A 55,832-nucleotide genomic window follows, 5' to 3' on the forward strand; every position below is an offset into this window, starting at 1 on the left:
AAGGTCGGCGCGACCTACCTCGAGAACGTCTACCTCGGCTTCACCGACGTGCACTCGAGCCTCGAGCAAGCGGCCGACGGCGCCGCTCAGCTGGCGGACGGCGCCGGGACCGCCGCGTCCGGCTCCTCCGAGCTGGTCGTCGGGCTCGCGCAGCTGCAGGACGGCACCGCGCAGCTGGCGACCGGCGCCGACTCCCTCCGCTCGGGCGCGGGGAGCGCGGCCTCCGGAGCGTCCGACCTCTCGTCGGGACTCCAGCGGATCGCGAGCGGGACCGGGCAGCTGCCCGACCAGGCGGCGGCGCTCGACACGGGAGCCCGCACGGTCGCCGACGGCGCCCAGCAGCTCGACGGCGGAGCGGCGTCGCTCGCCTCGGGCGCCGCCGACCTCGCCGCGGGGACGTCGACCCTGAAGGACGGCGCGGCCTCGGCGGCGTCCGGCGCCGAGGCGCTGGCCACCGGGTCCGCCTCCCTCTCCGACGGAGCGGGGAACGCCCTCGCGGGAGCCCAGCAGCTCGCGACCGGTGCGGGAGCGCTCGCGACCGCCACTCCGCAACTCGCCACCGGAGCGACCGGAGTCGACTCCGGCCTCGCCTCCCTGCTCTCTCGGTACGACTCGCTGTCCGACGCCCAGCGCGTGGCCGAGCTGACCGCCCTCGAGGAGGGTGCGGCCGCCCTCGCGGGCGGAGCCGCCTCGGCGGACGCGGGCGCGCAGACGCTCGCCTCCGGTGCGACCGCGCTCGTCGGCGACGACGGCAGCGGACTGACGGCGCTCGCCGCCGGTGCCGCCACGGTCTCGAGCGGAGCCGCCGACCTCGCGACCGGCACCGCCGCTCTGTCCACCGGGGCGACCTCCGCCGCCGACGGCGCCCAGAAGCTGCAGACCGGTGCGCAGGCCCTCGCCCAGGGAGCTGCGACCCTCGACGGCGGAGCCGCCCAGGTCGCCGACGGAGTGGACACCCTCTCCGGCGCGGTCGGCCCGCTCACCAGCGGCATCGCCTCCGCGGCCGCCGGCGCCTCCGACCTCGCCTCCGGGACGGCCGCCCTCGCGACGGGCGCCTCGGACCTCGCGGACGGCGCCGAGACCGCCGCGACCGGCTCGGCCGACGCGGCCACCGGTTCGCAGGACCTCGCCGACGGGATCGACTCGCTCGCCTCCGGATCGCGCACCCTCGACACGAAGCTCTCGGACGGCGCGGACGACGTGCCCACCTACACCGGCGAGCAGGCTCAGGAGCTCAGCACCGTCGCGGCCGCCCCGGTCGGGATCGACGCCGAGCGGATGAACCGCGTGCCGTCCTACGGCTACGGCCTCGCCCCCTACTTCATGGCGCTCGCGCTCTGGGTCGGCGCGCTCGCCTTCTACCTGATGAGCGCCCCGCTCAGCTCCCGCCTCCTCGCCGCGCGCCGTCCCGCCTGGGTCATCGCGCTGCGCAGCTACCTGCCCGGCGCGCTGATGGCGGTCGCCCAGGGCGTCCTGGCCGCGCTCGTCATCCGCTTCGGAGTGGGCGTCGAGGCGTCGAACCTGCCCGGGCTGATCGGGATCGCCGTGCTCACGAGCCTCACCTTCGTGGCGATCAACCAGGCGCTGATCGCGCTGCTGGACGCCCCGGGCCGGTTCCTGGCGCTGCTGATGATCGTGCTGCAGCTGTCCTCGGCCGGAGGCACCTACCCGGTCGAGACCGCTCCCGCCTTCTTCCAGGCGATCCACGGAGTGCTGCCGCTGACCTGGACGGTGGAGGCGTTCCGCTCGCTGATCGCCGGCGGCAGCATCGGAGTCGCGCACGCGGTCCTGGTGCTCGTGCTCTGGCTGGTCGGGGCGCTCGCCGTGACCGTGCTGGCCGCCGCCCGCCGCCGCCGTGGCCTCGTGCCCGTCCTCCGCGACCCGGAGCCCCTCCTCGAGTCGGCCTGACGCGGGCCGGGCGGGCCCGTCCGTCCGTCCGCGCCTGCTGCCCCTCGTCGCGGCACGCCCCGCCCGGACACCTTCGCCCCCTCCGAGACCGCCGTAGTCGTCGCTGTCGAGCTCGAGTGCGACAACTCCTGCGTTCTCGCGGCGCGTCCTGCTCGGACACCTTCGCCTCCTTCCCGAGACCGCAGTAGTTGTCGCTGTCGAGCTCGAGTGCGACAACTCCTGCGTTCTCGCGGCGCGTCCTGCTCGGACACCTTCGCCTCCTTCCCGAGACCGCAGTAGTCGTCGCTGTCGAGCTCGAGTGCGACAACTCCTGCGCTCTCGCGGCGCGTCCCTACCGCCGAAGCGCCGATCCCCGCGACCTCCACCCGCAAGGCAGAGGACGCGGACCGGGAAACGCGTGCCAGCGTTTCCCGGCAGTCCGACGCACCCCGCTCTGCGGAACGCACCATCTCGCGAAGCCGACCGCGCGCGGGGATGCGGCCCGCCGCATCCCCGCCGGACCACACAGCCCGCGGCCGTTCGGCCCACGGCGAACGCGTGGGCGGCGCTCAGAGTGCGGGAGGTAGCCTGGCAGGCACAATCTCCTCGTCAGAAAGGCGCCGGGTGTCGCACCCGCAACAAGCATGAACGTGAAGCGCATCTTCCGGGGTCCCATCCTCTACGTCGTCCTGGCGATCGTCGCGGTGTGGATCGGCTCCTCGCTGATCACCATGTCCGGCTTCCGGCCGGTCACGACGCAGGAGGGTCTCGACCTCCTGAAGGACGGCAAGGTCGATTCGGCGAAGATCGTGGACGGCGAGCAGCGCGTCGATCTCACGCTCAAGCAGGCCGACGGCGACAACGGCACGCAGGTGCAGTTCTACTACGTGGCCCCTCGCGGCGCGGAGGTCGTCGACGCGGTGTCCGCGGCCGATCTCGGCAGCACCGGCTACAACGACGAGGTCCCGCAGACCAACTGGTTCCTCTCGGCTCTCGGCTTCCTGCTCCCCATCCTGCTGATCGGCGCGTTCTTCTGGCTGATGCTCTCGGGCATGCAGGGCGGCGGCAACCGCGTCATGCAGTTCGGCAAGTCGAAGGCGAAGCTCGTCTCGAAGGAGTCGCCCAAGGTCACGTTCGGCGATGTCGCCGGCGCCGACGAGGCGATCGAGGAGCTGCACGAGATCAAGGAGTTCCTCAAGGAGCCCGCGAAGTTCCAGGCCGTCGGCGCCCGCATCCCGAAGGGCGTCCTGCTCTACGGCCCTCCCGGCACCGGCAAGACCCTGCTGGCGCGCGCGGTCGCGGGCGAGGCGGGCGTCCCCTTCTACTCCATCTCCGGATCGGACTTCGTCGAGATGTTCGTCGGCGTCGGCGCGAGCCGTGTCCGCGACCTGTTCCAGCAGGCGAAGGAGAACTCGCCGGCCATCATCTTCGTCGACGAGATCGATGCCGTCGGCCGCCACCGCGGCGCCGGGATGGGCGGCGGTCACGACGAGCGCGAGCAGACCCTCAACCAGCTGCTGGTCGAGATGGACGGCTTCGACGTCAAGACGAACGTCATCCTGATCGCGGCGACGAACCGCCCCGACATCCTCGATCCCGCGCTGCTGCGTCCGGGCCGCTTCGACCGCCAGATCGGCGTCGACGCCCCCGACCTGCTCGGCCGCAAGCGGATCCTCGAGGTCCACGGCCGCGGCAAGCCGCTCGCCGGCGGAGTCGACCTCGAGGTCGTCGCCCGGAAGACCCCGGGCTTCACCGGCGCCGACCTGGCCAACGTCCTCAACGAGGCCGCGCTGCTCACCGCCCGCTCCAACGCGCAGCTGATCGACAACCGCGCGCTCGACGAGGCCATCGACCGCGTCATCGCGGGGCCGCAGCGCCGCACGCGGGTCATGCGCGACAAGGAGAAGCTGATCACCGCCTACCACGAGGGCGGACACGCTCTGGCGGCGGCGGCGATGCGCCACACCGACCCCGTGACCAAGGTCACGATCCTTCCGCGCGGTCGTGCCCTCGGCTACACGATGGTGCTCCCGCTGGAGGACAAGTACTCCACGACCCGCAACGAGCTCCTCGACCAGCTCACGTACGCGATGGGCGGCCGCGTCGCGGAGGAGATCGTCTTCCACGACCCCACCACCGGAGCGTCGAACGACATCGAGAAGGCGACCTCCATCGCCCGCAAGATGGTCACCGACTACGGCATGTCCGCGAACGTCGGAGCGGTCAAGCTCGGCCAGTCGTCGGGCGAGATGTTCCTCGGCCGCGACATGGGCCACCAGCGCGACTACTCCGAGCAGATCGCCGAGACGGTCGACGCCGAGACGCGCCAGCTCATCGAGCAGGCGCACGACGAGGCGTGGCAGGTCATCAACGACAACCGCGACATCCTCGACCGCCTCGCGATGGAGCTGCTCGAGAAGGAGACGCTCGACCACGACCAGCTGGCCGAGATCTTCAAGGACGTCCGCCGCATCGACGAGCGCCCGCAGTGGCTCTCGAGCGACAAGCGCCCCCTGTCCGACCTGCCGCCCATCGCGGTCCCGGTCGCCAAGGCGCCGATCGACTCGGGTGCGACCGACGGGGGAGTCTCCTCCGCCGGTGCCGACGAGGTCGCGCCGAAGCGCCCGCCGCTGATCAACCCGCGCCCCGCGACGGCGTAGCGCGCGCGTGCCCGTCGACAAGGCGCGCATCGAGGCGGCCGTCGCCGAGATCCTCGCGGCCATCGGGGACGACCCGGGCCGCGAGGGACTTCTCGACACGCCGCGGCGGTTCGCCGAGGCGTACGAGGAGTTCTTCGGCGGGTTCGACGACGACGCCGCAGCCCAGCTGACCGAGACGTTCGCGGTGGTCGAGGGCGGCCAGGAGTCGCCGCTCGACCAGACGGTGATCGTGCGCGACCTCGCCTTCCGCTCCGTCTGCGAGCACCACCTCCTGCCGTTCCTCGGCGTCGCGCACATCGCCTACCGGCCGCGCGAGCGGGTCGTCGGCCTCGGCCGGCTGCCGCGCGTGGTCGAGACGGTCGCGTCGCGACCGCAGATCCAGGAGCGGATGACCGAGCAGATCGCCGACGCGCTCGAGCAGGGCCTCGCTCCCGAGGGAGTGCTCGTCGTGGTCGACGCCGAGCACGGCTGCGTGCGGATGCGCGGGCCGCGCCAGACCGCGAGCTCGACCGTGACGGTCGCCGCCCGCGGCTCCCTCGCCGACCCGGCCGCCCGCGCCGAGATCATCGCGCTGATCGGCGCCGCGCGGGGGGAGTGACGTGGCCACCACCGTCGCCGACCTCACGCCGACCGGCCGCGCCGCGCTCCTCGGGATCCTCAACGTCACTCCGGACTCGTTCAGCGACGGCGGACGCTGGCTGTCCGTCGACGACGCCGTCCGCCACGGCCTCGACCTGACCCGGCCCGCCGGGGACGGACCCGCCACGTTCGGCGCGGACCTGGTCGACGTCGGCGGCGAGAGCACCCGTCCCGGTGCGGCGCGCGTCGACTCCGCCGCCGAGCAGGGCCGCGTGCTGCCCGTCGTCCGCGCCCTCGCCGCGGAGGGGGTGCGCGTCAGCATCGACACGATGAGCGCCGCCACAGCGGAGGCCGCTCTGGACGCGGGCGCCGTCGTCGTCAACGACGTCTCCGGCGGCCTCGCCGATCCGCGGATGCTCCCGCTCGTCGCCGAGCGCGGCGCCGTCTACATCGCGATGCACTGGCGCGGGCACAGCGCGGGCATGACCGCTCTCGCGTCCTACGGCGACGTGGTGGCGGACGTCCGCGGCGAGCTCGAGCGCCGCGTCGACGCCGCCCGTAAGGCCGGGATCCGGGACGACCGCCTCCTGCTCGACCCGGGCCTCGGCTTCGCGAAGGTCGGCGCGCACGACTGGGCGCTGCTGGCCGGGCTCGACGCGATCGTCTCGCTGGGCTTCCCGGTCCTGGTCGGCCACTCGCGCAAGCGGTTCCTCGCTCCGTTCGCCCCCGCCGGCGCCCCGGCCGCCGAGCGCGACGAGGTCTCCGCCATGCTGAGCCTCATCGTCGCCGAGCACGGCGCCTGGGGCGTCCGGGTCCACGACGTCCGCTCGTCCGCCCGTGCCCTGGCCCTCGCCGCCCGACTCCAGGAGGAGACCCCGTGACCGCGATCGACCCCGCCGCCCTCGCCGTGCGCGACTCCATCACCCTCACCGGGCTGCGCGTGCGCGCGCACCACGGCGTCTTCGACTTCGAGCGCGAGAACGGACAGGACTTCGTGATCGACGCGACGGTCTGGCTCGACACCGCGCCGGCGGCCGAGGGCGACGCGCTGGCCGAGACGGTGCACTACGGCGAGCTCGCGATCGCCCTGGCCGACGCGGTGACCCGCGACCCGGTCGACCTCATCGAGACCCTGGCCGAGCGCCTCGCCCGGGTCGCCCTGGGCTTCGCCGCCGCCGACGTCGTCCGCATCACCGTCCACAAGCCGGACGCGCCGATCCCGCTGCCGTTCGAGGACGTCGCCGTGCAGATCACGAGGACCCGCTCGTGAGGCCGCGGCAGGAGCGCGTCCGCCCGGTGCGCCACATCGTGCTCGCGCTCGGCAGCAACCTCGGCGACCGCCTGGCGCACCTCGAGGAGGCGCTGCGGGCCCTCGCCACCACGCCGGGCCTGCGCATCGAGGCGGTGTCCAAGGTCGTCGAGTCGCCCGCGTGGAAGCCCGAGGGCGTCGACGAGGACGCGCCCGGATACCTCAACGCGGTCGTGACCGGCTCGACCGTCCTCGAGCCCGACGACCTTCTCGCGGCGACGGCGGCGATCGAATCGGCAGGCGGCCGGATCCGCGGCGAGGGCGAGGAGCGCTGGGGCGACCGGACCCTCGACATCGACGTGATCGCGGTCGGCGGCGTGCTCCGCGACGACGCGCACCTGACCCTCCCGCACCCGCGGGCGGCCGAGCGGGCGTTCGTGCTCGAGCCGTGGCTCGACGTCGAGCCGGCGGCGGTCCTTCCCGGAGCCGGACCCGTGGCAGAGCTGCGCGCACGGGCGACCGACCGCGTGACCGACCACCCGGCCGGGTTGACCTGGCCGGGGCGCGACTGCGCCCGCGGCAGCACCGCCGACCCCGAGAGCAGGACCCCGTGAGGCGCACCCGCATCAGCACCCTGCTCGGACTCGGCCTCGCCGGGGCCGTCGCGGGGTTCCTCCTCGACCTCGCGATCGCCGCCGCCGGCCGCCCCGTGCTCATCCCGCCGCTGACGGTTCCGCTGACCCTGATCGTGGTCGCGGCCCTCGTGCTCGGCTTCGCCGTCCCGATCCACCGTGCCACGAAGGGCACGCTGCACCGGCCCATCGATCCGTTCCGGGCGATGCGCGTCGTGGTGCTGGCGAAGGCGTCCAGCCACGTCGGTGCTCTGCTGCTCGGAGCCTCCGGCGGCATCCTGGTGTACCTGCTGAGCCGTGCGATCCCTTCGCTAGGCTCCGTGTGGCAGGACGTCGCGACCATCGTGGGTGCGCTCGTCCTGCTGGTGGCCGGCCTGGTCGCCGAGCACCTGTGCACCATCCCGCCGAGCGACGACGACGACACCGCCGTCGGCGAGGTGAACCACGCCTGACGCCGACGCCCGGACCGCCGCGGGCAGTGAGGACGACGCCATGCCCGCCGAGCCCGAGGACGCGTCGCCGACGACCCGCCGCGACGCGAGGGGACGCCGGCGGGACCGCCTCGACATCACGGGGGAGTGGCGCCGCGTCTCGCCCCGGTACGTCGCGGTCGAGATCGTGTCGGCCGTCGTGTCGAGCGTGCTGCTGCTCGCCGTGCCCGTGGTGCTGATGCTGATCGGCCTGCCGTGGGGCTGGATCCCGCTGGCCGCCGCGGCCGCCCTCGCGGTGACCCTCCTGATCGTGGCCCCGCGCCGTGCGCGCGCCTACGGCTACCTCCTGCGCCAGGACGACCTCCTCTTCCGCCGCGGCATCATGTTCCAGCGCTTCGTGTCGGTGCCGTACGGGCGGATGCAGCTCATCGACGTCAACCGCGGGCCGCTCGCCCGGGCGCTCGGCCTCGCCGACCTCCGCTTCGTCACCGCCGCCGCGGCGACCGGCGTCAGCATCCCGGGCCTGGCCGAGCAGGACGCGGAGGAGCTCCGCGACCGCCTGGTCGAGCTCGCCGAGTCGCGCCGGGCCGGCCTGTGACCGAGCTCCGCGCCGTCGAGACGGACCTCGCCGACGGGGAGTGGCACCGCCTCCATCCCGCGACCCCGGTCCTCAAGGGCGGGATCGGCCTGCTGGTCGTCCTCGGCATCGTGATCACGAACCTCCGCGAGCGCCTGGTCGAGCTGTTCCTGCCCGGGCCGGAGGGCTTCGAGAGCGGCGATCCGGTCGATGAGCTGCTGCGCCGCGGCCTCGTCGGCTGGGCGCTGCTGGCGGTCGCGGTGGGCCTGGCGGTCGCCGTCTTCGCGTTCTGGCTGTCCTGGCGGATGCACACCTTCCGCATCACCGACGAGGTCGTCGAGGTGCGCTCCGGCGTGCTCTTCCGGACCAACCGGCGGGCGCGGCTGGACCGCATCCAGGGCATCGCGGTGCAGCGTCCGCTGTTCGCCCGGTTGTTCGGAGCCGCGAAGCTCGAGGTGAGCGTGGCCGGGCAGGACGCGAACGTCCAGCTGTCGTACCTCGGGTCGCGCTTGGTTGACGCCCTGCGCCGCGACATCCTGCGGCTCGCGTCCGGGGTGCGCGAGCGGGAGGCGACGGTCGACGGTGCGGCTCCGGCGGGCGGGTTCCTGGCGCGCCGGCTGGAGGAGTTCGGTGAGCCTCAGGACGAGACGCCGCCCGAGTCGGTCGTCTCGATCCCGCCGGGCCGACTCCTCGGCTCGCTCGTCTTCAGCGGCTTCACGCTGTTCCTGGCCGCCTCGGTCGTCGCCGTGGTGTTCGTCGCCGTCTACGGCTCGCCCTACGTGCTCTTCGCGATCCTGCCGGGCCTGATCGGCTCGGGCAGCTACTACGTCCGCCAGTTCGTGCGCTCGCTCCGGTACTCGATCGCCGCGACGCCCGACGGCGTGCGGGTCGGCTACGGCGTGCTCTCGACCAGCAGCGACACGATCCCGCCCGGCCGGATCCACGCCGTCGAGATCACGCAGCCGCTGCTCTGGCGCCCCTTCGGCTGGTGGCAGGTGCGGATCGACCGCGCCGGCCACGCGGCCTCCCGCGGGGCGAACGGCGAGCCGAACACCACGATCCTGCCCGTGGGCGACCTCGCCGCGGTCGAGCGCGTCCTCGCCCTCCTGCTGCCCGGACCGGCCGAGGGAGCGGAGTCGACGCCCGTCGGCGACGCGCTCCGGCACCGCGACGCGGCCGGCTTCACCCGGGCGCCGCGCTCGGCGGTGTGGCTCCGCCCCTTCTCGTTCCGGAGGTCCGGGTACCGGCTGACGGACGAGGTCGCGATCCTGCGCAGCGGAGCGGTCTGGCGGCGGGTCGCCGTGGTGCCCCTGGCGCGGATGCAGAGCGTCGGGGTCCAGCAGGGACCGCTCCAGCGCCTGCTCGGGCTGGCCTCGGCGCGCGTGCACACGGTGGCCGGCCCCGTCACTCCGCTCGTGCCGGTGATGAGCGCGGCCGACGGACTCGCCTTCTTCGAGAGCCTCGCGACGGCCGGAGTGCGGGCCGCCGACCGCGACGCGAGCCACCAGTGGGGGCGGCGCGCGGCCGCACCCGCCCTGCCCGACTGGCCCGCTCCGGAGGGGGAACCGCATGCCTGAGAACCGCCGCGACGGACGCCTGGGCGTCGGCGTGATCGGTGCCGGACGCGTGGGCCCGGTGCTCGGTGCCGCGCTCGCCGGGGCCGGCCACGCCGTGATCGGTATCGCCACCACCAGCGAGAGCGGCCGCGAGCGCGCCGACGCGCTGCTCCCCGGAGTCCCCGTGCTCGCGATCCCCGAGCTCGTCGAGCGCAGCGAGCTGGTGATCGTCGCCGTCCCCGGGAGCGAGATCGCCGCCCTGGTCGCGGGGCTCGCCGCGACCGGAGCGTGGCAGCCCGGCCAGCTGGTGCTGCACACGGCGCCTGAGCACGGCTACGGGGTGCTCGCTCCGGCGCTCGCCTCCGGGGTCATCCCCCTGGCAGTCCACCCGGCGATGGCCTTCAGCGGCACCAGCCTCGACCTGGCGCGCCTCGCCGAGACCTACTTCGCCGTGTCGGCACCGGGCCCGGTGCTGCCGATCGCGCAGGCGCTGGTGGTCGAGATGGGCGGGGAGCCGGTCACCGTGGCGGAGTCGGACCGCGCCGCCTACGCGGAGGCGGTCTCGACCGCCACGACCTTCTCGACCGCGATCGTCGACCAGGCGGCGGGACTGCTGTCAGGCATCGGCGTCGAGAAGCCGGGCTTCTTCCTCTCCAGCCTCGTCCGCTCCTCCGTCGACGACGCCCTGCGCCGCGCGGCGGGCTGACGGGCGCGCCGCTCGAGACGCCGCTCCCGGGTGGGACGCCGCTCGGGAGGCGGTGCCTCGCGGAGGAGCACGGCGTCTCGGTGCCGAGGGCCCGGGCGGCCGCGGGACCGCCGGTAGCATCGTCGGGTGATCAGCACCGTCCACCGCATCGGCGACCTCCGCGAGCGGCTGCAGGAGGCGCGGCGGGCCGGTCGGCGCATCGCGCTCGTGCCGACGATGGGCGCCCTGCACGCCGGGCACCTCGCCCTCGTCGAGCGGGCTCGCGAGCTGGCCGACGTCGTCGTCGTGTCGGTGTTCGTGAATCCGCTGCAGTTCGGCCCGTCCGAGGACCTGGACCGCTACCCGCGCGACCTCGAGGGCGACACCGCCCTGCTCGACGCGGCCGGGGCCGACCTCCTCTTCGCTCCGGGAGTCGCCGAGATGTACCCCGACGGGCCGTCCTCGACGCGGGTCGTCGCGGGGGAGGTCGGCGGCCTCTACGAGGGGCGGGCGCGGCCGGGGCACTTCGACGGGATGCTCACCGTCGTCGCCAAGCTCCTGAGCATCGCCCAACCGGGCATCGCGGTCTTCGGGCAGAAGGACGCGCAGCAGCTGTTCCTCGTGCGCCGCATGGTCCGCGACCTCGACCTGCCCGTGGAGATCGAGGGCGTCGGCATCGTGCGGGAGGAGGACGGGCTCGCCCGCTCCAGCCGCAACCGCTACCTCGACGAGGAGCAGCGCCGCGCGGGCCTCGTGCTGCCGCGCCTCCTCGCGGCCGCCGCGGAAGCCGCGGACCGCGGTGCCGCCGCGGCGATCGAGGCCGCCGAGGCCGTCGCGCACGCCGAGCCGCTCGTTAAGCTGGACTACCTCGTCGTCGTGGATCCCGCGACGCTCCTCCCGGTCGACGCCGACCACCGCGGCCCGGCACTCGTGCTCGTCGCCGCGATCGTCGGCACCACCCGCCTCCTCGACAACGCCCCGATCCTGCTCGCCTGATCGCGGCCGTCCGCCCCGAACCGAAAGCACCGCGACCCCTCATGGCCGACACCCCCGACGTCCCCGAGTCCACGACCCCCGCCGCCGAGCAGTCCGCCGCCGAGCAGGCCGCCGCCGAGCGGGCCGCGCAGCAGGAGGCCTCCGAGCAGAAGGCCGTCCGCCTCGCCAAGCGCGAGCGCCTGCTCGAGCTCGCGGGCGACGACCTCGGCGCCGGCGCCTACCCCGTCGCGGTCGGAGTCACCGACACCATCGCGGCCGTCCGGGCGCGCCACGAGGGCATCGAGCCGGACGTGAAGACCGGCGAGCGCGTCGGCCTCGCGGGCCGCGTGGTGTTCCAGCGCAACACGGGCAAGCTCTGCTTCGCGACCCTGCAGGCCGGCGACGGTGAGCGGATCCAGGCCATGGTCTCGCTCGGCGACGTGGGCGAGGAGTCGCTCGCGGCGTGGAAGGAGCTCGTCGACCTGGGCGACCACCTCTTCGTCGAGGGCGAGGTCGTCTCGAGCAAGCGCGGCGAGCTGAGCGTGTGGGTGTCGGAGTGGACGATCGCCGCGAAGGCGATCCTGCCGCTGCCGAACCTGCACAACGAGCTCGGCGACGAGACCCGGATGCGCCAGCGCTACCTCGACCTGATCGTGCGCCCCCAGGCCCGCGAGACGGTCGTCACCCGCGCCCGCGTGAACGCCTCCCTCCGCGACACCTTCGCCTCGCACGAGTTCCTCGAGGTCGAGACCCCGATGCTGCAGGTGATGCACGGCGGCGCCTCCGCCCGCCCCTTCGCCACGCACTCGAACGCCTTCGACACCGAGCTGTACCTGCGCATCGCGCCCGAGCTCTACCTCAAGCGGGCGGTCGTCGGCGGCATCGACCGGGTCTTCGAGATCAACCGCAACTTCCGCAACGAGGGCGCGGACTCCACGCACTCGCCCGAGTTCGCGATGCTCGAGGCCTATCAGGCGTACGGCGACTACAACTCGATCGCCGACCTCACCCAGGAGCTGATCCAGAACGCGGCGCAGGCCGTCGCGGGCTCGCACGTGGTCACCTGGGCCGACGGCACCGAGTTCGACCTCGGCGGCCGGTGGGACCGCATCTCGATGTACGAGAGCCTGTCGCTCGCGGCCGGCATCGCGATCACCCCGGAGACGGAGCTCGCCGAGCTCGAGACCCTCGCCGCGCGCGAGGGCGTCGAGGTGCATGTCCCCACGCACGGCAAGTACGTCGAGGAGCTGTGGGAGCACTTCGTGAAGGGCGGCCTGACGCGTCCGACCTTCGTGATGGACTTCCCCGTCGACACCTCGCCGCTCGTGCGCGCGCACCGCAGCATCCCGGGCGTCGTCGAGAAGTGGGACCTCTACGTCCGCGGCTTCGAGCTGGCCACCGGCTACTCCGAGCTGATCGACCCGGTCGTGCAGCGCGAGCGCTTCGTCGAGCAGGCGCGCCAGGCCGCCGCCGGCGACGACGAGGCGATGCGCCTGGACGAGGACTTCCTCCGCGCCCTCGAGCACGGCATGCCCCCCACCGGCGGCATGGGCATGGGCATCGACCGCCTCCTGATGGCGATCACCGGCCTCGGGATCCGCGAGACGATCCTCTTCCCGCTCGTCAAGTAGGGTCGCAGGAGCCGAGGGGGAGACATGGTCAGGGCATCGAGCATCGTCGCGGCCGTCGCGGCGGGCGTCCTCACGATCGCGCAGTTCGGAGTGGGGACCGCGGTCGCCGCGAGTGTCCTCACCTCCTCCGGCGACGTCGGCACCGCGCTGGCCGACCGGCGGGCGGCCGAGGCGTTCACGCCCGACCCCACGATCGCCGGCTTCGCGGAGCGGACCGCCATGTCCGACCGCGGCCGCGCCCTCTACTACGCGTCGAGCCCGTCGGTCGAGCCGACCGCCGGCTTCAACGACCTCTGCGGCTACGGCGCCTCCGACGACATCGTCCTCGGCTGCTACACCGGCACCAGCATCTACATCTCGGACGTCGCCAACCCCGACCTCGACGGGATCCGCGACGTCACGGCGGCCCACGAGATGCTGCACGCCGCGTGGGTGCGGCTCGACGCGGAGGAGCAGGCCGAGCTGGGCGACGAGCTCGAGGCCGCGTACGAGACCCTCCCGCAGGACGGCACGATCGCCGAGCGCCTCGAGCTGTACCGCACCGGCGGCCTCGGCGAGCGCGTCAACGAGCTGCACTCGATCCTGGGGACCGAGGTGGCCGACCTGCCGCCGGCGCTCGAGGCGCACTACGCCGAGTTCTTCGACGACCGCTCGGTCGTCGTGGGCCTGAACGCCCGCTACGAGGCGGTCTTCACCGATCTCGAGAACCGCATCGAGGACCTGGTCTCCCGGATCGAGACGATGTACGCCGACCTCACGGCGCGGGTCGACGCGAACAACGCCGAGTACGACGCGCTCAACGTCGAGATCGACGACTTCAACTCGCGCGCCGACAGCGGCGACTTCGGATCGACGGCCGAGTTCGAGACGGAGCGCGCCGATCTGCTCGCCCGCAGCCAGGCCGTAGACGCCACCCGCGCCGCCATCGACGCGGACATCGCCGTGTACGACGGCCTGCGCTCGGAGCTGGAAGGCCTCAACTCCGATGCCGCGGCGCTGAACAAGTCGGTCGAGAGCCAGTAGCGCCCAGCGCCCGCGAAGGCCGCTGGGCGCACGGGCCTCCGGGCTCACGGCTCCCGCGCCGGTGCCGCGGGTAGGATCGCCGCATGGACTGGGAGCTGTGGAACCAGGGGCTGTGGGCCCTCGTGCCGACGATCACGGTCGGAGCCATCTTCTGGTTCCTGATGCGCGCCCTCATCCGCTCGGACCGCAACGAGCGCCGAGCGTACGACCGCATCGAGGCCCGCGAGCGCGAGCGCCGCGGCCTGCCTCCCCGCGACGCCTCCTGACCACCGCCGCCGCGCGGGTGCCTCCCGCGCCCGCTGAGCGGCTCCGCACGACGAACGAGGAGGCGCGGTGCCCGCACCCGACTGGGCCGTGATCCTCCCGATCGCGGCCGTCGTCGTCGAGCTCGCGGTCCGCGTGATCGCCGTCATCGTCGTGCCGCGGAACCGCCGTCCGACCACCGGCCTCGCCTGGCTGATGGCGATCTTCCTCATCCCGTACGTCGGCATCCTGCTGTTCCTCTTCATCGGGAGCTACCGGCTGCCGCGCAAGCGCCGCCGGAAGCAGCAGGAGATCAACCGGTTCATCCTGGAGTCGACCGACGGCATCGACCGCGTCGCCCGGGAGCACCCGTGGCCGCAGTGGCTGGAGTCGGTGGTCACCCTCAACCGCAACCTCGGCGCGATGCCGCTGGTCGGCGGGAACGACGCGCGCCTCCAGGGCGACTACGAGCAGACCATCCGCGCGATGGCCGCCGAGATCGACCGCGCCCGCCGGTACGTGCACTGCGAGTTCTACATCCTCGCCGCCGACTCGACCACCGCGCCCTTCTTCGACGCGCTCGACCGCGCGGTGGCGCGCGGGGTGCGGGTGCGGATCCTCCTCGACCACATCGCGTCGATCCGCGTGCCCGGCTACTACAGCGGCACCCATCGCCGGCTGCGTGCCCTCGAGCGGGCGGGCGCCTCGTGGTCGTACATGCTCCCTGTGCGGCCGTGGCGCGGCCAGTACCAGCGGCCGGACCTGCGCAACCACCGCAAGCTGCTGATCGTCGACGGCAACGCGGCCTTCATGGGCTCGCAGAACGTCGTCGACTCCAGCTACAACAAGCGCGGCAACATCCGTCGCGGCCTGCACTGGCACGACCTGATGGTGCGCCTCGAGGGGCCGGTGGTGCAGGGCATCAACGCCATCTTCATCACCGACTGGTACAGCGAGACCGACGAGCTGCTCCTGCGGGAGTCGGAGCCGATGGAGGCGCTGCAGCAGCGCGACACGATCGACTGCCAGGTGGTGCCGAGCGGCCCGGGGTTCGAGGGCGAGAACAACTTGCGGCTGTTCCTGACGCTGCTCTACTCGGCGCAGAAGTCGATCATCATCACCAGCCCGTACTTCGTGCCCGACGAGGCGATGCTCTACGCGATCACGACGGCGACCCGGCGGGGCGTGCACGTGGAGCTCTTCGTCTCCGAGATCGGCGACCAGGCCGTGGTCTACCACGCCCAGCGCTCGTACTACGAGACGCTGCTGACCGCGGGCGTGCGCATCTGGATGTACCGCAAGCCGACCATCCTGCACGCGAAGCACTTCACGATCGACGACGACGTCGCCGTGATCGGCTCGAGCAACATGGACATGCGCTCCTTCACGCTCAACCTCGAGGTCTCGCTCATGGTGCGCGGCTCGGAGTTCGTCGAGGACCTGCGCCAGGTGCAGCAGGACTACCGCGAGCACTCCCGCGAGCTGACCCTCCGCGAGTGGCGGCAGCAGCCGCTCCGCTCGACCCTGCTCGACAACCTGGCGCGGCTCACCTCGGCGCTGCAGTAGCGCGGCTCCCGTCCGCCCGCCGGCGGAGGATGCGTGGGACCGATTCGTCGCGCAAGTCCCTGTGCGGGCCGCCGCGCCCCGCGTAGCGTCGGAGCGTCCTCAGCACCATCCGGTTCCGCCTGCCCGGCGCCGGGTTCGAGAAGGGAACGGACATGACGGCATCCCGTACGACGCGCATCCTCATCCTCGGCGGCGGCTACGTCGGCCTGTACACGGCCTGGGGCCTCGAGAAGAGACGGGGGGAGGCGCCGATCGACGTCACCGTCGTCGAGCCGAACCCCTACATGACCTACCAGCCGCTGCTGCCCGAGGTCGCCGGCGGCCACGTCCAGCCGCGCCACGTCACGGTGCCGCTGGTCTCCGCGCTCAAGCGCACCCGCGTGATCCGCGGCGCGATCACCGGCGTGAGCCTCGCCGAGCGCAGCGCCACCGTCGCCGCGATGGACGGCTCCACCCGCACGATCGAGTTCGACCAGGTCGTCTTCGCACTCGGAGCCGTCACCCGCACCTTCCCCACGCCGGGTCTCGCCGAGCACGGCATCGGCTTCAAGACGGTGGAGGAGGCGGCGCACCTGCGCGACCGCGTCATCGAGAACATCGCGAAGGCGGCGCTCACCACCGATCCCGCCGAGCGTCGGCGCCTGCTCACCTTCGTCTTCGTCGGCGGCGGCTACACCGGCGTCGAGGCGCTGAGCGAGCTGCTCGACCTCAGCCGCAAGACGCTCGCCGCGCAGCCCTCGCTCTCGATGGGCGACGTCACCTGGCACCTCGTCGAGGCACTGGACCGGGTCGCCCCCGAGGTCGGTCCCGAGCTCTCGAAGTGGACGCTCGACCACCTCCGCTCGCGCGGCGTGCACGTGCACCTGAAGACGACGATGCCCTCCTGCGAGGACGGCGTCGTGGAGCTCTCCTCCGGCGAGCGCATCCCGACGGCCACGATCGTGTGGACCGCCGGCGTGAAGCCGAACCCGATCCTCGACGCGACCGACGCGCCCCGCGGGCCGAAGGGCCACGTCATGGCGGATGCACGCCTGCGGGTCATCCGCGAGGACGGCGAGCCGGTGGGCGGCGCCTGGGCGGCCGGCGACGGCGCGCAGGTGCCGGACCTCACCAGCGAGAAGCAGCCCGCGTACTACCCGCCGAACGCGCAGAACGCCGTTCGGCAGGCCAAGCTCCTGGCGCGCAACATCATCGCCGACCTCACCGGAGGCACCGTGGAGGAGTACCGCCACGCCTCCGTCGGGACCGTCGCCGAGTACGGCATCGGCAAGGGCGCGGGCCTGATCAAGGGCGTGAAGCTGCGCGGCCTCCCCGCCTGGCTCGCGCACCGCGCCTACCACGGAGCGGCGATGCCGACCCTGGACCGCAAGTGGCGGATCATCACGGGCTGGCTCGTCGACGCCGTCACTCCGCGCGACCTCTCGCCGATGAGCGCGCTGCAGGATCCGCGCCGAGCCTTCCGCGAGACGGCCGAGGCCACCGATCGCGAGGCCGCGGCGAAGGCCGCCGCGAAGAAGGAGTTGGACGCGTCCTGACGCACCGGTGAGAGCGCGGGAGTCGGGGTGGTCGAGCAGGATCATCGCGACTCCCGCGCTCCCGAGTCGTGGGCCCCGCCTCGGAGCGCCTCGGCCTGACGTCCTCGGCTCAGGCCCGGCGGCGCGGCTTGAGGCGCACGGTCGGCAGCACGGGCGCGGAGAGCGCGCGTCCGCCGTACCCGTCGACGGTGCCGAACGGTCCAGCGGGATCCGCCCCGGCGATCACGTCGGACTGCCAGCGCTCGCGGGCGGCCGCCACGTCGTCGTGGCTGCGGCCGACGAAGTTCCACCACATCACCAGCTCCTCGGCGAACGGCTCGCCGCCGAGCAGCACCACGCGGGCGCCCGCGTCCCCGGCCGTCAGCACCAGGTGCGAGCGGCCGGGCGCCAGGTAGGCGAGGTCCGAGCGCGGGACGTCCGCGCCCTCGACCGCCACGGGGCCGGCGTCGACGAGCACGCCGTACTCCCACGACTCCTCGACCGGCACCTCGACCCGGGCACCCGGCTCGAGGTCGATCTGGGCGGCGACCAGCGGAGTGAAGGTGCTCGCGGGCACCGACGCGCCCAGCATCCCTCCGACGAAGACGCGCACCAGCGCGCCGGGCAGCTCCACGGGCACGCCGCGGTGGTGCTCGAAGAACGGATCGACGAGCCGCGCCTCCTCGGGCAGCGCGACCCAGAGCTGCACCCCGTGCAGGACGGGCGCGCCCCCGGTCGAGACCTCCGAGTGCGAGATGCCGCGTCCGGCCGTCATCAGGTTGAGCTCGCCCGGGCGCACCACGGCGAGGCTGCCGACGCTGTCGCGGTGCTCGATCTCGCCCTCGAAGAGCCAGCTCACGGTCTGCAGGCCGGTGTGCGGGTGCGGCGGGACGTCCATCCCGGCCTCCTCGCCGAGCCGCACCGGGCCGTAGTGGTCGGCGAAGCACCATGCGCCGATCGTCGAGCGCGAGCGCTGGGGGAGGGTGCGGCGCACCTCGATCGCACGCGGACCGCCGAGCGGGACGAGCCGTGCCTCCAGGATCTCGACCGCGCCGGGCTCGCGAGGGACCGGCTCCGCGGCGACGGGGAGCTCGTCGGGATGCTCCTCCAGGTTGCTCATGCGGAAAGTGTATGCCTTCGCATGGACCGGCGGACGGGACCGCCGCCCGCACCCCTCCGGATCGCGTGCACGCCCAGGGCGAACAGGCCTGCTCACCGGGGGGAGCGCTGGTTACAGTCGACGTATCGGAGCCCACCCCTGCGGGTTCTGTAGGGAGTGACAGCATGTTCGAGAGATTCACCGATCGCGCGCGGCGCGTCGTCGTCCTGGCCCAGGAAGAGGCCAAGATGCTCAATCACAACTACATCGGCACGGAGCACATCCTGCTCGGCCTGATCCACGAGGGCGAGGGAGTGGCCGCCAAGGCGCTCGAGTCCCTCGGGATCTCGCTCGACGCTGTGCGCGAGCAGGTGCAGGACATCATCGGCCAGGGGCAGCAGCAGCCGACCGGCCACATCCCCTTCACGCCTCGGGCGAAGAAGGTCCTCGAGCTGTCCCTGCGCGAAGCGCTGCAGCTCGGCCACAACTACATCGGGACCGAGCACATCCTGCTCGGCCTCATCCGCGAGGGCGAGGGCGTCGCCGCTCAGGTGCTCGTCAAGCTCGGTGCTGACCTGAACCGCGTGCGCCAGCAGGTCATCCAGCTGCTCTCCGGCTACCAGGGCAAGGAGCAGGTCGCCGTGGGCGGTGAGCAGCAGCAGCCTCAGGGGGGATCGCAGATCCTCGACCAGTTCGGACGCAACCTCACCCAGGCGGCGCGCGACAACAAGCTCGACCCGGTCATCGGGCGCGAGAAGGAGATCGAGCGGGTCATGCAGATCCTCTCCCGCCGCTCCAAGAACAACCCCGTCCTGATCGGCGAGCCCGGCGTCGGCAAGACCGCCGTCGTCGAGGGCCTCGCCCAGGCGATCGTGCGCGGCGACGTGCCCGAGACGCTGAAGGACAAGCAGCTCTACACGCTCGACCTCGGCTCACTCATCGCCGGGTCCCGCTACCGCGGTGACTTCGAGGAGCGCCTGAAGAAGGTCACGAAGGAGATCCGCACCCGCGGCGACATCATCACCTTCATCGACGAGATCCACACCCTCGTCGGCGCAGGGGCCGCTGAGGGCGCGATCGACGCCGCCTCGATCCTCAAGCCGCTGCTCGCCCGCGGCGAGCTGCAGACCATCGGCGCGACCACGCTCGACGAGTACCGCAAGCACTTCGAGAAGGACGCCGCTCTCGAGCGCCGCTTCCAGCCGATCCAGGTCGCGGAGCCGTCGCTGCCCCACACGATCAACATCCTCAAGGGGCTGCGCGACCGCTACGAGGCGCACCACAAGGTGTCCATCACCGACGGCGCGATCGTCTCGGCGGCCAATCTGGCCGACCGCTACATCAGCGACCGCTTCCTCCCCGACAAGGCGATCGACCTGATCGACGAGGCCGGCGCACGCCTGCGCCTCTCGATCCTCTCGGCGCCGCCGGAGCTGCGCGACTTCGACGACCGCATCGCCGTGGTCCGCTCCGCCAAGGAGGCCGCGATCGAGGACCAGGACTTCGAGAAGGCCGCGTCGCTGCGCGACGAGGAGAAGCAGCTGCTCGGTGAGCGCCTGCGCCTCGAGAAGCAGTGGAAGTCGGGCGACGTCAAGGCCACCGGCGTGGTCGACGAGGGCCTGATCGCCGAGGTCCTCGCCCAGGCGACGGGCATCCCGGTCTTCAAGCTCACCGAGGAGGAGTCCTCGCGGCTCGTCTTCATGGAGAAGGCCCTGCACCAGCGCGTCATCGGCCAGGAGGAGGCCATCGCGGCCCTCTCGCGGACGATCCGCCGCACCCGCGCGGGCCTCAAGGACCCCAAGCGCCCCTCGGGCTCGTTCATCTTCGCCGGCCCCACGGGCGTCGGGAAGACCGAGCTGGCCAAGGCGCTCGCCGAGTTCCTCTTCGACGACGAGAACGCGATGATCTCGCTCGACATGTCGGAGTACGGCGAGAAGCACACCGTCTCGCGGCTGTTCGGCGCCCCTCCCGGGTTCGTCGGCTTCGAGGAGGGCGGCCAGCTCACCGAGAAGGTGCGCCGCAAGCCGTTCAGCGTGGTCCTCTTCGACGAGATCGAGAAGGCGCACCCGGACATCTTCAACTCGCTCCTCCAGATCCTGGAGGAGGGTCGACTGACCGACGGCCAGGGCCGTGTCGTCGACTTCAAGAACACCGTCATCATCATGACCACCAACCTCGGTGCTCGTGACATCGCCGGTGGTCCCGTCGGGTTCCAGATCGAGGGCGACAACGCCACCGGCTACGACCGCATGCGCGGCAAGGTCAACGAGGAGCTCAAGAAGCACTTCAAGCCCGAGTTCCTCAACCGCGTGGACGACGTCATCGTCTTCCCGCAGCTGTCGAAGCCCGAGCTGCTCCAGATCGTCGACCTCTTCATCAAGCGCCTGGGCGACCGCCTGCTCGACCGCGACATGACGGTGGAGCTGACGCAGCCGGCCAAGGAGCGCCTGATCGAGGTCGGATTCGACCCGGCCCTCGGTGCGCGCCCCCTGCGCCGGGCGATCCAGCGCGAGATCGAGGACCAGCTGTCCGAGCGGATCCTGCACGGAGAGCTCGGCGCCGGAGACCACATCCACGTGGACTTCGCCGACAACAGGTTCGTCTTCACCACGACCCCGCGCCTGATCTCGATCAGCGCCGGCGCGTCCACCGGAGCGGCCACGGCCGGCCCGGCGACGCCCGACCTGATGTCGTAGCAGGCTGCCGAACGACCCCGTGCCCGTCCCCTCTCGCGAGGGGGCGGGCACGTCGTCGTCCGGGGGTGGGCGCCTGCTCGCAGGATCCCGCGCCCGGTGCGGCCTAGGCTTGTCGAATGGCCGATTGGAAGTACCCGGTGCGCCGCGCGCGCACGAGCGATGTCCCCTTCATCCAGGAGCTCAGCGAGCCGCTCGTGAACGAGCGCATCCTCCTGGGCAAGGACCGCGTGGTGCTCTACGGCGCCGTGCAGGAGTTCCGCATCGCCGAGGACGGGCACGGGACGGCGATCGGCTGCGGTGCGCTGCATGTGATGTGGGACGACATCGCGGAGGTGCGCACCCTCGCGGTCGCGCAGGACTGGCTCGGGAGGGGTGTGGGCCACCACATCCTGGAGCGCCTCGAGAACGACGCGCGCGAGCTCGGCCTGAAGCGCCTGTTCTGCCTCACCTTCGAGGTCGACTTCTTCGCCCGCCACGGCTTCGAGCCGATCGGCGAGAAGGTCGTCGACCCCGAGGTCTACGCCGAGCTGCTCCGCTCTCCCGACGAGGGAGTCGCCGAGTTCCTCGACCTCGCCCGGGTGAAGCCGAACACGCTCGGCAACACCCGCATGCTGAAGACGCTCTGACCGCCGCCACGTCGTAGCCTGTCCCGGTGACTCCGCCGCCCCGCCGCCTGCCCTCCCGGGTCTACCGGCGACGCCGCGCCGGAGTGCTGCTCGCGCTGGTCGTCATCGTCGCGGGCCTGGCAGTGGTGCTGTCGCTGCTCCCGCGGATGACCGGCTCCGACGCCGCGTCGAGCCCCACGCCGACCGTCGTGCTGCCGACGCTCTACCCGACCACCTCGCCCGGTGCGACGCCCGGCGCCGCACCCGCCTGCACGGCCGACTCCGTCGCCGTCACCGCGGTCACGGACGCCACGAGCTACGCGCCCGGCGAGGATCCGCAGCTCTCGCTCTCGCTGGCCAACATCTCGAGCACCGACTGCGTGATCGACGCGGGCACGAGCAAGCAGGTCTTCACGATCACGAGCGGCTCCCAGCAGATCTGGACCTCGACCGACTGCCAGACCGGCGCGGCCGATCTGCCGGTGCTCCTCCAGGCGGGCCGCTCGGTGATGGGCAGCGCGCTGACGTGGGACCGCACCCGCTCCTCCGCCGACACCTGCTCCGGCGGACGCGAGGCGGTCGAGGCGGGCGGCGCCGCCTACAACCTGTCGGTGTCGGTCGCCGGCATCCCCTCGGGCTCGCCCACGCAGTTCCTGCTCCAGTAGTCCGCCCGGGGGACGTGCCGGGCGTGCGTCGGCGCGTAGCATCGCAGGCATGTGGGGGCTGCTCGGCGCGATCCTGTCCGCCTCGACCGGCCGGGCGGGGGTGGTCGCGCGGCGCGCGGCGGCCGTGGCCCTCGCGGTCCCGCTGCTGGTCGGCGGAGCGGCGGCGCAGGCCGTGGCGGCTCCGCACCCTGTCGCGGCTCCGCAGCCCGTCGCGGGTGTCGTGCGCGCGGATGTGGACGGCTTCCGGTTCTCGGAGTACTCGGCCGACTTCCGCCTCGACCGCGACGAGGAGGGCCGCTCTACGCTGACCACCGTCGAGACCTTCGTCGCCGAGTTCCCGCCGTCGCAGAACCGCGGCATGCAGCGCGCGATCCCGCTCGACTACGAGGGGCACCCGACCGACGTCGACCTGGTGTCCGTCACCGACGGCGACGGGGCGGCGCGGCCGGTCGGCACCGAGCGCGGGGACGGCTTCCTCCTGGTCACCAGCGCAGCGGACGAGTTCGTCAGCGGCAGCCAGACCTATGTCTTCACCTACACGCAGCACAACACGACCCTGCCTGGATCCGGCACGCGCAGCGGCGAGGACGAGTTCTACTGGGACGTCAACGGCACGGGCTGGCGCCAGTCCTTCGACCGCTACGACGTGCGCGTCGAGCTCGCCGGTTCGCTGGCCTCCGCCGCGACGGGGACCGTCAGCTGCTACCGGGGGCCGGAGGGCTCGACGACGCCCTGTCCGATCGGCCGCGACGGCGCGGTCGTCACGGCATCGGGGGAGTCGCTGGCTCCGGGGGAGAACGTGACCGTGGCGATCGGCTTCGCTCCCGGGACCTTCACGCCGCGCGACGACCGCTACCTCGCCTCCGGCTGGTCCTGGGTGCAGCTGGGCGGCCTCGCCGCGGTCCTGATCGGCCTCGCGCTCGCCGTGCACCGCCGCCGGACCGTGCTCCGCGACGCTCCCGGCCGCCCGACCGTCGTCGCCGAGTACGACCCGCCCGCGGAGGGGCTGTTCCTCTCCGCCGCGCTGCTGCGGAAGACGTCGAAGGCCCCCGCGGCCGGACTCCTGGACGCCGCCGTCCGCGGTCTCGTGCGCATCGAGGAGACGGGGGAGGGGCGGAAGCAGGAGTACGCCGTGCGGGTGCTCGACCCCGCGACGACGCCGACGCGACGCGCGGGACGCCCGCGGCCCCTCGCCTCCGACGACCGCGAGTTCCTCGACATCGCCCTCGGCCGGGTGCCGGGGACGGTGCGTGAGCTCTCCGGCAAGGACAAGGAGTTCGGCAAGGCCGTCGGACAGTTCCAGACCGCGCTGGGCAACCGGGTGACCGAGGCGGGACTGAAGAAGGCCGGGACGATCGGCGGCAGCGTGCTCGTGATCGTCCCGCTGCTGCTGGGTGTCATGGCCGCCTTCCTGGGCGCGATCCTCCTGATGACCCGCTCCTTCGGCGGAGCGCTCCCGCTCGTGCTGATGCTGGTCGCGATCGTCGCGGCCGTCGTCGGGACGATCCTGGTCTCGAGGGTGCCGCTGACGGCCGCGGGCGCGGAGCTGCGCGACCATCTGCGCGGGCTCGAGCTGTACATCCGCCTGGCCGAGGCCGACCGGATCGCGATGCTGCAGTCGCCCCGCGGGGCGGATCGGCGCACGGTCGGACCGGTCGAGGTGGTCGAGGTGACGGAGCGCCTGCTGCCGTGGGCCGTGCTCTTCGGTCTCGAGAAGGAGTGGTCGGCGGAGCTCGCGTCGGCCTACGAGCGCACCGGCGAGGAGCCGGTCTGGTACTCCGGACCGAACGGCTTCCACGCGGCGGCGGGGGCGGCGTCTAGGGGCAGGCTGCGACGGGCGGCCGCGGCGGATCGGACGCGTGCGGTGGTCGCGGGGAGCCGTCGGGAAGTGCCCACGGAGCCGGTGTTCGCCTCCGGTGTCGATGCTCGACGATGCGGTGGTCGGGGGCACCCGCGGCTCCGAGCGGTGGACGGGTGCCTGTGCAGCGTGCCGGGGACGCGGCCGTCAGTGCGTAGGAACCCGCTCCGGACGGATGCGCTCGGGAACGGGGACGAGCGCGTGGGTGATCGCGCTCGAGAGGGTGAAGGCGCTGGAGTCGAGGTGCGAGGAGTGCCCGAGTCGTGTCGCTTCGGAGGCGCGCTGCTTCGCTCCTGAGGCGGGCCGGATGTCTCCCGAGAGGCTGATCTCGCCGAACGCGGCGATCCCGGGCCGCAGCGGCGTGTAGGCGTGGGCGGAGGCGATGGCGACCGCGATCGCCAGGTCCGCCGCCGGCTCCATGAGCTTCACGCCGCCGACGGTCGACACGTAGACGTCGCAGCGCCGCAGGGGGATGCCCGCCTGCCGCTCGAGGACCGCGAGGATCATCGCGACCCGGGACGCGTCGACTCCGTTCGTGACGCGGCGCGGGTGCTCGCCGTCGTTCGCGATCACGAGCGCCTGGATCTCGACGGGGAGCGCGCGGCGTCCCTCCATCGCGACCGTGACGCAGATGCCCGGGGTGGGGAAGCGGGTGCGGCTGAGGAACAGACCGCTCGGGTCGGGGATCTCGGCGATGCCCTCGGCGGTCATCTCGAAGCAGCCGACCTCGTCCGTCGGGCCGAAGCGGTTCTTGAGCGAGCGGACGAAGCGCAGCGCCGTCTGCCGGTCGCCCTCGAAGTGGCAGACCACGTCGACCAGGTGCTCGAGCAGGCGCGGCCCCGCGATGGAGCCGTCCTTCGTGACGTGTCCGACGAGCACGAGGGGGAGCGCCCGCTCCTTGCAGACGCGGATGAGGGTCGCGGCGACCTCGCGGACCTGGCTGGGACCGCCGGGCAGGCCGTCGACGGTGTCGCTCGCGACCGTCTGCACCGAGTCGACGATGAGCAGGTCCGGCCGGACCTCGTCGATCTGGCCGAGCACGGTGGCGAGGTCGGTCTCGGCCGCGAGGAAGAGGCTGTCGTGCATCGCGCCGGTGCGCTCGGCCCGCATGCGCACCTGCGCGGCCGACTCCTCCGCGCTGACGTAGAGGACCCGCTGGCCCTCGGCCGCGGCGCGGCTCGCGACCTCGAGCAGGAGGGTCGACTTGCCCACGCCGGGCTCTCCCGAGAGCAGCACGACCGCGCCGGAGACGATCCCGCCGCCGAGCACGCGGTCGAGCTCGCCCACGCCGGTGGGGCGGTGCGCCGCCGACGTGGTCTCGATCTCGGTGATGGGCCGCGCGATGCGGCCGGCGGCCGGAGCCACAGCGGCGACCGCACGGACGAGGCCGGTGCGCTCGGTGCTCTCGATCACGGAGCCCCACTGCTGGCACTCGCCGCAGCGGCCTACCCACTTCGCGGTCGTCCATCCGCACTCCGAGCAGCGGTACGGGGCGGTGCGCGTCTTCGAGGAGGCCATGAGGTCCTTTCGGGGCGGAGGAGGGGGACGAGCGCGACGCTACGGGGGACCCCCGACACCGCCGCTCATTCGAACGTGTCTTCGACAGTACCGTCGACCACCGACGCCGGGAGCGGGGCGCGCCAGGCCGGGGGAGAGGTCTCGTGGAAGCCGTCTGTGGAGGAGCGTCGTCGCGGAGGGGCGGAGGCGGAGGATCGCGCCTCGGAAGACGACGCCGCCCCGAGCGCCGCTCCGTCGGCGTCGGACGTCTGCGGGAGACTGGGGGACATGCCCTCGACAGTGCACGTCCTCAAGTCCGGCCGCCCGCTCGGAGTCAGCTGGTCCGGCCCCGAGGGCGCCGAGCGGGTCGTCGTCCTGGCGCATCCCGCTCCCGGCTCCTCGGACTTCGACCCCGACCCGGAGGCGACCGCGCGCCACGGGGTGCGCCTGCTCTCGTTCGACCGCCCGGGCTACGGCGCCTCCTCCCTCCTGACCGACCTCGACCCCGCCGGAGCGGGCGTCGGCGCCAGCCCCGAGCAGGCCGCCGCCGACCTCGCCGAGTACCTCGCGACCGTCGGCATCGCCTCCGTCAGCGCCGCCGGCTGGTCGGCGGGAGGCCGCGTGGCCCTCGCGCTCGCCGCGAATTACCCCGGCCTCGTGGAGCGAGTCGCCGTGATCGGCACGCCCGCTCCCGACGACGCCGTGCCGTGGGTCGGCGACGAGAACCGCGCCGAGCTCGCCCGCCTGGCCGACCTCCCGCTCGACGAGGCCGTCCGCTCGCTCACCCGCACGCTCGAGGGCGCCTTCGGCCCGACCCCCGCCCCGGACGCCCTGCTCGGGATGCTCGGCTCCGGCGACGCTGACACCGCGGTGCTCGAGACCCCCGGAGTCCGCGAGCGCCTCTCGCGCATGCTCGAGTGCGCTGCCGCCCAGGGCGCCCTCGGCATGGCCGCTGATCTCATCGGCTACGGCGTGCAGGAGTGGGGCTTCGCCGTCGAGTCCGCCGAGCCGCCCGCGCTCCTCCTCTACGGCGCCGAGGACGCGGTCGCCGGCCGCCGCCATGCCGAGTGGTACGCCGCACGGCTGCCCGACTCCCGCCTCGAGGTCGTGCCCGGCCGCGGCCACCTGCTCGCGATTCCGGAGTGGGACCGTGTGCTCGGCTTCCTCCTCCCCGCCTGACGGCGGCCGGTCCGCTCGATTGGCGCGACTTCCGGCCGTCGCGTACACTCGACCCCGGTACCGTGTCCGAGCGGCCGAAGGAGCATGTCTCGAAAACATGTGTGGGCTTGCGTCCACCGTGGGTTCAAATCCCACCGGTACCGCCAACGAGACGGCCCCCTACATCGCAGTCATACTGCGGAAGTAGGGGGCCTTTCGCTTTGCCTTGAGTAGCTCTTGCCCACTATTTGCCCACAACCGCGCGCGACCGGGCGTGGTCCATTGCGACGGCCACGGCGTCCAGGTCGTCGTCGAACAGGTCAGCGTAGGTGTCGAGCGTCATCGCTGCCGACGCGTGCCCGAGCATCCGCTGCACAGCCTTCACGTTGGCCCCGGAAGAGATCGCCAGAGACGCGGCGGTGTGTCTGAGTCCGTGCAGCGTGATCGTGGGGAAGTGCGGATCAGCGGTCTGGATCTTTCGGAGCCCCGAAACGAACCAGCCGCGGCGCCCATCGGGCGTCCTGACATAGCTGACACCGTCCCCGAAGAGGATGCTCGTCGGGTCGCGTCCCTCCGTCAGCGAGCGCATCGGCTCGTCTAGGAAGGGCGGGAACGGCACCGACCTGGCCTCGTGCGACTTTGGTGTGCCGACGATGATTCGACCGCCAACACTCACCGCGTTCTCACGCACCTGCACTCGTCGGCGCTTGCGGTCCACGTCGCCCACGCGAAGCCCAGTGGCCTCTCCCCAGCGCAGGCCGGTGTAGGCGAGGAACTCCACCAAGGTGCCGTTCTTGCCGGCGGCCTCAGCAAGGGTGTGCACCTGCTGGTGAGAGAGGTAGACGCGCCGCTTCCCGGTCTTCCGTGGCAGGTCGATACCTCGCGCCGGGTTAGAGAGGATGCGGCGGTCCTTGACTGCCGCATCGAGGATCGCAGCGAGGACGCCGTAGGCGCGCAGAACGGTCGTCGCACTCTTGCTCGTCGTGCCAGCCTTCTCGTCGCCGGTGGTCATCGCGGATACCCAGCTCTGCACCTCCGAGTGCTGCACGGCGTGGGCTGGAGTACGGCCCCATCGCGGCTCCACGTAGAGGCGCCATGCGATCTTCGACAGGTCGCAGCGATGATGGCTTCAGGTGCGTGCGTGACGCGAGCCACCCGGCCCCGAGCTCGCCGATGCTGATTCTGCTCATGGTCGGGTCGACGTACTCGCCTCGAGCTTTCGACACCTCGACGGATGCCAGGAATAACACGGCATCGCGCTTAGTCCTGAAGCCGCGCTTGTCGGTCTGCGACCGGTCAGGCTTCTCTACCAGTCGGGCGCTGAAGGCGTCGCGGACTGGACTGCTGCAGTGGATGACAGCGGGTTCGCAGCGGAGCAGGCGCGCCTCGCGATGGACAACCTGAAGGGGGACGTCGACGCTCTCGGCGGGTCCCTCGAGACGGCTCTCATCAAGTCCGGCTCGACGGCGAATGGCACGCTGCGGGCGCTCACTCAGACGGCGACGGGCCTGATCAACGGCTTCAACGATCTGCCCGCACCGATTCAGGGCACCGCATTCACTCTCACCGCGGTAGCTGCGGCGACGGGCCTCGCGGGAGGCGCAGCCCTGATCGCAGTCCCGAAGATCGCAGCTATGAAGGTCGCGATGGCCGATCTGAACGTCAGCGCAGGCAAGCTCGGCCGCGGCATCGCTCTCGTGGGAGGAGCGATCACCGCCGTCTCGGCAGGCCTCGCGATCGTCGGGCAGCACTACGCAGATGTGTCCGCGAACGCCGAAGCGCTGACGGGCACACTTGACCAGCAGACGGGCGCGTTCACGGACAGCACCCGCGCGATGGTCGTCGGCATTCTGCAGCAGAAGGGCGCCTACGGTGACGCGGCCCGTGCGGCGGGCATCTCGCAGAAGGAACTCACTGACGCCATCCTCGAAGGCGGGTCCGCTCTCGAGGAGGTGCAGTCGAAGCTCTCCGCGGAGAACACCCTATTCAGCTTCTTCGACGGCACGGGTATCGCCGCCGGCAACGCCTCGGCTGCGATCGGCGACGTCGAGAAGTCTCTCGACAAGTCGGTTGAGGGCTACCGGAACGCGAAGGCAGCGAACGAAGGGCTCACCGAGGCATCGGACGGCAGCGCGGAGTCCGCGACCACCGCAGCTGAGGCCTACATCACGGAGGCCGATAGCGTCGACCAGCTCGTCAGCCGCATGACGGAGCTGTTGGACGCGGTGAACAAGGCGAACGGCGTGAACCAGGATGCCGTTTCGCAGAACATCGCCTATCAGCAGTCCCTCTCCGACGTCGATGCGCAGATCCAGAAGGCGCGTGACGGCGTGGAGGGCTACTCGCTCGGACTGGACACGAACACCCAGGCCGGGCGCGACAACTACGGGATGCTGCTCGAGGTCGCGAAGAACGGCCAGGCGGCGGCTAAGGCACAGTTCGACGCGACCGGGCGGACCGACGAGTATCGGACCGCGCTCGAGAACAGTCGCCAGGCCGTTTATGACCGCGCACTCGCCCTCACCGGAAACGCGGAGGCCGCGCAGGCCATCGCGGACAACATCGCGGCGATCCCCTCCGAGACCGACTGGAAGGTGATCGCGGAGACTGCAACCGCCCAGCGGAACGTTGACAACTTCGTCCGCACGAACAACGGGCGGTCGATCACGATCACTGTGAACGAGGCGCTGGGTGAGCGCGTCGCGCGTGGACCCGGCGGCGCCGGCGGAATCGTCGCCACGTCCGCCAACGGCAACATGTTCGACTACGTCATGTCGGCGACGGCAAGGGCGACGAACGCGCTGGCATTCGCGAACGGAGGGTTCGCGCCCGGCATCTACGCCGGACGCACTGAATCGATCCACAAGTTCGCCGAGCCGGAGACGCGCTGGGAGGCGTACATCTCGGGCAAGCCTGGCCAGGAAGCTCGGAACATTGCGATCTGGGAGGAGGCGGGCAAGCGGCTCAGCGCATTCGAGAGCATCGACCCGCGCACCCTCTCGCCCATGCCCGCGCACTACTCGACGTCCACCGTCGACAACAGCAGGACCGTGGCACCGACCGTCTCGCTCGGATCGGGGAACACGTTCTACAGCTACGACCCGACGGAGATGGCTCGGCAGCAGACCCGAGAGATGAACCGCGCCCTGACGCTCTCAGGCCTCCGCTGACGGGTGGGGCGGGTACTCCCTCGAGTGCCCGCCTCTGCCCGGCAGTGTGACGGAGCATCCTCTCTCGCCCGCTTGGTCGGAACTGCTCGCGCGCATTCGCGTTGGCGGAGGAGGACTTCGACGTTTCAATCCCACAGGTGCCGCGGAGATGTCGGAGCGGACAGTTACGATGCTGAAATGACCTCCAGCGGCCAAGGCCAGCGCTCGCCGGGCCAGTCTCGCTGCGTCCACCCGCGCCAGCCGCCGATGGACTGGCACGACTACGTCGATGAGGATGACGACGCCGTCGAGCACTTCGCCGAGTGGCTGAGCACTCTCAAGCCCTTCGCGCGTCGTGACGTCATCGCGATGATGGACACGCTCGAGGCCCGAGCGAGCCGGGGCGAGGTCGTGATCCCTGACGACGCGAGGCTTCCTGGCGACCTCGACGCGATCAGGTCCGATCCAGACATTTACGAGCTCAAGTGGACTTTGCTCTCGAAGAAGATCCGTCAGTACCACGCCGAGCCTCGGCTCCTTCCGGACCACCTCGTCCGCTTGCATCTGCACATCAAGGTGGACTCCGGGCGCGGTGACGACAGCGCCGACGCGCAACAGCAGGTCGAGATCGACAAGGCTGTCGCGCGCTACCACGATGGCGAACCGTCCACCTGGGGCGTGTGGCGTACCCCTACACAACCTCCAGGTTGTCGCCCTATAGTGTGACCATGCCCAAGCTCAGCGAGATCGTCGACCGCGTACGCCAAGGTGCGGAGTACCGGCGTGCCAGAAAGCTTGCCGAGAACGACTACGCACTGATCGCTGCCCTCGTCGAGGTGCGTGACGTTGCGGGGCTCAGGCAGAAGGACGTGGCGGACCTGCTCGGCGTCTCCCAGCAGGCAGTGTCGAAGTTCGAGCGCTTCGACGGAGACCCTCGCCTCTCGAGCATCCGTCAGTATGCGGCCGCGGTCGGGGCGCTCATCGAGCACTCCGTGACGGTCGACGACGGTCGGGCCGAGAGCGGGCCCGTTTGGTCGCGTGGAAGTTTCCTCGGTGCGTCCCCCTCGGTTGCTTCATGGCAGGGGGGCACGACAAACGGTGTCCAGACCCCAGACATGCTTGTCGCTCAGAAGAGGACGGACTTCGCAATTGCGGCCTGACTCTCTGGGTGACGCCGTGGAAGCAAGGCATTTGGAGAGCATCCAAGAACTGGTGCGCGTTGCTGACCTCGATGACGTGGTTCACTACGAAATTCGCGGTGTCCTCGTGCCCGAGCGGCCGGAAGACTTCGAAGCCAATTCCTATCGCATCGACTTCGCTGAGCTAGTTCGCCCCGAAGATGCATTTGCGCGGTACCGGCTCGCATTTGAGGCGGAGGATGCCAATTACTTAGTTGATGTCGGCGCCCACTATTCCTTCTCGGAGCCTGTCACGTTTGACCGCGCTGACTGGGTGCAATTTGCGGAGGAGGTTGCCTTCATGGTGGTCTTCCCATTCCTCCGGGAAGCCGTTTTCAGTGCCGCGGCTCGGCTAGGGCGCCCAGCTCCCGTTCTCGGGCTCATGAAGCGTGGCGAGTTCCGGATTGAGAGCAAGGAAGATACTGGCGCACAGGCGTGAAATGAGGCAGTATCTCACGGTGCCACAGCCCGTAGCGTTACATGGCGGAGCGTCGCTGAGCGCGTGAACGATGACAAGAAGCTCGCTGTTCCCTCTAACTCGACAGTGCCCGATGGGTCGGCGCCGGGCCGAGAGCCGCGAACTTGAGCAGCGGTTCGACAAGACTTTCGGCTACTAACCCGGAAATCGGAGAGTGATCTCAACAGCATGACGGACATTCGACGCAGAATCGAAGACTGGTGGCCGGCGCTACCCGAGGCTCTCCGCAGCGAGCTGCGAACCAAGCTCGACCGCGAACCGATGAGCGCGAACGCCGTTGTCGCCGTTACCCATGCTCGGGGTGTTGGGCCTGCAGCCGTCACCTTGGTAGACGGCGAAGCAGTAGACTCACCACAGTTCTTCCTCGGCGCGGAGGACTACGCGTGGATCGCGGACCGCCGCGAGTTGGACGCCACTAGGGCCGCACTCGACTCCGCGATCCCGGACGACCCCGGCGCCGTAGATCGCGCCATCCCTCGCGACGACGAGGCGTTGCGGAACCTCTTCCCTGGTCCGCCGGAAGACATCCGGACCATGCGGTTCTAACGAGCGCTCCTGTCGGTGCCCGCGTCCGCGGTTGGCGCTCGTCGGGCGGAGTCTGGATGGGACAGGCGACATCTGCCACGCTTTGTGCCCCTCGGGGGCCGCATGCGCGGTCGTCGTATTCGACGTGATGGACGCAAGCGCGAGGTCTCGGCCCACTCTGCCTCGGTCTATTGCGGGAATCGTACCCGCAGGAAGAGCGGTGCCGGCCAAGTCGCGGTACGCTCTAGCTAGCGATGAGCTCGCGGTAACGCTTTGCTGCTTTCGCAGTCTTCAACTTGCGCGCTGGTACCCGACGCTGCCGATCAAGTATGGCGACGTCTTCGGTATCGATCACGCCGCTAGCGGCTGCGGTGTCGATGATGCGCCCTGCGTAGATGGCGTCCCAGGAGCCAAACGGCAGCGACTTAGCAGAAAAGAGCTCCTCTTCTGCGTCGATGTACTCGCCGTAGCGCACGACCTCGGATCGCACGACCTCCAGCTCTTGTGTCGAGACGTCCTCATAGTTCGGGCGAAGGGAGCGCTGGAGACGTAGGACCGAATTTTCGAGCAGGTTCGCGGACTCGGCAGCAGCGTTGCTTGCAACCTGGAGGCCATCGATAGCTCGGCGATGCGACAGGAACGACCACGTTGCCGCAAGTGCAGCGAACGCGGAAGCAACAGCGCAAGCTAACATAAATATGGTCATCGGCACGCCTGTCCAGTCGGTCTCTATTTTGCTTTCAGCAAGCGGTCTAGCTTACTGCCATTGCTCGCCCCTTGCGCCTTCAAGTCCACCAAATGACCCGTGAACGCGTCAGCGATCTTGTCGAGGGAGTTGGATGCGCGGGTGTTCGCGTCGCCCACTTGCTTCATCGCGACCGCCGCTGCGTCGAACTTCGAGGAGCCGTCCATCCGAAGGATGTTCCCATGGATCAAGTTTAGGACGGCCGTCAAGACCCCAGTGCCAGCGACAATAATTGAGGCAATCTCACTCGCTGTCACTCTGGACCCCTTCGAGCGACCACGGCGCTAGCTCGATCCCGTTCACAGCGTCGCGCAAGCTTGCCAGTTGCCCCTGCAATTGTTGTGACTGCTTGATTAGTGCGTCGAGTTGGCTGATCGGAATCTGAACAGAAATCGCTTCAGCCCCGCCAACGGACTCGTCGAACTCGAGCCGGGCTGTTATTACTGGGGCGACAGTTCCGGGGGAAGCAAATTCAATGAATCTTAGATCCAGACTCATATCCACGTTGTTTAGGATAGGAAGAAAACGATCTCGTTTTCGAATCCCACGAATGCGAGCTGCGGCGCCCGGGCTTTCCGCTAACAGCTCTTCGATAACCACAAGTACGGTCGGGTCGAGCGTGGGGAAGCCGGTCTTGATATCCGCAAGTACCTCTTCGCGCCCCTCTCGGTGGGCAATCTCCCAGAGGAGACGGTACGCGGCGACCGCCCGCTTCCAGTCGTCATCGTCTAGGTCGGTTGAGTCATCGGGCAACGGAATGTCGCTTGTCAGCGACAGCCGGAGGACTGCTTGCATCTCGACGGCGCGCTGAATAACGTCACTCAACGAGTCTCGGAACGAAGGCAACGTCAGCATTGATCCGACGGTCGTCACATCGAGCACCTTCCTGCAAGTTTACGTCTGGGCTGAAGCTAGCAGATCTGCCGTACCGGGAGGCCACCCCCCTCAGAGGCGGTCCGCATCCCCCCCCGCGATGGAGTGACAGGTCAGCGCTTCCGCACTGCCGAGTGGCACGTACCGGGAGTGTCGGTGGTCCCGGCCAACATCGGCGCACGTCGCACCACTGGACGCCGCTCTCGATGGTCTCCCGCTCGGTCCGGCCCCACGAGTGGCGCATGGGCGACCAGCGCGAGGAGCTCGGCTGGATTCGTCTCGTCGAGTACCAGGGGCAGCCGACGTTCGTGTGCGTCACGCGAGACGAGTGGATCGTCGGGTGCGGGGACACGCTCCGCGACGCTGCAGAGGCGTTCCTGGCGTGGCGCCGTAACTAGCGCTGACCTCGAGCGCTGTCAGCACCCCTGCCCCTGGCTTGAGGTCCGAACTCCTCGAACCCTGCGTCGAGGATGTGCCTCAGACCGACCAGCAGGAGACCGAGCAGGAAGATGATGCCGGCGACGTACCCGTTGCCCACATCCATCTGCACGATCGCGCGCACGACGAGTAGCCACGAGAGGACGACCGCGAACGGACCGAGGTACGGAAGCGCGGCATCGATCAGGGGCTCCCACTTCACCGACCGATCGTAACCAGAGGCTTCCAGTTCCCGGGAACCGGAAGTGTGCTGGCTGTGCCACTGTCGACGATGATCCCCGCAGATGACGAGATTCCCGTTCCCCTTTCCGAGATGGCGCGCCGGCTGAACACCTCCCCCGACACCGTGCGCCGCATGGCGAAGGCTGGCACGATCCCCGCCTTCAAGGTCGGTCGCGACTGGCGGTTCTTCCCGTCCCTCGTGATCGCGGAGCTGTCGAAGCCCCGCGACCCGTGGGCGAAGTCCAGCCACTCCCGCAACGCACGCAGGAGGCCGATGTAAGTCGGTGCGGCTAGTGACGTCGGCAGGGTGGCCATCACGACGTCAAAACGCGCCTAGACGCTCGCGCGGCGCAGCTCGGCCAGGAACGACGTCCCCAAGGTCCGCAGGATGCGGTCAGCCTCGGCAACGGTCATCGGTGACTTGCACGTCAACTTCCGATGGATCGTGCTCTCTGACATTCCGATGCGCCGAGCGATCCACGCGTGCGACCGGCGGCTGCGATTGACCGCGTCGATGACGGCGGCGGTTCCAGGGTCGGTGTGCAGAGCATCGTTCATGCCCGGACACTACGGGTGCCCGCGTGGCCGCGGTTGCGGATCTGTCGGAAGTGACGGCATCACGTGCGGCAAGTGGTGCGGCGGGGGGCTCTCATCCAGAGCTCTGACGCGTAGCAAGCTGTCGGCTTAGGCCCCCTAAGTGGCCTGGCGGAGCAAGCTATAGACATACCCGGGGTAAGTCGGCTTGGTCCCCTCCAACGGTCGTCGTCGGGTTCGGTTGCACCTGGGCCTGAGGTCGTCAGTCGCCGGAGGCGGCGTGGGGGCCCTTACGCTGGCGCTCCGCGTCTATGTCGCGCACGATCGCGTTGACGGCCAGGTGGGCGGAGAGGGCATCAGCCCACTGCTCGAAGGTGCTCTCCTCCTCGATGTCCCTGATGAGCGCTTCGTCGTCGCGGTTGATCCGCCCGTCCCAGAGTCGGGGGACCCGTTCGCGTCCAAGAATCGCGATCAAAGCGAGGGCTTCCTGCCCCATGCGCTCAGCCTCGTCTGGGTCCTTCGAGCCCCCGCGAATCTGGTTCTCGAGGAGCCTGCTCGCCGCGTCAAGTTCGAACATCAACTTCGCGTGACGGATCGCAGCTGTGCGGTCCATCTCCGCGATCCCTCGCGCGTTCGCGCGGTCCTTCGCTGAGATGAGGAGCGCGACGATAGAAGCTCCCACTGCGGTCAACACGGCGGCCACCTGGATCACGTTCGACAGTTCGGTCTGCGCCATGTTGCGACCGTACGGCAGGAAACGATCGCGCCCACATATTGCCCACAACTCTCGACGCGCACCGTGACGCCAGGCGACTCGGCGCGACCCCAGATGCCTGAAAACACGCGGTCCGTAGACAAGGGCGGCTCTAGGCCAGGGCTCGCCTTCGGGTTCAAATCCCACCGGTACCGCCAACGAGAAGGCCCCCCGCTTCCACGGAAGCAGGGGGCCTTCGTCGTTCTCGGCGTCGTGCGGCGGTCGCGACGTGCGGGTCAGTCGGCGCGGAGCAGCCAGGAGCGGCCGGCGCGCAGGGCCCGGTACAGGCGCGTGACCGCGTGATCGGCCTCGGCCGAGCCGACGTCCGAGAAGGAGCCCGCCCCGCCCCAGAGCACGAGCGCGTCGGCGGCCGCCGCCCGGACCTCTAGGCGGGTCGTCGCTCCGGCGAACATCTCGTCGAGCCGGTCCGCGACGCGGGCCCGCGCGCCGTCCTGCTGCGACCGCGCGACGTCGCGCACGTCGGCGACGGCCGCCGTGATCTCGGCGAGCACAGCGGGGATCGTGCGGTCCATCCTCCTGAGCCTAGGAGCGGGAGCGCGAGCGCTGCGAGGCGGCGTGGGTCAGGAGCGTCGCCACGACTCCGACGAGCACGCCCAATGCGGTCTCGAGCGCCCGGTCGCGCAGCAGCACGAGCTCGTCGACGGGGTGCGCGAGCTCGACCATGAGGATCGCGAGCGGAGTGACGAAGGCGAGGGTCAGGCCGTAGTTGCGGCCGACGACGAGCTCGGCGGTCATCTGGAGGAGCACCACCACTACGATCACGGCGAGCGGGGAGAGCGGCAGGGCCAGGAGCGCGGCCGCGATCAGCACTCCGACGATCGTGCCGAGCATCCGGTGGCCCGCGCGCACGAGCCGGGCGCCCGCGTCCGCTCCCGAGACGGCTGCGACGGCGGAGACCATCGCCCAGTAGGGGTGGCCCAGGCTCGTCGCGGTCGGGATGGTGCCTGCCACCAGGACGACGGCCCCGAAGCGGAGCAGGGCGGCGCGCGTCGCCGGACGGGCCGCCGCCGCGCGGAACGAGGTGCGCCACGGCGTCGGGGCGAGGCGGCGTGCGCGGGGGAGCGCGAGACCGCTCAGGCCGACGACGAGCGAGAAGGCGGCGGAGCCCGCGGCGAGAGCGACGGCGACCGGGATCCGCGAGGCCTCGGACGGGACGGACGCGCACGCCGTGACGGCGAAGACCGGGAACAACGGGCCGGGCGGGTGCCAGTGCAGGGCGTCGCTGAGGTAGGCGGCCGCGACGGTCACGGCGACCACGACGGGGATGATCAGCCAGTCGCGGTGAGGAGAGAGGGAGACGACGGTGCCGAGGGTCGCGGTGGTGACGAGGAACGCGGCTGCTGACAGCTGCATCAGCAGGCGCGGCCGGTGCGTGTGCTGGCGACCGTAGAGGGCCGTGAAGGCGCCGAAGGTCGCGTAGAGGGCGAGATCGGTGCGGCCGAGCGCCCAGAGGACGAGCAGCGGGACGGCGATGGAGACGCCGGCGCGCAGGGCGACGCGATGGGCACCGGCGTGCGGGCCGAAGGCGAGGAGCTCGCGGGGGTGGGGCAGAACGGGGGTGGCGGCCATCGGGTCCTCTGATCGGGGTCCGAGCGGCGGCGGCCGGAGAAGTGTTTCACGGGTGAAGCAGATATACTTTACGTGTGAATCAGTCTGAAAGCCAGCCGGGCGACGCGGTCGACGAGATCAGGGCGGGCTGGGCGGTGCTGCGGCCCGAGCTCGACACCTCCGCCGTCGACGTCGTCGGGCGGGTGATCCGCGCCTCCGCGCTGATCGTGCGGGCGACGGAGGAGCTGCTCGCCGCCCACGGGCTGACCCGCGGCGAGTTCGACGTGCTCTCCACGCTGCGTCGCGCCGGCGCTCCGCAGTCGCCGACGACCCTCCGGACGATCGCCCTCGCCTCCGCTCCCGCGATCACCAAGCGCGTGCACTCGCTGGAGCGGCGGGGCCTGGTGCGGCGCGCCGCGAACCCGGCGGACGGGCGCGGCTCGCTCATCACGCTGACTCGCGAGGGGGAGGAGCTGGTCGACCGGGCCTTCCCCGAGGTGCTCGACGCCGAGCGGGCGCTGCTCTCGGGGGTGCCCGCCGATCTGCGGGCGGAGGCGTCGCGCTCGCTCCGCGCGGTGCTCGCGAGCGTCGAGGCGGCCGCGAGCCGGTGATGCGCGCGGGGACCGCGAGGCGGCGGGCGCTCGCTACCGTGGTCCCATGCGCCTGACCTCGAGCTTCACCGTGCCGACGCGGCCGCCGGTGCTGCAGCTGGTCAAGACGGCGGCGGCCACGGTCGTCACCTGGCTCCTCGCCGGCGTCGTCTTCCCGGGGACGCTGCCCGTCTTCGGCGCGATCGCCGCGCTCCTCGTCGTCGCGCCGAGCATCAACCAGTCGTTCTCCAAGGCCCTCGAGCGCTCGGTCGGCGTCATCATCGGCGTGATCGTCGGATCAGTGATCGGCACGGTGCTCGGCGGCGAGAGCATCATCGTTCTCCTCGCGATCGTGGCCGCGATCGCCGTCGGGTGGGCCGTGCGCCTGACTCCCGCCTCCGCGGTGCAGATCCCGATCAGCGCGATGCTCGTGCTCTCGGTGGGCGCGGTCACGCCGAACTACGCGCTCGACCGCATCCTCGAGACCCTGCTGGGCGCGGCGGTGGGAGTCGTCATCAACGTGCTCATCGTCCCTCCGGTCGTGCTGGCGCCGGCCGAGCGGGCGATCGGAGACCTCACCGCTCAGCTCGCCGCCGCCCTCGACGACCTCGGCGACGCTCTCCAGGCCCCCGTCCCGCGACGCCGGCTCGACGAGCTGCTCATCAACGCCCGGCTGCTGCAGACCATGCAGAGCAAGGCGGAGGAGGCGATCGCGACCGGCGAGGAGTCCCTCCGCCTCAACCCGCGCCGCTCCGCCCACCGCGACCGGCTACTGGCCCTCGACTCCGTCGTCCCGCGGCTGGGGCGCATCGTGACCCGGGTCCGGGGCATGACGCGGACCGTGCACGACCTCTACGACGACGAGCTCGTCGGGGAGCCGACGATCGCCGACATCGCCGTCCAGCTGCACCGGGCCGCCCACGATCTGCGGCTCCTCGTGCAGTCCTCGGTCGACGTTCCCGAGCCGGAGGCGATCACGGACGAGCTGCCCGCTCTCACCGCGCCGCTCGTGATCGCGACTCCGCATCCGCAGCACTGGATCCTGCTGGGGGCGCTCGCCGAGGACCTGCGGCGCATCCGCGAGGAGATCGTCGGCGCGGAGTCCTGACGGGCGGTCGCCGAGTGGCGTCGGCGGGAGGGCTGCTCTTGCTGCGCTCGGCGTCTCACGCCGCGCGACGTGCGGGTCGTGGTGGCCTGCGGTGGTCAGCCGTCCTGCTCGCCGTCCTCCCTCGATCCGCCGCCCTCGACGAGCTCGCCGTCGCCCGGGTCCGGAGCGACCTGGTGCAGTGCCTCCGGATCGCTCGCCTCGGCGTGGAGGGTCTTGCCCTCGGCGATGAGGGAGTCGTCGTCGACGAGGATCCCGGCCAGCTCGGTGATGCGTCCCCGGAGAGCGCCGATCGGGTCCTCGGTGGGCGCGACATCCTCGGAGTGGTCGACCTCCGAGTCGGGGTAGCGGCGGAGGGCGGCCTCGTCCCGGTCGGGCTGCGGCGCCCGCGCGTGCTCGACGCAGAGGCGGGCGACCTCCTCCGCGTGCGCGTGCATCACGGAGTGGGAGGCGTCGGGGATCTCCCAGGCCCGCGCGTGCGGCATCGACCGGGCGATCTCCTCCGCCCACTCGCGCGGCACGAGCCGGTCGAACTCGCCGCGGATGACGAGGGCGGACGCGCGGATCCGGGGGACGGTCTCCTCGATCCGGTAGTGCATCATCTCGGGCAGCACACGGGAGAACCAGCGCGGTCCGCAGAGGAGGTAGGCGCCCGCGGCGAGGATCGCGACCTTGAGCGGCTCGCGGACGCTCGACTGGGCGAAGCGGAGCGCGGCGGTCGGGAGGCGGCGCTCGTGCCGGTTCATCACTGGTCCGAGCAGGACGATGGTGGTCAGCTCCGGACGGCGCGCGGCGAGCTCGGCCACCACCTGCGTCCCCATCGAGTGGCCGAGGACGACGGGATCGTCGAGGCCGAGCTCGTCGATGACGGCGCCGACCAGCTCGGCGTAGTCGCCGATGTCCATGCGCCGCGCGTCGATCGGGTGCGGTACGCCGCCGAAGCCCGGCAGGTCGAGAGCGTGCACCGGACCGAACTCGTTGAGCGCGGGCGCGAGGCGCTCGAAGTACGTGGCCGCGACTCCGATCCCCGGCACGAGGACGAACGTGCGCTCGCCGTCGCGCCCCACCGTGCTCACCCGCGCCCAGACGTCTCGGTGGTGCACCCGCTGGACCGAGACGTCGGTGCTGCGGGTGCGGCGGTGCGGATCCCGCCCCCGGGAGCGCGTGGTCGCGAAGACGTCGCGGACTCCGCGCCGCAGAGTCGTGGCGAGAGTGGGGAGGAGGTCGCTCGGGCGGAGCACGGGGCCTCCTTCGATCGGGGGAGTCGGTCGCTGCGAGCCTAGGCGCTCGCCGCCGGGCTCAGATCAGCCTGTCGTCCGACCTGTGGAGGATCAGGCGGGCCGGCCCGGTGTGGAGGACGCCGTTCGTCAGGGGGGCGGTCCGGACGCCGCCGCGCCTCCGCATAGCCCGGAACGCCCCGCGGGCGAGCACGACGTCCATCCAGGCGCAGGGGTTCGCTGGTCGTCCGCCCTGGAACTCGATCCGCTCCCCGCCCTGCTCGATCGCGAACGTGCGGCCGGCGAGCGCATCGACGTCGGCGCCGCGGACGATGATGTTGCGGCGGGTGTCGGCGGGGTCGAAGGGCCCTGCGCCGAGCTCGGCGGCGATGTGCTCGAGGGTCTCGACCGCGAAGAGCGTGATCGCCGCGGGGCGGTGCGCGCGCTGGGCGAAGAAGCGGTCGCCGACGATGCCGAGGCCTGCGCGGATCTCGATCCGCTCGGGCTGCTCGTTGCCCTCGGACGGCACCGGGCCATCGGCGGGGCGGCCCTCGTAGCGGTGCAGCGGAGAGACGACGAAGCCCACGAGCTCGATCGCGGCGGCCTCCATGAGCCCACGGTACGCCGTGAGGGGGAGCAGCGGCGTCCGCCCGTCGGAGGCTCTGCGAGGCGCTTCGGGACACCGCGACGGAGCCTGGGTTCTCGTGGCCGCGGCGGCGTCCCGAGAGGGAGCCGTCTGTGCCGCCGCCGCCGATTCGCGGAGGGGGCTCCCGGCATGTATAGTCGTACCTCGTTGCGTGCGCCTCTGGCCCACGCGATGGACTGCGCCCGTAGCTCAACGGATAGAGCATCTGACTACGGATCAGAAGGTTGGGGGTTCGAATCCCTCCGGGCGCACTCTGGTTGAGACAGAGCAGAACGGCCCGCTTCGGCGGGCCGTTCTCGTTTTAACTGTCGCTCGTTCCGGTGGCTGTCGGCGTCGGTCTCCCGGAGAGCGCAGGGCGGCGGGACGGCCGGTTCTCCGCCTCGCAGGACGCCTCTTCGCGCCGTCGACGGCGCCGACCGTCTTCCGCCCGCATCCGCGATCAGTCCGCGCCCGCGCTCGCGATCACTCCTCGCAGGCTCTGCGATCACCCGTCGCGAGCACGTCGCTCGGCTCTTCTCGCGCGCCGTTTCCTCCTCCACAGCGCCCATCTCGCGCCGTTCTCCACGGATGCAGCCGTACCGGCCGCGGTGACGTCGAACCGAGCAATACTCTCCTTCCGTGGGGCTGAACGGTCGCCGCCGACGCAGTGCGCTCGGTCGGCAGAGGAGAGGACATCGGATGAGTCGAACGGAACAGTCGGGGCGGGACGAGCGCGGACGACCCCGAGCGCGGACGGCGCGAGCGCTGGTCGGCACGACGGCGGGCTGCGTGCTCGTGAGCGGGCTGCTGGGCGGAGGCCTCGCGCCGCCGCCCGCCCTCGCCGCCGACGGTCCTCACACGACGATCGAGAACACCCTCCTGCAGGGAGGCGCGACGAACGCCGGCGTGACGACCGTCTCGGCCTGGGTCCAGAAGGGCGAGACGCTCCGGGTGGACCTCCACCCGCTCCAGGCGGGCTCGGGGACCGGCGAGGGCGAGACCGGCGGCGGTACCGCCCGGGTGACGGCTCCGGGCGGAGCCGTCCTCGACGAGCAGGACTTCGCGCCCGGAGCGGCGCCCTCGGTGTCCGCCGGCGGCTCGTTCGTGGCAAACGAGACCGGGGTCTTCCAGATCCGGGTGTCCGACGACGACGTGACGGCGCCGGTGAACCTCGTCTGGAGCATCGGCGTCCAGGACGCGCGGGGCGCGGCGGTCGCGGGCCGGGTGTGGTCCGAGTCCTATGCGATCCAGTCCGGGGCGAAGGAGTCCTACTCCTCGCCCGAGGAGCGGCGCTCCTCCTTCACCCTCCACGCCGTCACGGAGACGGGCGCCCGCTACGAGCTCGGGCTGCGCGGCTACGACGGGGTCGCCTCGACGGTCCAGGCCACGAACAAGGGCAACGTGAAGGTCGGGTCGTCCGATCCGTCCTACCTCTCGGTCCCCATGCCGCAGTCGAGCGAGGCGGGCGGGATCGGGGCTCAGTACGTGCAGGCGTCCGGACGCTCCGGGATCGACGGCCTGCAGACCTACAAGCTCTTCCTGGACCCGCCGTCGTCCGACCTGCCGGAGTCGATCGCTCCGGCCTACCGCGCGCCGACGATCGAGGGCCTCGCCTTCCGCCGGTCGACCGCGGGCTCCGACGCGGGCACGCTGACCGGCGTCCTGGGGACGCAGCCGGGCACCGTCGTCGTGGACGTCGATGCGGACGGGGACGGCTCCTACGACGGCGAGCGCGACGTGCACCTCACCCGGATCGCGGGGACGACCGGTCCCTTCTCGGTCGACTGGGACGGACGGGACGCGAAGGGCGGGACGGTCGACGTGACCGACCCCGACGTCACCTTCCGCGCCTCCATCGGCCGCACGAACGAGTTCCACTTCACGCGGGTCGACGCCGAGACGTCCGCCGGCGGCGTGTCCGTCGTGAGGTCGACCGGCGGCGGCGACGACCCGTCGATGGTCCACTGGGACGACTCGCTCCTCGCCGGATCGAACTCGGAGCGGTACTCCGGCACCTCCGCGGTGACGTCCGGCGACGGCGGCACCGACTCATCCGGCGGGGTGCACCGCTGGGAGGGCGACGACTCCGGGCGGGGCCGCATCCCCAACGCCAACGACTCGGTGCACGGCTCCTACGGCGACCTGCGGGCGATCGACGACTGGGCCTACGGCTCGGACGGTGCGGTCGCGGTCGCACGCCTCGATCCGCTCGCGCCGCACGTGACCATCGCGAAGACCTCGTCGGTCGACTCCACCACTCCGCTGCTCCGCGGCGCCCGCGTGCCCTACCGGGTGACGCTGACCTCGGACGGGACCGGGGACTATTCCGACGCCGCCGTCATCGACTACCTCGACAAGGGCGTGCTCGACGACGCCGAGCTCGACTCCGGCTCCCTCCGCGCCTCGCAGGGCACGGCCACGATCGACGCGGAGACGGGCCGCATCTCCTGGGCGGCCGGCAGCCTGCCTGTCGGGGCGACGGCCGAGCTGACCTTCGACGTGATCGTGACCGGCGAGGGGGACCGCGCGCTGACGAACACGGCCTGCCTCGCCGATGCGCCCTTCGCTCCCGCCTCGTCCGGCACGGGGACCGACGCGAACCCCTGCGCCACCGTCCCGCACGACATCGGCGAGGGGTCGCTCCTGATCCGGAAGACCGCGTCCCAGGCGAGCGCCGAGCACGGCGGCACGGCGGGCTTCGACATCGTCGTGGCGAACACCGGAACGGTCGACGCGACGGACGTGACCGTGACCGACGTCCCGACGCTCGACCACCTGCTCGAGGCGACCATCGAGAACGGCGCCGGAGGAACGCAGCCGGCCACGGAGCCCGTCACGGGTCTCGACATCCCCGCCGGCGGCCAGGTGTCGCTGCACGTCAGCGGCCGGGTCGCCGACGGGTACGACGCCGCGACCCTGCCCAACCGCGTCTCGATCACCCACCAGCCCGAGGGCTTCGACCCGCCGACGGTCGAGAACGCCTGCGCTGACGATGCGACGTCGTCCTGCGCCGAGATCCCGGTGCCGCCCGTCGAGGGAAGGCTCTCCATCGAGAAGACGGCGATCGGGAATCAGGTCGACCACGGCGGGCGTGCCGGGTTCCGGATCGTGGTCGCCAACGAGGGGGCTCGGCCGGCGGACGGGGTGACCCTCACCGACATCCCCGAGCTCGCGCACCTGAGCGACGTCACGATCTCCCGGGACGGCGGCCCGGCGTCGTCCGACCTGACTGTCGAGAACCTGTCTCTGGCCCCGGGAGCGTCGACGACGTTCACCGTGACCGGACGGGTCGCCGACGGCGTGGACGCGTGGACCATCCCCAACCGGGCACGCCTGACCGAGGTCCCGGAGGGCTTCGATCCGACGACCGTCCTGCACCCGTGCGCGGACGACGGCGGAGCCAGCTGCGCCCAGGTGGCGGTGCCTCCGGTCGGACTCGTGCCGACGGTCCTCGCCTCGACGGGAGCGGCGGCCGGGCCCCTCGCGGCCGGAGCCGGCGCTCTGCTCCTGGCCGGCGGCGCCCTGACGGCGCTGCGCCGTCGCTCGACCCGCACCTCGTGAACCGGAGCCCGGGCCGCTGCAGCGCGGCCCGGGCTCCCGGACCCTCTCCTCGAAAGGCACTACTGCATGACCGAGCACGGCCTCCCGTACCGCATCACCGAGCGCTTCCCTCTCCCCGATGGACGCGTCGGCGTCAGCACCTGGTGGTCCGCCGACCCGGAGCAGCTGGAGCAGCAGCTCCGCACGCGCTCCGGACATCCGCATCCCGAGAGGGAGCCGGTCCGGAGACTGCACCTCGCGACCGCGACGATCGTGCTGATCGAGGAGCGGACCGCGGGAGGCTTCCGCCCGCTCGACCCCCACCTCCGGGCCCGCACCGATCCGCGCTGGCGCCGGGCTCTCCTCCGGTCGCGCAGGTCGGCCCGGCTCCGGCAGATCATCGGCCCGCGGGACCTGCCGAGGACGGATCCGCCGGTCGAGGTGTCACGGCACGTCGATCCGACACGTCGAGTGTGAAGGAGGCGGGCGGAGAGCTCGGCACCTGATGCGCGGTGAGGGTCTCCCCGCAAGGACGCCGTCAGGTCAGGCGGCTTCCTCGAGGTCGTCCTCGACTGCGACGGGCGCGTCGACCGGGGCGCACGGGGGAGCCGACTCGGCTGGGGATGCCGAGGCCGCGATGCGCGAGCGCTCGAGCCCGGCGAGGAGCACGGCGAAGGCCTCCTCGAGCTCGGCGGTGTCGCGGAGCAGGACGCGCTCACCGCTCGTCGGATCGAGGCGGACCGTCCGATAGGCCGGGCGGGGGAGGTCGGAGACCAGGGTGATGATGCCGAGGACGCCGCCGCTGCGGCGGGCGCGCGCGGTCCAGCGGTTGGCGTGGGTGCGGAGAAGGATCATGACCGGGGCCGTCCTCGGTGACGTGGTGCAGGAGCGGGGGGAGGGGGGTGTCGCTGGCGGTGCGGGGATCCTCTCGAAGCTTGCTGCACGAAGGGCCTCCGCTTCCTGTGCTTGACAGCAGAGCCGAGCAGCGGTCACCGGCGCCGGGCGGCCGCCGCGGCGTGCAGGGCCCGCAGGAACTCGGGGACGACCGGGTTCCCGGTGTCGCGGGCGAGCACACCGATCTCACGGCTCGCGCCCGGATCGTCGATCGGGATCTCGCGGACGTCATCATCGACCGAGGACGGGCTCGGCGGCAGGATCGTGAGTCCGAGACCGGCTGCCGCGAGTCCTCGGGCGGCGCGGTAGTCGCCGACCTCGAACGCCGGCACCGGGTCGCGGCCGTCCACGGCGAGCAGGCGCCGGGCCGACTCGTGGAGGCCGTAGCCGGGCGCCAGCATGATCAGGTCGAGGCCGCGGAGGTCCTCGACCGTGACCGAGCGCCGCGAGGCCAGCGGATGACGGGGGTCCACGACCGCGAGGAGAGGCTCCGAGTAGAGGGTCGTCGTGGTGGTGCCGGGGAGATCGGGCGGATCCGCGACGATCGCCAGCTCGGACTCGCCCTCCGCCACGGCCCTCAGGCAGAGGGCTCGGGAGCCGTGACGGAGCCCGAAGCCGACTTGCGGCCAGCGGCGGCGGAACCGGCGGATCACATCCGGCACGAAGCTCTCCCCGAGGAGCGTCTGGAAGGCGAGGTCGATCCGGCCGTGCTCCACGTCGCCCGCCTGCCGCACCTCCGCGAGCCCGGCGAGGATCACCGACATGCCGTCCTGAGCGGCCTCGGCGAGACGGGTCCCCGCCTCCGTCAGCACCACCCCGCGGCCCTCCCGGCGGACCAGGGGGGTGCCGACCAGGGCGGACAGCCGGGCGAGCGACCGGCTCGCGGTCGGCTGCGGGATCCCGAGCTCGGCGGCCGACGCCGTCACGCTCCCGGTCTGGGCGACCGCGACGAGCAGGGGCAGGAGGCGGAGGGTCGCGGGCCAGTCGTCGGACACGCCACCACCCTAGATCCGGACATGACCAGAACGCATGAACAGTACGAGAAAGGACATTAGTCATGCACCCGGAGGCGGTCTACCGTCGGAATCATGAGCACCGCCGCACGCCTCCGACCGATGCGCGCAGCGGCACCCTTCTCGCAGCGGAGGCTGACCATCGCCCTCCTCGCCGCCGGAGTCGCGACCTTCGCCGAGCTCTACGCCGTGCAGAGCGTCCTCCCGCAGCTCGCGCGGGAATGGGCCCTCGCCCCGTCCGACGCCGCGCTCACCGTCTCGGCCGCGACCCTCGGGCTGGCGCTCTCGGTGCTGCCGTGGGCCTCGGTGGCCGAGCGCATCGGACGGCTCGAATCCATGCGGATCGCGGTCCTCACGTCGGTGGTCCTGGCGCTGCTCGCCTGCGTCGCCCCGACCTTCGAGTTCCTCCTCGTCCTGCGCTTCCTCGGGGGAGCGGCACTGGGTGCCGTCCCGGCGCTCGCCGTCGCGGCGATCCACGACCGGGTCGGAGGCGCCGGAGCGACGGCCGCCGCGACCGCCTACGTCTCCGGGACCACGATCGGCGGTGCCGCCGGACGCCTGCTCGCCGGACCGCTCGCGGCGGCGCTCGGATGGCGCGGAGCCCTGCTCGTCGTGACGGCCGTCTGCGCGGCGGCGGCGATCGTCTTCGCGGTGCTCGCGCCCCGGGGCGGCGGCGCGCGCGAGGCGGCCCCCGGCGGCTGGCGAGGGAAGACGGCGCAGGTGCTCCGCGATCCGATGCTCGTCGCGATCGCGCTGCAGACGTTCCTCGCGGTCGGCGTGTTCGTCGCGGTCTACAACTACCTGGCGTTCCGGCTCGAGGCGCCGCCGTTCGCACTCGCGCCCGCGCTCGTCTCCCTCCTCTTCGCCGCCTACCTCGCGGGAACCGTCTCCTCCCGGCTCGCGGGGAGATGGGGGCCGCGGATCGGCCCCCGCCTCGTCATGCGGATCGGCGTCGCCCTGATGATCGTCGGACTGCTGGTGATGCTCGCCGAGAACGTCGCCGTGGTGATCGCCGGACTCCTCGTCTTCACGGCCGGCTTCTTCGCCCTGCACGCGACCGGCGCCGCCTGGACGGGAGCGCGCGCGGCTCCGGCACTCCGCGGGCACGCCGGCGCGGTCTACACGATCGCCTTCTACGCGGGCTCGGCCGCCGGCGGCTGGCTCCTCGGCCTGGCCGTCGGAGCCGGTGGCTGGCCGGCGCTGACGGCGGTGACGATCGGCCTGCTACTGGTAGGAGCGGGGATCGTCAGCCTCCCGTCGCGCACCACCGCGGCCGGGCGCTGAACCCCCGCCTCCGCCGACCGCACCCCGAGCTCCGTCCGGCACCTCCCCGCAGCGGGCGAGGTGCGACATGATGGCCCGACTGCACGAAGCGGGGGACGGCATGGCGCGGAGCACCGGAGCGGACGGCTCCCCACGCGAGAGAGGCGGGACGGACGAGGGCGGCACCGACCCGCGCTACCACGCGGGCTTCCAGCGCGGCTACGACGGACGCGAGGCCGAGCGGCGCGGCAGCGGCGAGGAGCGCCTCCGCTCCCCGTTCCTGTCGGGCGGGACCTCGGGCATCGGGCGATCGGCCGGTCGGCGAGGTGGCGGGTCCGCTCCCGAGCAGGAGGACGTGCGATCGGTCGGCGGCCCGACCGGCTCCCGAGTCTCCGGCCGACGGACCGCTCCGGAGCGCGCGAGAGCGGCGGTGCGGGCCGTCCCGACACCCGCGGAGCCGACCGCGCCCCGACCCGCGGAGCCGACAGTCCCACTCCCGACCGAGCCGACCGTCCCGCTTCCCACCGAACCCGACCCCGCTCCCGGCGACGCGGCACCCGACTCCGGTGACCGTCACGACGCGACCGACACCGACCCCCGCCCCGCTGTCTCCACTCGCCGCATCGCCGGAGCCCTGGCGGTCGTCGGCGGCGTGAGCGTCCTCGTCGGACTCCTCGCCCTCTGGAACAGCTCCCACAGCTGGTACGACTACTCGCCGTCGCAGAGCGCCTTCGGGCCCGAGCAGTACCTCCGCGTGCTCAGCGACAACGCGATCGGACCGTTCCTCACCGTCGGCCTGATCGCGCTCGGCCTGGCGGTCGTGGTGCCGCTGCTGAGGGCTCCCCGCCGATGAAGCGGGTCCGCCTGCTCTGGGCCGCCGCCATCGCGGTCACCGTCGTCCTCTGGGCCGCAGTGCTCGCGCTCCCGGTCGTGGTCCTCCTGCTGCCGAACCAGTACCAGGGCGATTCGATCACGGTCCCGCCGGAGCTCTACGTGCGGCAGGCGCTCGCGATGGTCGCGCCGCCGCTCCAGACCGCCGCCCTGGTGATGCTGGGGGCGCTGATCGTCGTCGCGGTCGCGCGGCGCCCGCCGGCGAAGGCCCGTACGACGGACGCGGCGAGCGGCTGGGACGACGCCGTGCTCCTCGACCCGGACGGCCGCGAGCAGCACGGGACGGGCCCCGCAGGCCGCTGAGCATCCGCTGCAGGATCGGAATCCGCCTCCCGGGGAGCACCCGCTGCTCCCCGGTCGGAAGCCGCTCCTCCGGACGCACCCGCCCCTCACGCCCGCAGCAGCTGGAACCGCTCCCGCGCCGCTCCGCCGGCGACGAGGTCCGCGAGCAGCTCGCCCAGGACCGGACCGAACGTGAAGCCGTGCCCCGAGAACCCGGTCGCCAGAGTCACGCGGCCCACGCGGTCGATCACGAAGTCCTCGTCGGGGGTGCTGTCGTAGAGGCAGCTGATCGGAGTGGCGCTCGCCGCGTCCACGCCCGGGATCCACTCCGCGACGTAGCCGACGAGGCGGGCGAGCGCTCGGGGCTCGGGTTCGAAGGTGCGCTCGTCCGGATCGACGACGACACCGGTGCCGTGCTCGCCCACCTTCACCCCGACTCCGGGCGTCGCGAGCCCGTAGACGACGGGCAGGCCGGGGCGGTGGTGGGCGAAGCTCGGCCAGGAGTCGAGGGGCAGGTCGGTCGCGAAGTGCGCGGGCTGCTCCTGTGTGACGCGCAGCGGAGGGAGGCATCGGCCGGCCGCGCGGACGAGGCCGTCCACGAGGGGCGGCGTCCAGGATCCGCCGGCCACGACGACCGCGTCGGCGTCGAGGGCGCCGTCCGAGGTCAGCACGCGCACGTCGTCGGCGCGCTCCTCGATGCCCAGCACGCGCGTCCGCGTCCGGAGGACGGCGCCGCGTCCGAGGGCGGAGTCGAGCATCGCGTCGATCGCGGCCGCCGCGTCGAGGCGTCCGCCCTCGGGGTGCAGCAGGACGTCGGTCTCGAAGCGGAGTCCCGGCCAGCGCCGTTGCGCCTCGTCCGCCTCGATCCGCACCACGGGGATCCCGTCGCGCAGGAGGACAGCCTCGACGGCGGCCAGGACGGCGGGGTCGCCGTGGTCGATCCCGCCGACCGGGTGCAGCAGGCGGCGGCCGGTCTAGGCTTCGAGCCGTGCCCAGGCGCGCCCGGCCCGTCCGGTGAGGGCGCGGTAGTCGTCCTCGAGGTAGCCGCGGCGGAAGATGCGCGTCTCGCCGTGGGACGAGCCGCGGTCGTGGCCCCGCTCGAACTGCTCGACGAGCACCACGCGATCGCCGCGCTCGGTGAGGGCGCGGGCTGTCGCCGCTCCGACCAGGCCGGCTCCGACGACGACGACCTCTCGGGTCACGGGGTCTCCCGGGAGGCGCGGCGCACGCCGAGCAGGACGACCAGGCGGAGGAACCCGACGAGTCCCATGCCGATCAGTGCGGCGATCAGCATCAGCACGGCGACACCGGCCACCCAGGTCGTGTCGCCCGTCACCGACTGCGCCGCGAACTCGGTGCAGAACAGCGCCAGCCCGGCGTAGCTCAGGATGAGGACGGTGATCGTCCCGGGACGGCGGAGGCGCTGCGCAGGCGTCCGCCAGAGGGCGGGCGGCTCGAGCCAGCGGCGCAGCAGCCGGATCACGAGGGTGCCGACCAGGCCGAGGAAGCCGGCCGCGATCAGGATGATGCCCGCGCCTCCCAGCCCCGACGCCTCGACGCCGGCCAGCTCGAGGGCGATCCCGATCGCGACGCCGACGGCTCCTGCGCCGCCCGCGATCATCGCCGCCCACACTCCGAAGCCGCCGCGGAGGACGCTCTCACGCTCGGGACGTGACGGGTCGGCGTCCATCGGACGCTGCTGACGCGGACGGATCGGCGCAGGGGGAGCCGACGCCGGCGCTGCTGCCGGAGCGGCCGCGGCCTCGGACACGCCCCAGACCGGAGCGGCGTCCGGCGTCTGCGACTCGATCACGTTCTCGCGCACCGGCACGTAGCGCAGCGGCGCGTCGATCCGCACCTGCGGGCGCCCGCGCACGACGATCGTCGCCCCCAGGTCGGCCCCGCGCTCCAGCGCGACGGGTCCGAGGAGGAGCCCGACCGCCGGATCGATCCGCCACGCGTCCGACCGGGGAGCCGACCCGTACCACTCCGCTGACACGGCTCCGCCGAGGTCGACCGAGATCGGCCGCCCGTCGCTGTAGCTCGTCACCGGCACGAGCGACCGGCCGGAGTTGCGCACCCGCGCGCCCACCCGCCACCAGTCGTCCCCGGCGTGCGTCAGCCGCACCTCGACGTCGACCAGCGACGCCGGCACCGCCCGCCGTCGTCCGATGACCACCGCGACGACCGCGAGCCCGGCGATGACCAGCCCGCCGAGCAGGCCGACCACTCCGATGAAGATCTCCATGGGAGCAGTCAAGCAGGCGCGGGTCGCCGGCGCGGGCGCGACGAGGTGGCCTCCGGGAGGCTTGATCCCGACCGTCGACGCTGTCGCTCCGCGCGGCCGCCCCGTTCCCGACGCTCCGCCCGACCGTCGAGCCCGGAGCGGGTCACTCCGCATACTGAGGAGGCGCGTCGCGTCGACCGCATCGCGGGTCTCATCGCAGGAGGGTCGATCATGCGCCACTGGCCTACGTTCCCCGTGCGCCGGCGCCCTCGTCGACGGGCCGGTGCGATCCTCGCTCTGCTGGGAGCTGCGGCGCTCGCCGTCGCCGCCGTCGCGCTGTCGGACACGGCGGGAGGAGGCGGACCGGAGGCGGTGTCCTCCTCGGCCGGTGCTTCTGCGGCGTCGAGCAGTCCCGCTGCTCCCGCGCCGAGCAGCCCCTCGGCGGACGTCGAGCCGTCCGCTCCGGAAACGGAGCCGTCCGCTCCAGAAACGGAGCCGTCCACTCCGTCCCTCGCGACGCTGGCCGCTCTCCCCTCGGTCGAAGGCCCCGCCGCCGTCCCCTACGACCGCGACCTCTTCGGACAGGCGTGGTCGGACGTCGACCGCAACGGCTGCGACACCCGCAACGACGTCCTCGGCCGCGACCTGCTCGCCCCTGTGTTCAAGCCCGGCACCCGCGACTGCAAGGTCCTCACCGGCACCCTGATCGACCCCTACGACGGCACCTCGGTCGCCTTCGTCTCCGGGACCGACACTTCCCGCCTCGTACAGATCGACCACGTCGTCGCCCTCGGCTGGGCCTGGCACCACGGCGCCTGGTCGTGGGCGGACGACCAGCGCCTCGCCTTCGCGAACGACCCCGCGAACCTCGTCGCCGCCTCCGAGCAGACCAACCGCGCGAAGAGCGACGCCGGCCCGGGGGAGTGGCTGCCACCGGCCGCGGAGCTGCGCTGCGGGTATGTGGAGCAGTTCGTGGAAGTGCTCAGCGAGTACGGGCTGGGGGTCGGGGCGCAGGACCGGGAGGCGGCGGAGGCGGTGCTGGCGGGGTGCGGGGAGTGAGGGGGAGAACCTCTTTCCTCTGATGGAGGGTCGTCCCGACGCCGCAACAGCGGCAGACGCGACCGCATTAGCGTCTTTCAACTCTGGCGATAGTGAGTAATGATCTCTTCCGTGACCTCTTTTCTGGGACCTATGCGGCACAAAGTTCGGCAGTTACGCAAAATGAGTAACTCTGTCGCTAACACGAGTGCACCTCGACAGAACGCGCTCCGAGCATTCCTAGTCTCGCGAGATGCCTCCCGTTACTCCCGCCACACTCTCACTTGAACTGGGCGTTTCTCAGCGTCGAATCCGAAGCCTCCTCCGCTCCTCCTACGGAACTCTTCCCGCTGAGGAATCTCGGTGGGATCTGACCGAAGAGCAGGCGGAGGCTGTCCGCTCCCGTCTGCTTCGACGAGACACCACCGAGCGTCGGTTCACCTTGGAAGTGGGCGACCAGGTCCTCCGGCGTGATATCCACCGCGCCTACGGAGGGCAGCAGCAGCAGGGGATCGTGACGCCGCGAGCGCTCCGTGAAATCTTCATCTTCACCGATCCGGCGAAGGGAGCTCGATACGGCTACGACCGGTTCGAGGGACTTCGCGAGGACGGGTCCTACTCCTACACGGGAGAAGGGCAGGTCGGTGACCAGGTTTTTCTTCGCGGCAACAAGGCTCTCCGGGACGCGGCGCAGGATGGGCGGGTGCTTCGGCTGTTCACGGTGCAGGGAACGAGCGTGACCTACATCGGTGCCTTCACGACAGGGACTCCGACCTACCGGTGGGAGATCATCCCGGACACCGAAGGGACGCAGCGACGCGGCATCATCTTCACTCTCCTGCCGCTTGCGGCGGACATCACTCGGCTGCCGACCTACGGTGGCACACAGGAGTCCGCCGCCTCGCTCGGCGACTGGACGCCTCCCGAGCACTCCGACATCGTCATCGCGGGTGCGGATGTCAGCCCTCTCGATGACCGGGTCGTCTCCCGAATCGAGTTCGAGCTGCAGTCCGACTTTGGGCTCTGGCTGACCGAGAACGGCACGCCGCCCAGTCGTCTGACGCTCCCGGTCGGCAGCTCACGGGTCGAGCCGGACCTCTACGTCCGATCGAGCGGCTGGATTGTCGAAGCCAAGAAGTCGACCGCCCGGTCCTTCGTCCGCATGGCCATCGGGCAGGTGCTCGACTATGCCCATCTTGCGCAGCGCGAGGGCTACGCGGCAGTCCCCGTCATCCTGCTTCCCGGTCGCCCGGAAGAGGACATGCTGGATCTCATCCGCAGCCTCTCGATCATCACAGCGTTCAGGTCTGACGAGGGCTTCGACCTCATCGATCCCTAGAGGAAAGAAGCCGAACGGCCGGCAGATCGGGGTGGGCCCACTCCAGTCCGGGGAGTTCGCTCGGAAGGAGCCAGAGGAGTTGGTCGTGGTCGGTGCTCTCCGTGGGGCGTGGGCCACGAACCACGGCTCGGAAGCAGTGCAACCGAATGGTGAGAGCGCCGACCTCCGTTTCGTCTGACGTCAGCTTGGGGCCGACCTCGATCTCCACGCTCAGCTCCTCGCGGATCTCCCTCGCGAGGGCGACTTCAGCCGTTTCGCCAGGTTCTCTCTTGCCGCCGGGAAATTCCCAGAGCCCGCCAGCCGCCTTGTCCGCCCGCCGACGGCAGGCAAGAATACGGCCGCGATCGCTGATGACCGCCGCAACGACGTCGAGAGTGTCCACGTGTCCATCATGCCGACACCGGTGCAACAACCGCCCGTACGCGATGGCCGTGCGCACGCCCCCCTCTTTGACGCCCCACCCGCCCCCGTGTTACGTTCGCACTCGGACATGTGACTGGTCGTGCAGGCAGGATCCGACGAAACGCGTATTGAGCGTCGTCGGGTCCTTTTTTTGTGCCCGGACGCCTCCTGACGCTCCGCCGGAGCACCGATGACGGTGCCGGAGGGGGCGGGGACGGCGACGGACGGCCGGGCAGCACAGCGCAGGGAAGCGCGCGTCCCCACACACCCGGAGGAGTACCGATGAGTACCCAGGAGAGCGCGAAGGCGATCCTCGAGCACGTCGGCGGCGCCGCCAACGTGGCGAAGCTGCAGCACTGCTCGACCCGTCTGCGGTTCGCGCTGGCGGACGACGCGAAGGCCGACGTCGAGGCGTTGAAGGCGGTGCCCGGCGTGATCGGCGTCGTCACCGGCCCGCAGACGCAGGTCATCGTCGGCAGCGGCGTCAGCGAGATGTACGCGGCGGTCGAGAAGCTGCGCGGCGGCACCACCACGTCCACGGCGCGGGCGAAGCAGCCGCGGTCCCTCAAGCGCCTCGGAGCGACGATCATGGACTTCGTGGTCAGCGTCTTCACGCCGATCATCCCGGCCATCGCGGGCGCCGGCATCTTCAAGTCGTTCCTCGTCCTCGCCTCGGCGCTGGGCTGGCTCGACCCCGCCTCCGACAACTTCAAGCTGCTGTCCGCCATCCCGGACGCGGTGTTCGGCTTCCTGCCGTTGCTCGTCGCGTACACGAGCGCGAAGAAGCTCGACGTGAACCGGCCGCTCGCGCTCGGGCTCGTCGGCGTCCTGGTCTTCCCGGCGTTCACGACGCTGCTCAACCAGGAGGGCGGCGTCGCGCTCTTCGGCATCCCGGTGCCGGTCATCGCCTACAACGCGCAGGTGTTCCCGGCGATCCTGGCCGTGCTGCTGCTCTCGGTCGTCGAGCGCTTCTTCACAAAGCACTCGTGGGGCCCGATCCGCACGTTCTACGTGCCGCTGATGTGCCTCGTGATCGTCGCTCCGGCCACGATCTTCCTGCTCGGCCCCCTCGGCTACTGGCTCGGCTCGATGCTCACCGGCGCGATGATCGGCCTCTACGGGGCGCTCGGCTGGGTGGCCGTCGCGCTGCTGGCCGGCGTGCTCCCGCTGATCATCTCGGTCGGCATGCACAAGGCCTTCATCCCGCCGACCATCGCGACGATGGCCAGCGCGGGGAAGGACACCTTCTACCTCGCCTCCTCGCTCGCCCACAACGCGGCGGAGGCCGGCTCCAGCCTCGCGATCGCCCTGCGCACCAAGAGCGCGACCCTCCGCGCCACCGCCTTCTCGGGCGGCCTCTCGGCCCTCTTCGGGATCACCGAGCCGGCGCTCTACGGCGTCACGCTGCAGAACAAGCGCGCCCTCGTCTCCGTCATCACGGGCAGCGTTGTCGGAGGCGCCTACATCGGCGCCACGCAGGTCGCTGCGTTCGCGCTGGTCAGCCCCGGCGTCGCGAGCATCTCGATGTTCATCGACGGGCTGAACCCCTGGAACCTGCTCAACGCCGTGATCGGCCTGCTGATCTCGGTCGCCGTCTCGTTCGTCGTCTCCTTCGTCATCTGGCGCGACGACGCCTCCGCCAGCGTCCAGGCGCTCGGCGACGTGGCGGCCGACGCCGGGAGCCCGCTCGCGCTGCAGGCGCCGCTCACCGGCTCCGTCATCCCCCTCTCGGAGGTTCCGGACCCCGTGTTCTCGGCCGGCGTGCTCGGCGAGGGGCTGGCGATCCGCCCCACCGACGGAGCCGTCCGGGCGCCGTTCGCCGGCGAGGTCATCGCGCTGCTCTCCTCCCGCCACGCCGTGGGGCTGCGCCGCGCGGACGGCGTCGAGGTGCTCATCCACGTCGGCATCGACACGGTGCAGCTGGACGGCGCGCCGTTCGAGGCGCACGTCGCGGTCGGCGACCGGGTCGAGGCCGGACAGCTGCTCCTCACCGCCGACCTGGCCGCGATCACCGCGGCCGGCTACGACACCACGACCCCGGTGCTCGTGACCAACTCCGCCGAGTACACCGTGCTCGTCGAGGCCGCCGAGCGGATCACCGCCGGCGACCGGATCATGACCGTGACGCAGAGAGAGAAGGAGCTCGCCGATGGCG

General features: G+C 71.5%; 55 protein-coding genes, 2 tRNA genes and 2 pseudogenes (3 of these 59 running past the window's edge). 41 read left to right on the forward strand and 18 right to left on the reverse strand.

All coding sequences use genetic code 11. From position 1 onward, the window contains the following. The 16 genes from C5C71_RS06290 to C5C71_RS06365 form a co-directional block, all read left to right on the forward strand. Positions 1–1,908 carry the 3' portion of a YhgE/Pip domain-containing protein gene (locus C5C71_RS06290; RefSeq protein ID WP_104337332.1) on the forward strand. It extends 495 nt beyond the left edge of the window, so the window shows 1,908 of its 2,403 coding nt (coding positions 496–2,403); its start codon lies beyond the left edge, outside the window; it ends in the stop codon at positions 1,906–1,908. Between the two features lie 623 nt (positions 1,909–2,531). Beyond that, positions 2,532–4,547 (forward strand): ATP-dependent zinc metalloprotease FtsH, encoded by a 2,016-nt coding sequence (ftsH, locus tag C5C71_RS06295; protein WP_104224104.1) that lies wholly within the window; start codon positions 2,532–2,534, stop codon positions 4,545–4,547. Positions 4,548–4,554: 7 nt separating this feature from the next. Further along, positions 4,555–5,145 (forward strand): GTP cyclohydrolase I FolE, encoded by a 591-nt coding sequence (folE, locus tag C5C71_RS06300; protein WP_104224103.1) that lies wholly within the window; start codon positions 4,555–4,557, stop codon positions 5,143–5,145. A 1-nt stretch (position 5,146) separates the two neighbouring features. Beyond that, positions 5,147–6,007, forward strand: a complete 861-nt coding sequence (folP, locus tag C5C71_RS06305) for a dihydropteroate synthase (RefSeq protein WP_104337333.1) — start codon at positions 5,147–5,149, stop codon at positions 6,005–6,007. Continuing rightward, a complete protein-coding gene (gene folB / locus C5C71_RS06310) occupies positions 6,004–6,396 on the forward strand; it encodes a dihydroneopterin aldolase (protein ID WP_104347803.1) in 393 nt (130 codons plus the stop codon). Before folP ends, folB begins: the two co-directional genes overlap by 4 nt. Further along, entirely contained in the window at positions 6,393–6,989 is a 597-nt protein-coding gene (gene folK, locus C5C71_RS06315) for a 2-amino-4-hydroxy-6-hydroxymethyldihydropteridine diphosphokinase (protein WP_104337334.1), read from the forward strand. The genes folB and folK overlap by 4 nt, the downstream gene beginning before the upstream one ends. Next, entirely contained in the window at positions 6,986–7,459 is a 474-nt protein-coding gene (locus tag C5C71_RS06320; RefSeq protein ID WP_104248065.1) for a DUF3180 domain-containing protein, read from the forward strand. Before folK ends, C5C71_RS06320 begins: the two co-directional genes overlap by 4 nt. Before the next feature lie 40 nt (positions 7,460–7,499). Continuing rightward, positions 7,500–8,036 (forward strand): PH domain-containing protein, encoded by a 537-nt coding sequence (locus tag C5C71_RS06325; protein ID WP_104234302.1) that lies wholly within the window; start codon positions 7,500–7,502, stop codon positions 8,034–8,036. Then, on the forward strand, positions 8,033–9,592 hold the full coding sequence (locus C5C71_RS06330; protein WP_104337335.1) for a PH domain-containing protein: 1,560 nt from the start codon (positions 8,033–8,035) through the stop codon (positions 9,590–9,592). The genes C5C71_RS06325 and C5C71_RS06330 overlap by 4 nt, the downstream gene beginning before the upstream one ends. After that, positions 9,585–10,277, forward strand: coding sequence for a Rossmann-like and DUF2520 domain-containing protein (locus tag C5C71_RS06335; RefSeq protein WP_104337336.1), 693 nt, complete (start codon positions 9,585–9,587; stop codon positions 10,275–10,277). The genes C5C71_RS06330 and C5C71_RS06335 overlap by 8 nt, the downstream gene beginning before the upstream one ends. A gap of 126 nt (positions 10,278–10,403) precedes the next feature. After that, the gene (panC, locus tag C5C71_RS06340) at positions 10,404–11,252 is read left to right on the forward strand and encodes a pantoate--beta-alanine ligase (RefSeq protein WP_104333287.1); all 849 of its coding nucleotides are present in this window, start codon (positions 10,404–10,406) and stop codon (positions 11,250–11,252) included. 41 nt (positions 11,253–11,293) lie between these two features. After that, on the forward strand, positions 11,294–12,862 hold the full coding sequence (gene lysS / locus C5C71_RS06345) for a lysine--tRNA ligase (RefSeq protein ID WP_104333288.1): 1,569 nt from the start codon (positions 11,294–11,296) through the stop codon (positions 12,860–12,862). A gap of 24 nt (positions 12,863–12,886) precedes the next feature. Then, complete coding sequence (locus C5C71_RS06350) at positions 12,887–13,885, forward strand: hypothetical protein (protein ID WP_104255539.1); 999 nt, start codon at positions 12,887–12,889, stop codon at positions 13,883–13,885. An 83-nt stretch (positions 13,886–13,968) separates the two neighbouring features. Then, entirely contained in the window at positions 13,969–14,151 is a 183-nt protein-coding gene (locus C5C71_RS06355; RefSeq protein WP_104337337.1) for a hypothetical protein, read from the forward strand. A 67-nt stretch (positions 14,152–14,218) separates the two neighbouring features. Further along, positions 14,219–15,694, forward strand: a complete 1,476-nt coding sequence (gene cls, locus C5C71_RS06360) for a cardiolipin synthase (RefSeq protein ID WP_104333289.1) — start codon at positions 14,219–14,221, stop codon at positions 15,692–15,694. A 152-nt stretch (positions 15,695–15,846) separates the two neighbouring features. Further along, on the forward strand, positions 15,847–17,229 hold the full coding sequence (locus C5C71_RS06365; protein ID WP_104337338.1) for an NAD(P)/FAD-dependent oxidoreductase: 1,383 nt from the start codon (positions 15,847–15,849) through the stop codon (positions 17,227–17,229). 109 nt (positions 17,230–17,338) lie between these two features. Here C5C71_RS06365 and C5C71_RS06370 read toward each other — a convergent pair whose 3' ends face one another. Beyond that, positions 17,339–18,328, reverse strand: a complete 990-nt coding sequence (locus tag C5C71_RS06370) for a pirin family protein (protein WP_104333291.1) — start codon at positions 18,326–18,328, stop codon at positions 17,339–17,341. Between the two features lie 164 nt (positions 18,329–18,492). Between C5C71_RS06370 and C5C71_RS06375 the strand changes: the two genes are divergently transcribed. From C5C71_RS06375 to C5C71_RS17895, 4 genes and pseudogenes are all read left to right on the forward strand, one after another. Then, on the forward strand, positions 18,493–21,003 hold the full coding sequence (locus C5C71_RS06375) for an ATP-dependent Clp protease ATP-binding subunit (RefSeq protein WP_104234294.1): 2,511 nt from the start codon (positions 18,493–18,495) through the stop codon (positions 21,001–21,003). A gap of 116 nt (positions 21,004–21,119) precedes the next feature. Next, complete coding sequence (locus C5C71_RS06380) at positions 21,120–21,629, forward strand: amino-acid N-acetyltransferase (RefSeq protein ID WP_104224089.1); 510 nt, start codon at positions 21,120–21,122, stop codon at positions 21,627–21,629. Positions 21,630–21,655: 26 nt separating this feature from the next. Further along, entirely contained in the window at positions 21,656–22,273 is a 618-nt protein-coding gene (locus C5C71_RS06385) for a hypothetical protein (protein WP_104337339.1), read from the forward strand. 49 nt (positions 22,274–22,322) lie between these two features. Further along, positions 22,323–23,996: pseudogene (locus tag C5C71_RS17895) on the forward strand (DUF2207 domain-containing protein); the annotation flags it as partial. A 282-nt stretch (positions 23,997–24,278) separates the two neighbouring features. Here C5C71_RS17895 and radA read toward each other — a convergent pair. Then, positions 24,279–25,649 carry a DNA repair protein RadA gene (gene radA / locus C5C71_RS06395; RefSeq protein WP_104224086.1) on the reverse strand — a complete coding sequence of 457 codons (1,371 nt, stop codon included), beginning with the start codon at positions 25,647–25,649 and terminating at the stop codon, positions 24,279–24,281. A 267-nt stretch (positions 25,650–25,916) separates the two neighbouring features. On the opposite strand from radA, the gene C5C71_RS06400 reads away from it, so the two are divergent. Together C5C71_RS06400 and C5C71_RS06405 are read left to right on the forward strand one after the other, a co-directional pair. Then, positions 25,917–26,807, forward strand: a complete 891-nt coding sequence (locus tag C5C71_RS06400; protein ID WP_104337341.1) for an alpha/beta fold hydrolase — start codon at positions 25,917–25,919, stop codon at positions 26,805–26,807. A gap of 56 nt (positions 26,808–26,863) precedes the next feature. Continuing rightward, positions 26,864–26,953, forward strand: a tRNA-Ser gene (locus C5C71_RS06405). A gap of 77 nt (positions 26,954–27,030) precedes the next feature. Here the strand turns inward: C5C71_RS06405 and C5C71_RS06410 are convergent. Beyond that, on the reverse strand, positions 27,031–27,798 hold the full coding sequence (locus tag C5C71_RS06410; protein WP_146084432.1) for a site-specific integrase: 768 nt from the start codon (positions 27,796–27,798) through the stop codon (positions 27,031–27,033). A gap of 337 nt (positions 27,799–28,135) precedes the next feature. Here C5C71_RS06410 and C5C71_RS06415 point away from each other — a divergent pair, with 337 nt between their 5' ends. The 5 genes from C5C71_RS06415 to C5C71_RS06435 all read left to right on the forward strand — a co-directional run bounded on the left by C5C71_RS06415 (position 28,136) and on the right by C5C71_RS06435 (position 32,137). Next, entirely contained in the window at positions 28,136–29,956 is a 1,821-nt protein-coding gene (locus C5C71_RS06415) for a phage tail tape measure protein (RefSeq protein WP_104337343.1), read from the forward strand. 177 nt (positions 29,957–30,133) lie between these two features. Next, the gene (locus C5C71_RS06420; RefSeq protein WP_104337344.1) at positions 30,134–30,661 is read left to right on the forward strand and encodes a hypothetical protein; all 528 of its coding nucleotides are present in this window, start codon (positions 30,134–30,136) and stop codon (positions 30,659–30,661) included. A 2-nt stretch (positions 30,662–30,663) separates the two neighbouring features. Then, positions 30,664–31,095 carry a helix-turn-helix domain-containing protein gene (locus C5C71_RS06425; RefSeq protein WP_146084433.1) on the forward strand — a complete coding sequence of 144 codons (432 nt, stop codon included), beginning with the start codon at positions 30,664–30,666 and terminating at the stop codon, positions 31,093–31,095. A 31-nt stretch (positions 31,096–31,126) separates the two neighbouring features. Further along, positions 31,127–31,552, forward strand: coding sequence for a hypothetical protein (locus tag C5C71_RS06430; protein ID WP_104337346.1), 426 nt, complete (start codon positions 31,127–31,129; stop codon positions 31,550–31,552). 207 nt (positions 31,553–31,759) lie between these two features. Beyond that, entirely contained in the window at positions 31,760–32,137 is a 378-nt protein-coding gene (locus tag C5C71_RS06435; protein ID WP_104337347.1) for a hypothetical protein, read from the forward strand. A 223-nt stretch (positions 32,138–32,360) separates the two neighbouring features. Here C5C71_RS06435 and C5C71_RS17260 read toward each other — a convergent pair whose 3' ends face one another. From C5C71_RS17260 to C5C71_RS06450, 3 genes are all read right to left on the reverse strand, one after another. Continuing rightward, complete coding sequence (locus C5C71_RS17260; RefSeq protein ID WP_146084435.1) at positions 32,361–32,822, reverse strand: hypothetical protein; 462 nt, start codon at positions 32,820–32,822, stop codon at positions 32,361–32,363. Positions 32,823–32,845: 23 nt separating this feature from the next. After that, on the reverse strand, positions 32,846–33,028 hold the full coding sequence (locus tag C5C71_RS06445) for a hypothetical protein (protein WP_146084436.1): 183 nt from the start codon (positions 33,026–33,028) through the stop codon (positions 32,846–32,848). A 76-nt stretch (positions 33,029–33,104) separates the two neighbouring features. Then, positions 33,105–33,743, reverse strand: a complete 639-nt coding sequence (locus C5C71_RS06450; RefSeq protein ID WP_146084437.1) for a hypothetical protein — start codon at positions 33,741–33,743, stop codon at positions 33,105–33,107. 233 nt (positions 33,744–33,976) lie between these two features. On the opposite strand from C5C71_RS06450, the gene C5C71_RS17515 reads away from it, so the two are divergent. Beyond that, the gene (locus C5C71_RS17515) at positions 33,977–34,132 is read left to right on the forward strand and encodes a hypothetical protein (protein ID WP_181065655.1); all 156 of its coding nucleotides are present in this window, start codon (positions 33,977–33,979) and stop codon (positions 34,130–34,132) included. Here the strand turns inward: C5C71_RS17515 and C5C71_RS06455 are convergent. After that, a complete protein-coding gene (locus tag C5C71_RS06455) occupies positions 34,129–34,374 on the reverse strand; it encodes a hypothetical protein (protein WP_104337351.1) in 246 nt (81 codons plus the stop codon). The two genes, C5C71_RS17515 and C5C71_RS06455, sit on opposite strands and share 4 nt — an antisense overlap. Before the next feature lie 111 nt (positions 34,375–34,485). Between C5C71_RS06455 and C5C71_RS06460 the strand changes: the two genes are divergently transcribed. Next, a complete protein-coding gene (locus tag C5C71_RS06460) occupies positions 34,486–34,674 on the forward strand; it encodes a helix-turn-helix domain-containing protein (RefSeq protein ID WP_181065656.1) in 189 nt (62 codons plus the stop codon). Positions 34,675–34,727: 53 nt separating this feature from the next. On the opposite strand, the gene C5C71_RS17265 is transcribed toward C5C71_RS06460, so the two are convergent. The 4 genes from C5C71_RS17265 to C5C71_RS06475 all read right to left on the reverse strand — a co-directional run bounded on the left by C5C71_RS17265 (position 34,728) and on the right by C5C71_RS06475 (position 37,272). After that, positions 34,728–34,952 (reverse strand): helix-turn-helix domain-containing protein, encoded by a 225-nt coding sequence (locus C5C71_RS17265; RefSeq protein ID WP_146084439.1) that lies wholly within the window; start codon positions 34,950–34,952, stop codon positions 34,728–34,730. A gap of 238 nt (positions 34,953–35,190) precedes the next feature. Continuing rightward, complete coding sequence (locus tag C5C71_RS06465) at positions 35,191–35,664, reverse strand: hypothetical protein (protein ID WP_104337353.1); 474 nt, start codon at positions 35,662–35,664, stop codon at positions 35,191–35,193. Between the two features lie 254 nt (positions 35,665–35,918). Next, positions 35,919–36,215 (reverse strand): hypothetical protein, encoded by a 297-nt coding sequence (locus C5C71_RS06470; protein WP_104337354.1) that lies wholly within the window; start codon positions 36,213–36,215, stop codon positions 35,919–35,921. A gap of 10 nt (positions 36,216–36,225) precedes the next feature. Beyond that, positions 36,226–37,272, reverse strand: coding sequence for an FUSC family protein (locus C5C71_RS06475; protein ID WP_104337355.1), 1,047 nt, complete (start codon positions 37,270–37,272; stop codon positions 36,226–36,228). Between the two features lie 74 nt (positions 37,273–37,346). Here C5C71_RS06475 and C5C71_RS06480 point away from each other — a divergent pair, with 74 nt between their 5' ends. Together C5C71_RS06480 and C5C71_RS06485 are read left to right on the forward strand one after the other, a co-directional pair. Next, entirely contained in the window at positions 37,347–37,862 is a 516-nt protein-coding gene (locus tag C5C71_RS06480) for a MarR family winged helix-turn-helix transcriptional regulator (RefSeq protein ID WP_104337356.1), read from the forward strand. 46 nt (positions 37,863–37,908) lie between these two features. After that, on the forward strand, positions 37,909–38,949 hold the full coding sequence (locus C5C71_RS06485; RefSeq protein WP_104225996.1) for an aromatic acid exporter family protein: 1,041 nt from the start codon (positions 37,909–37,911) through the stop codon (positions 38,947–38,949). A 95-nt stretch (positions 38,950–39,044) separates the two neighbouring features. On the opposite strand, the gene C5C71_RS06490 is transcribed toward C5C71_RS06485, so the two are convergent. Beyond that, the gene (locus tag C5C71_RS06490; protein ID WP_181065657.1) at positions 39,045–40,187 is read right to left on the reverse strand and encodes an alpha/beta fold hydrolase; all 1,143 of its coding nucleotides are present in this window, start codon (positions 40,185–40,187) and stop codon (positions 39,045–39,047) included. A gap of 58 nt (positions 40,188–40,245) precedes the next feature. Next, complete coding sequence (locus C5C71_RS06495; RefSeq protein ID WP_104337358.1) at positions 40,246–40,773, reverse strand: MOSC domain-containing protein; 528 nt, start codon at positions 40,771–40,773, stop codon at positions 40,246–40,248. Between the two features lie 214 nt (positions 40,774–40,987). Between C5C71_RS06495 and C5C71_RS06500 the strand changes: the two genes are divergently transcribed. The 3 genes from C5C71_RS06500 (at position 40,988) to C5C71_RS06510 (ending at position 44,805) form a co-directional block, all read left to right on the forward strand. Beyond that, positions 40,988–41,060 (forward strand) — tRNA-Arg (locus C5C71_RS06500). A gap of 427 nt (positions 41,061–41,487) precedes the next feature. After that, positions 41,488–44,349, forward strand: coding sequence for a DUF11 domain-containing protein (locus tag C5C71_RS06505; RefSeq protein ID WP_104337359.1), 2,862 nt, complete (start codon positions 41,488–41,490; stop codon positions 44,347–44,349). Positions 44,350–44,415: 66 nt separating this feature from the next. Beyond that, the gene (locus C5C71_RS06510) at positions 44,416–44,805 is read left to right on the forward strand and encodes a hypothetical protein (protein ID WP_104315679.1); all 390 of its coding nucleotides are present in this window, start codon (positions 44,416–44,418) and stop codon (positions 44,803–44,805) included. Between the two features lie 66 nt (positions 44,806–44,871). Here the strand turns inward: C5C71_RS06510 and C5C71_RS06515 are convergent, their stop codons facing one another. After that, complete coding sequence (locus tag C5C71_RS06515) at positions 44,872–45,183, reverse strand: hypothetical protein (protein WP_104261625.1); 312 nt, start codon at positions 45,181–45,183, stop codon at positions 44,872–44,874. A 134-nt stretch (positions 45,184–45,317) separates the two neighbouring features. Then, positions 45,318–46,217, reverse strand: a complete 900-nt coding sequence (locus C5C71_RS06520) for a LysR family transcriptional regulator (RefSeq protein ID WP_104337360.1) — start codon at positions 46,215–46,217, stop codon at positions 45,318–45,320. A 93-nt stretch (positions 46,218–46,310) separates the two neighbouring features. Between C5C71_RS06520 and C5C71_RS06525 the strand changes: the two genes are divergently transcribed. The 3 genes from C5C71_RS06525 to C5C71_RS06535 all read left to right on the forward strand — a co-directional run bounded on the left by C5C71_RS06525 (position 46,311) and on the right by C5C71_RS06535 (position 48,692). Further along, positions 46,311–47,519 carry an MFS transporter gene (locus C5C71_RS06525; protein ID WP_104337361.1) on the forward strand — a complete coding sequence of 403 codons (1,209 nt, stop codon included), beginning with the start codon at positions 46,311–46,313 and terminating at the stop codon, positions 47,517–47,519. A 67-nt stretch (positions 47,520–47,586) separates the two neighbouring features. Further along, a complete protein-coding gene (locus C5C71_RS17900; protein ID WP_181065658.1) occupies positions 47,587–48,351 on the forward strand; it encodes a hypothetical protein in 765 nt (254 codons plus the stop codon). Beyond that, complete coding sequence (locus tag C5C71_RS06535; protein ID WP_104287726.1) at positions 48,348–48,692, forward strand: hypothetical protein; 345 nt, start codon at positions 48,348–48,350, stop codon at positions 48,690–48,692. The genes C5C71_RS17900 and C5C71_RS06535 overlap by 4 nt, the downstream gene beginning before the upstream one ends. A gap of 86 nt (positions 48,693–48,778) precedes the next feature. Here the strand turns inward: C5C71_RS06535 and C5C71_RS06540 are convergent. After that, positions 48,779–49,873: pseudogene (locus tag C5C71_RS06540) on the reverse strand (FAD-dependent oxidoreductase). Then, positions 49,870–50,919, reverse strand: coding sequence for a hypothetical protein (locus tag C5C71_RS06545; RefSeq protein ID WP_104266677.1), 1,050 nt, complete (start codon positions 50,917–50,919; stop codon positions 49,870–49,872). Before C5C71_RS06545 ends, C5C71_RS06540 begins: the two are co-directional and overlap by 4 nt. A 210-nt stretch (positions 50,920–51,129) precedes the next feature. On the opposite strand from C5C71_RS06545, the gene C5C71_RS06550 reads away from it, so the two are divergent. Then, positions 51,130–51,957, forward strand: coding sequence for an HNH endonuclease family protein (locus C5C71_RS06550; RefSeq protein ID WP_104337362.1), 828 nt, complete (start codon positions 51,130–51,132; stop codon positions 51,955–51,957). Positions 51,958–52,384: 427 nt separating this feature from the next. Further along, positions 52,385–53,275, forward strand: a complete 891-nt coding sequence (locus C5C71_RS06555) for a hypothetical protein (protein ID WP_258063190.1) — start codon at positions 52,385–52,387, stop codon at positions 53,273–53,275. Here the strand turns inward: C5C71_RS06555 and C5C71_RS06560 are convergent. Further along, on the reverse strand, positions 53,262–53,657 hold the full coding sequence (locus tag C5C71_RS06560; protein WP_104268542.1) for a (deoxy)nucleoside triphosphate pyrophosphohydrolase: 396 nt from the start codon (positions 53,655–53,657) through the stop codon (positions 53,262–53,264). The genes C5C71_RS06555 and C5C71_RS06560 overlap by 14 nt on opposite strands. 302 nt (positions 53,658–53,959) lie before the next feature. Here C5C71_RS06560 and C5C71_RS06565 point away from each other — a divergent pair, with 302 nt between their 5' ends. Further along, on the forward strand, positions 53,960–55,832 hold the 5' portion of the coding sequence (locus C5C71_RS06565; protein WP_104328883.1) for a beta-glucoside-specific PTS transporter subunit IIABC. Its footprint extends 8 nt past the window's final position; 1,873 of the gene's 1,881 nt are visible here — the first part of the coding sequence; its start codon is at positions 53,960–53,962; its stop codon lies off the right edge, out of view. After that, a protein-coding gene (locus C5C71_RS06570; RefSeq protein WP_104337363.1) for a glycoside hydrolase family 1 protein crosses the window boundary here: on the forward strand, positions 55,827–55,832 show its beginning. It continues 1,446 nt past the right edge of the window; 6 of the gene's 1,452 nt are visible here — the first part of the coding sequence; the start codon lies at positions 55,827–55,829; its stop codon lies off the right edge, out of view. The genes C5C71_RS06565 and C5C71_RS06570 overlap by 14 nt, the downstream gene beginning before the upstream one ends.

Source organism: Rathayibacter sp. AY1C1, assembly GCF_002932105.1.
Lineage (GTDB): Bacteria > Actinomycetota > Actinomycetes > Actinomycetales > Microbacteriaceae > Rathayibacter.

Coding starts and splice junctions, on each gene's coding strand:
- ftsH (WP_104224104.1), top strand. CDS start 2,532: ATGAACGTGAAGCGCATCTTCCGGGGTCCCATCCTCTACGTCGTCCTG.
- C5C71_RS06325 (WP_104234302.1), top strand. CDS start 7,500: ATGCCCGCCGAGCCCGAGGACGCGTCGCCGACGACCCGCCGCGACGCG.
- C5C71_RS06335 (WP_104337336.1), top strand. CDS start 9,585: ATGCCTGAGAACCGCCGCGACGGACGCCTGGGCGTCGGCGTGATCGGT.
- lysS (WP_104333288.1), top strand. CDS start 11,294: ATGGCCGACACCCCCGACGTCCCCGAGTCCACGACCCCCGCCGCCGAG.
- C5C71_RS06350 (WP_104255539.1), top strand. CDS start 12,887: ATGGTCAGGGCATCGAGCATCGTCGCGGCCGTCGCGGCGGGCGTCCTC.
- C5C71_RS06355 (WP_104337337.1), top strand. CDS start 13,969: ATGGACTGGGAGCTGTGGAACCAGGGGCTGTGGGCCCTCGTGCCGACG.
- C5C71_RS06365 (WP_104337338.1), top strand. CDS start 15,847: ATGACGGCATCCCGTACGACGCGCATCCTCATCCTCGGCGGCGGCTAC.
- C5C71_RS06370 (WP_104333291.1), bottom strand. CDS start 18,328: ATGAGCAACCTGGAGGAGCATCCCGACGAGCTCCCCGTCGCCGCGGAG.
- C5C71_RS06375 (WP_104234294.1), top strand. CDS start 18,493: ATGTTCGAGAGATTCACCGATCGCGCGCGGCGCGTCGTCGTCCTGGCC.
- C5C71_RS06380 (WP_104224089.1), top strand. CDS start 21,120: ATGGCCGATTGGAAGTACCCGGTGCGCCGCGCGCGCACGAGCGATGTC.
- radA (WP_104224086.1), bottom strand. CDS start 25,649: ATGGCCTCCTCGAAGACGCGCACCGCCCCGTACCGCTGCTCGGAGTGC.
- C5C71_RS06400 (WP_104337341.1), top strand. CDS start 25,917: ATGCCCTCGACAGTGCACGTCCTCAAGTCCGGCCGCCCGCTCGGAGTC.
- C5C71_RS06410 (WP_146084432.1), bottom strand. CDS start 27,798: ATGACCACCGGCGACGAGAAGGCTGGCACGACGAGCAAGAGTGCGACG.
- C5C71_RS06420 (WP_104337344.1), top strand. CDS start 30,134: ATGACCTCCAGCGGCCAAGGCCAGCGCTCGCCGGGCCAGTCTCGCTGC.
- C5C71_RS06425 (WP_146084433.1), top strand. CDS start 30,664: ATGCCCAAGCTCAGCGAGATCGTCGACCGCGTACGCCAAGGTGCGGAG.
- C5C71_RS06435 (WP_104337347.1), top strand. CDS start 31,760: ATGACGGACATTCGACGCAGAATCGAAGACTGGTGGCCGGCGCTACCC.
- C5C71_RS17260 (WP_146084435.1), bottom strand. CDS start 32,822: ATGACCATATTTATGTTAGCTTGCGCTGTTGCTTCCGCGTTCGCTGCA.
- C5C71_RS06445 (WP_146084436.1), bottom strand. CDS start 33,028: ATGGACGGCTCCTCGAAGTTCGACGCAGCGGCGGTCGCGATGAAGCAA.
- C5C71_RS17515 (WP_181065655.1), top strand. CDS start 33,977: ATGGGCGACCAGCGCGAGGAGCTCGGCTGGATTCGTCTCGTCGAGTAC.
- C5C71_RS06460 (WP_181065656.1), top strand. CDS start 34,486: ATGGCGCGCCGGCTGAACACCTCCCCCGACACCGTGCGCCGCATGGCG.
- C5C71_RS17265 (WP_146084439.1), bottom strand. CDS start 34,952: ATGAACGATGCTCTGCACACCGACCCTGGAACCGCCGCCGTCATCGAC.
- C5C71_RS06465 (WP_104337353.1), bottom strand. CDS start 35,664: ATGGCGCAGACCGAACTGTCGAACGTGATCCAGGTGGCCGCCGTGTTG.
- C5C71_RS06470 (WP_104337354.1), bottom strand. CDS start 36,215: ATGGACCGCACGATCCCCGCTGTGCTCGCCGAGATCACGGCGGCCGTC.
- C5C71_RS06475 (WP_104337355.1), bottom strand. CDS start 37,272: ATGGCCGCCACCCCCGTTCTGCCCCACCCCCGCGAGCTCCTCGCCTTC.
- C5C71_RS06485 (WP_104225996.1), top strand. CDS start 37,909: ATGCGCCTGACCTCGAGCTTCACCGTGCCGACGCGGCCGCCGGTGCTG.
- C5C71_RS06495 (WP_104337358.1), bottom strand. CDS start 40,773: ATGGAGGCCGCCGCGATCGAGCTCGTGGGCTTCGTCGTCTCTCCGCTG.
- C5C71_RS06505 (WP_104337359.1), top strand. CDS start 41,488: ATGAGTCGAACGGAACAGTCGGGGCGGGACGAGCGCGGACGACCCCGA.
- C5C71_RS06510 (WP_104315679.1), top strand. CDS start 44,416: ATGACCGAGCACGGCCTCCCGTACCGCATCACCGAGCGCTTCCCTCTC.
- C5C71_RS06515 (WP_104261625.1), bottom strand. CDS start 45,183: ATGATCCTTCTCCGCACCCACGCCAACCGCTGGACCGCGCGCGCCCGC.
- C5C71_RS06525 (WP_104337361.1), top strand. CDS start 46,311: ATGAGCACCGCCGCACGCCTCCGACCGATGCGCGCAGCGGCACCCTTC.
- C5C71_RS17900 (WP_181065658.1), top strand. CDS start 47,587: ATGATGGCCCGACTGCACGAAGCGGGGGACGGCATGGCGCGGAGCACC.
- C5C71_RS06535 (WP_104287726.1), top strand. CDS start 48,348: ATGAAGCGGGTCCGCCTGCTCTGGGCCGCCGCCATCGCGGTCACCGTC.
- C5C71_RS06545 (WP_104266677.1), bottom strand. CDS start 50,919: ATGGAGATCTTCATCGGAGTGGTCGGCCTGCTCGGCGGGCTGGTCATC.
- C5C71_RS06550 (WP_104337362.1), top strand. CDS start 51,130: ATGCGCCACTGGCCTACGTTCCCCGTGCGCCGGCGCCCTCGTCGACGG.